At 68.3% G+C, this 57,671-nt stretch carries 49 protein-coding genes (1 of these 49 running past the window's edge); 31 read left to right on the forward strand and 18 right to left on the reverse strand.

All coding sequences use genetic code 11. From position 1 onward, the window contains the following. Positions 1–232 precede the first annotated feature (232 nt). Together aceB and X946_RS06340 are read right to left on the reverse strand one after the other, a co-directional pair. Positions 233–1,825, reverse strand: coding sequence for a malate synthase A (aceB, locus tag X946_RS06335; protein ID WP_038744942.1), 1,593 nt, complete (start codon positions 1,823–1,825; stop codon positions 233–235). 66 nt (positions 1,826–1,891) lie between these two features. Further along, positions 1,892–2,671 (reverse strand): haloacid dehalogenase type II, encoded by a 780-nt coding sequence (locus X946_RS06340; RefSeq protein ID WP_186448582.1) that lies wholly within the window; start codon positions 2,669–2,671, stop codon positions 1,892–1,894. A gap of 138 nt (positions 2,672–2,809) precedes the next feature. Between X946_RS06340 and X946_RS06345 the strand changes: the two genes are divergently transcribed. Together X946_RS06345 and X946_RS06350 are read left to right on the forward strand one after the other, a co-directional pair. After that, a complete protein-coding gene (locus tag X946_RS06345; protein ID WP_038744943.1) occupies positions 2,810–3,712 on the forward strand; it encodes a LysR family transcriptional regulator in 903 nt (300 codons plus the stop codon). Between the two features lie 255 nt (positions 3,713–3,967). Then, complete coding sequence (locus X946_RS06350) at positions 3,968–4,402, forward strand: universal stress protein (RefSeq protein ID WP_038745109.1); 435 nt, start codon at positions 3,968–3,970, stop codon at positions 4,400–4,402. Positions 4,403–4,641: 239 nt separating this feature from the next. On the opposite strand, the gene aceA is transcribed toward X946_RS06350, so the two are convergent. From aceA to X946_RS06365, 3 genes are all read right to left on the reverse strand, one after another. Beyond that, complete coding sequence (gene aceA, locus X946_RS06355; RefSeq protein WP_038744944.1) at positions 4,642–5,949, reverse strand: isocitrate lyase; 1,308 nt, start codon at positions 5,947–5,949, stop codon at positions 4,642–4,644. A gap of 399 nt (positions 5,950–6,348) precedes the next feature. Beyond that, positions 6,349–7,881 (reverse strand): DEAD/DEAH box helicase, encoded by a 1,533-nt coding sequence (locus tag X946_RS06360; RefSeq protein ID WP_038744945.1) that lies wholly within the window; start codon positions 7,879–7,881, stop codon positions 6,349–6,351. A 434-nt stretch (positions 7,882–8,315) separates the two neighbouring features. Further along, positions 8,316–8,585 carry an acyl-CoA-binding protein gene (locus X946_RS06365; protein WP_038744946.1) on the reverse strand — a complete coding sequence of 90 codons (270 nt, stop codon included), beginning with the start codon at positions 8,583–8,585 and terminating at the stop codon, positions 8,316–8,318. Positions 8,586–8,753: 168 nt separating this feature from the next. On the opposite strand from X946_RS06365, the gene tsaB reads away from it, so the two are divergent. The 4 genes from tsaB to X946_RS06385 are packed head-to-tail and all read left to right on the forward strand — an operon-like array spanning position 8,754 to position 12,301. Then, positions 8,754–9,515, forward strand: a complete 762-nt coding sequence (gene tsaB, locus X946_RS06370) for a tRNA (adenosine(37)-N6)-threonylcarbamoyltransferase complex dimerization subunit type 1 TsaB (protein ID WP_226383108.1) — start codon at positions 8,754–8,756, stop codon at positions 9,513–9,515. Then, entirely contained in the window at positions 9,512–10,009 is a 498-nt protein-coding gene (gene rimI, locus X946_RS06375; RefSeq protein ID WP_038744948.1) for a ribosomal protein S18-alanine N-acetyltransferase, read from the forward strand. Before tsaB ends, rimI begins: the two co-directional genes overlap by 4 nt. Further along, a complete protein-coding gene (locus X946_RS33345; protein ID WP_038744949.1) occupies positions 9,996–11,330 on the forward strand; it encodes a uracil-DNA glycosylase family protein in 1,335 nt (444 codons plus the stop codon). The genes rimI and X946_RS33345 overlap by 14 nt, the downstream gene beginning before the upstream one ends. Continuing rightward, positions 11,327–12,301, forward strand: a complete 975-nt coding sequence (locus X946_RS06385; protein WP_038744950.1) for a DUF1853 family protein — start codon at positions 11,327–11,329, stop codon at positions 12,299–12,301. The genes X946_RS33345 and X946_RS06385 overlap by 4 nt, the downstream gene beginning before the upstream one ends. Positions 12,302–12,325: 24 nt before the next feature. Here X946_RS06385 and thiD read toward each other — a convergent pair whose 3' ends face one another. Together thiD and lplT are read right to left on the reverse strand one after the other, a co-directional pair. Next, complete coding sequence (gene thiD, locus X946_RS06390) at positions 12,326–13,135, reverse strand: bifunctional hydroxymethylpyrimidine kinase/phosphomethylpyrimidine kinase (RefSeq protein WP_038744951.1); 810 nt, start codon at positions 13,133–13,135, stop codon at positions 12,326–12,328. 73 nt (positions 13,136–13,208) lie between these two features. Beyond that, positions 13,209–14,516, reverse strand: coding sequence for a lysophospholipid transporter LplT (gene lplT, locus X946_RS06395; protein WP_038744952.1), 1,308 nt, complete (start codon positions 14,514–14,516; stop codon positions 13,209–13,211). Positions 14,517–14,727: 211 nt separating this feature from the next. Here lplT and alr point away from each other — a divergent pair, with 211 nt between their 5' ends. The 3 genes from alr to X946_RS06410 all read left to right on the forward strand — a co-directional run bounded on the left by alr (position 14,728) and on the right by X946_RS06410 (position 17,629). Continuing rightward, complete coding sequence (gene alr / locus X946_RS06400) at positions 14,728–15,798, forward strand: alanine racemase (protein WP_038744953.1); 1,071 nt, start codon at positions 14,728–14,730, stop codon at positions 15,796–15,798. 13 nt (positions 15,799–15,811) lie between these two features. Further along, positions 15,812–17,188, forward strand: a complete 1,377-nt coding sequence (gene radA, locus X946_RS06405; protein ID WP_038744954.1) for a DNA repair protein RadA — start codon at positions 15,812–15,814, stop codon at positions 17,186–17,188. Between the two features lie 174 nt (positions 17,189–17,362). Beyond that, complete coding sequence (locus X946_RS06410; RefSeq protein ID WP_038744955.1) at positions 17,363–17,629, forward strand: DUF2866 domain-containing protein; 267 nt, start codon at positions 17,363–17,365, stop codon at positions 17,627–17,629. Positions 17,630–17,682: 53 nt separating this feature from the next. On the opposite strand, the gene X946_RS06415 is transcribed toward X946_RS06410, so the two are convergent. Further along, positions 17,683–19,623 carry an ATP-binding cassette domain-containing protein gene (locus tag X946_RS06415; RefSeq protein WP_038744956.1) on the reverse strand — a complete coding sequence of 647 codons (1,941 nt, stop codon included), beginning with the start codon at positions 19,621–19,623 and terminating at the stop codon, positions 17,683–17,685. 147 nt (positions 19,624–19,770) lie between these two features. On the opposite strand from X946_RS06415, the gene X946_RS06420 reads away from it, so the two are divergent. Continuing rightward, on the forward strand, positions 19,771–20,250 hold the full coding sequence (locus X946_RS06420; RefSeq protein WP_038744957.1) for a glutathione peroxidase: 480 nt from the start codon (positions 19,771–19,773) through the stop codon (positions 20,248–20,250). Positions 20,251–20,652: 402 nt separating this feature from the next. Here X946_RS06420 and X946_RS06425 read toward each other — a convergent pair whose 3' ends face one another. The 7 genes from X946_RS06425 to dapC all read right to left on the reverse strand — a co-directional run bounded on the left by X946_RS06425 (position 20,653) and on the right by dapC (position 27,266). Continuing rightward, entirely contained in the window at positions 20,653–20,919 is a 267-nt protein-coding gene (locus X946_RS06425; protein ID WP_038745110.1) for a YciI family protein, read from the reverse strand. A gap of 121 nt (positions 20,920–21,040) precedes the next feature. Next, positions 21,041–22,480 carry a cardiolipin synthase gene (gene cls / locus X946_RS06430; RefSeq protein WP_038744958.1) on the reverse strand — a complete coding sequence of 480 codons (1,440 nt, stop codon included), beginning with the start codon at positions 22,478–22,480 and terminating at the stop codon, positions 21,041–21,043. 139 nt (positions 22,481–22,619) lie between these two features. Further along, positions 22,620–23,543, reverse strand: a complete 924-nt coding sequence (gene prmB, locus X946_RS06435; protein ID WP_038744960.1) for a 50S ribosomal protein L3 N(5)-glutamine methyltransferase — start codon at positions 23,541–23,543, stop codon at positions 22,620–22,622. A gap of 13 nt (positions 23,544–23,556) precedes the next feature. Beyond that, positions 23,557–24,696 (reverse strand): succinyl-diaminopimelate desuccinylase, encoded by a 1,140-nt coding sequence (dapE, locus tag X946_RS06440; RefSeq protein WP_038744961.1) that lies wholly within the window; start codon positions 24,694–24,696, stop codon positions 23,557–23,559. 73 nt (positions 24,697–24,769) lie between these two features. Continuing rightward, positions 24,770–25,153, reverse strand: coding sequence for an ArsC family reductase (locus X946_RS06445; RefSeq protein ID WP_052145022.1), 384 nt, complete (start codon positions 25,151–25,153; stop codon positions 24,770–24,772). After that, positions 25,153–25,992, reverse strand: coding sequence for a 2,3,4,5-tetrahydropyridine-2,6-dicarboxylate N-succinyltransferase (dapD, locus tag X946_RS06450; RefSeq protein WP_038744963.1), 840 nt, complete (start codon positions 25,990–25,992; stop codon positions 25,153–25,155). Before dapD ends, X946_RS06445 begins: the two co-directional genes overlap by 1 nt. 56 nt (positions 25,993–26,048) lie before the next feature. Continuing rightward, positions 26,049–27,266 carry a succinyldiaminopimelate transaminase gene (gene dapC, locus X946_RS06455; RefSeq protein ID WP_161788642.1) on the reverse strand — a complete coding sequence of 406 codons (1,218 nt, stop codon included), beginning with the start codon at positions 27,264–27,266 and terminating at the stop codon, positions 26,049–26,051. Between the two features lie 249 nt (positions 27,267–27,515). On the opposite strand from dapC, the gene X946_RS06460 reads away from it, so the two are divergent. From X946_RS06460 to def, 5 genes are all read left to right on the forward strand, one after another. Continuing rightward, positions 27,516–28,463 carry a DMT family transporter gene (locus X946_RS06460; protein ID WP_038745115.1) on the forward strand — a complete coding sequence of 316 codons (948 nt, stop codon included), beginning with the start codon at positions 27,516–27,518 and terminating at the stop codon, positions 28,461–28,463. Positions 28,464–28,609: 146 nt separating this feature from the next. Then, positions 28,610–32,122, forward strand: a complete 3,513-nt coding sequence (gene smc / locus X946_RS06465) for a chromosome segregation protein SMC (RefSeq protein ID WP_038744968.1) — start codon at positions 28,610–28,612, stop codon at positions 32,120–32,122. 81 nt (positions 32,123–32,203) lie between these two features. Next, on the forward strand, positions 32,204–33,463 hold the full coding sequence (locus X946_RS06470; RefSeq protein WP_038744971.1) for a cell division protein ZipA C-terminal FtsZ-binding domain-containing protein: 1,260 nt from the start codon (positions 32,204–32,206) through the stop codon (positions 33,461–33,463). Between the two features lie 519 nt (positions 33,464–33,982). Beyond that, positions 33,983–36,058, forward strand: coding sequence for an NAD-dependent DNA ligase LigA (ligA, locus tag X946_RS06475; RefSeq protein ID WP_038744973.1), 2,076 nt, complete (start codon positions 33,983–33,985; stop codon positions 36,056–36,058). After that, on the forward strand, positions 36,055–36,588 hold the full coding sequence (gene def / locus X946_RS06480) for a peptide deformylase (protein WP_038744976.1): 534 nt from the start codon (positions 36,055–36,057) through the stop codon (positions 36,586–36,588). Before ligA ends, def begins: the two co-directional genes overlap by 4 nt. Positions 36,589–36,760: 172 nt before the next feature. Here def and X946_RS33350 read toward each other — a convergent pair whose 3' ends face one another. The 3 genes from X946_RS33350 to map form a co-directional block, all read right to left on the reverse strand. Then, positions 36,761–38,443 (reverse strand): pseudouridine synthase, encoded by a 1,683-nt coding sequence (locus X946_RS33350; protein WP_152611645.1) that lies wholly within the window; start codon positions 38,441–38,443, stop codon positions 36,761–36,763. A 14-nt stretch (positions 38,444–38,457) separates the two neighbouring features. Next, a complete protein-coding gene (locus X946_RS06495) occupies positions 38,458–41,034 on the reverse strand; it encodes a [protein-PII] uridylyltransferase (RefSeq protein ID WP_038744984.1) in 2,577 nt (858 codons plus the stop codon). 140 nt (positions 41,035–41,174) lie between these two features. Next, positions 41,175–41,990: a type I methionyl aminopeptidase gene (map, locus tag X946_RS06500; protein WP_038744986.1), complete on the reverse strand. Its 816-nt coding sequence runs from the start codon at positions 41,988–41,990 to the stop codon at positions 41,175–41,177. 456 nt (positions 41,991–42,446) lie between these two features. Between map and rpsB the strand changes: the two genes are divergently transcribed. The 16 genes from rpsB to X946_RS06580 all read left to right on the forward strand — a co-directional run. Continuing rightward, positions 42,447–43,190: a 30S ribosomal protein S2 gene (gene rpsB, locus X946_RS06505; RefSeq protein ID WP_038744989.1), complete on the forward strand. Its 744-nt coding sequence runs from the start codon at positions 42,447–42,449 to the stop codon at positions 43,188–43,190. Positions 43,191–43,372: 182 nt separating this feature from the next. Further along, entirely contained in the window at positions 43,373–44,254 is an 882-nt protein-coding gene (gene tsf, locus X946_RS06510) for a translation elongation factor Ts (RefSeq protein ID WP_038744992.1), read from the forward strand. 178 nt (positions 44,255–44,432) lie between these two features. Continuing rightward, the gene (pyrH, locus tag X946_RS06515; RefSeq protein WP_004193606.1) at positions 44,433–45,146 is read left to right on the forward strand and encodes a UMP kinase; all 714 of its coding nucleotides are present in this window, start codon (positions 44,433–44,435) and stop codon (positions 45,144–45,146) included. Between the two features lie 90 nt (positions 45,147–45,236). Further along, complete coding sequence (gene frr, locus X946_RS06520; RefSeq protein ID WP_038744994.1) at positions 45,237–45,797, forward strand: ribosome recycling factor; 561 nt, start codon at positions 45,237–45,239, stop codon at positions 45,795–45,797. 47 nt (positions 45,798–45,844) lie between these two features. Further along, positions 45,845–46,627 (forward strand): isoprenyl transferase, encoded by a 783-nt coding sequence (locus tag X946_RS06525; protein WP_038744996.1) that lies wholly within the window; start codon positions 45,845–45,847, stop codon positions 46,625–46,627. After that, positions 46,621–47,442: a phosphatidate cytidylyltransferase gene (locus X946_RS06530; protein WP_038744998.1), complete on the forward strand. Its 822-nt coding sequence runs from the start codon at positions 46,621–46,623 to the stop codon at positions 47,440–47,442. The genes X946_RS06525 and X946_RS06530 overlap by 7 nt, the downstream gene beginning before the upstream one ends. A gap of 14 nt (positions 47,443–47,456) precedes the next feature. Beyond that, positions 47,457–48,653, forward strand: coding sequence for a 1-deoxy-D-xylulose-5-phosphate reductoisomerase (locus X946_RS06535; protein ID WP_038744999.1), 1,197 nt, complete (start codon positions 47,457–47,459; stop codon positions 48,651–48,653). 17 nt (positions 48,654–48,670) lie between these two features. Continuing rightward, positions 48,671–50,062, forward strand: coding sequence for an RIP metalloprotease RseP (gene rseP, locus X946_RS06540; protein ID WP_038745002.1), 1,392 nt, complete (start codon positions 48,671–48,673; stop codon positions 50,060–50,062). A 64-nt stretch (positions 50,063–50,126) separates the two neighbouring features. Beyond that, a complete protein-coding gene (bamA, locus tag X946_RS06545; RefSeq protein ID WP_081989394.1) occupies positions 50,127–52,436 on the forward strand; it encodes an outer membrane protein assembly factor BamA in 2,310 nt (769 codons plus the stop codon). Positions 52,437–52,503: 67 nt separating this feature from the next. Beyond that, complete coding sequence (locus X946_RS06550) at positions 52,504–53,007, forward strand: OmpH family outer membrane protein (protein ID WP_038745004.1); 504 nt, start codon at positions 52,504–52,506, stop codon at positions 53,005–53,007. A gap of 16 nt (positions 53,008–53,023) precedes the next feature. Beyond that, positions 53,024–54,109, forward strand: coding sequence for a UDP-3-O-(3-hydroxymyristoyl)glucosamine N-acyltransferase (gene lpxD / locus X946_RS06555; RefSeq protein WP_038745007.1), 1,086 nt, complete (start codon positions 53,024–53,026; stop codon positions 54,107–54,109). A 151-nt stretch (positions 54,110–54,260) separates the two neighbouring features. After that, positions 54,261–54,728, forward strand: a complete 468-nt coding sequence (gene fabZ, locus X946_RS06560; protein WP_038745009.1) for a 3-hydroxyacyl-ACP dehydratase FabZ — start codon at positions 54,261–54,263, stop codon at positions 54,726–54,728. 55 nt (positions 54,729–54,783) lie between these two features. Beyond that, positions 54,784–55,572 carry an acyl-ACP--UDP-N-acetylglucosamine O-acyltransferase gene (gene lpxA, locus X946_RS06565; protein WP_038745011.1) on the forward strand — a complete coding sequence of 263 codons (789 nt, stop codon included), beginning with the start codon at positions 54,784–54,786 and terminating at the stop codon, positions 55,570–55,572. Positions 55,573–55,575: 3 nt separating this feature from the next. Then, positions 55,576–56,742, forward strand: coding sequence for a lipid-A-disaccharide synthase (gene lpxB, locus X946_RS06570; RefSeq protein ID WP_038745014.1), 1,167 nt, complete (start codon positions 55,576–55,578; stop codon positions 56,740–56,742). Beyond that, a complete protein-coding gene (rnhB, locus tag X946_RS06575; RefSeq protein ID WP_038745016.1) occupies positions 56,742–57,377 on the forward strand; it encodes a ribonuclease HII in 636 nt (211 codons plus the stop codon). The genes lpxB and rnhB overlap by 1 nt, the downstream gene beginning before the upstream one ends. Further along, on the forward strand, positions 57,374–57,671 hold the beginning of the coding sequence (locus tag X946_RS06580; RefSeq protein ID WP_038745019.1) for a TrmH family RNA methyltransferase. It continues 491 nt past the right edge of the window; the window shows 298 of its 789 coding nt (coding positions 1–298); it begins with the start codon at positions 57,374–57,376; its stop codon lies off the right edge, out of view. Before rnhB ends, X946_RS06580 begins: the two co-directional genes overlap by 4 nt.

Raw genomic sequence — 57,671 nt, forward strand, 5'->3', positions numbered from 1 at the left:
GCTGAACGCTGAACGCTGAACGCTGAACGCTGAACGCTGAACGCTGAACGCTGAACGCTGAACGCTGAACGCTGAACGCTGAACGCTGAACGCTGAACGACAAAAGGCGCCCACAGGGCGCCTTTCGCATTTCCGGCTCAGGCGACGCGAGCATCCGGGTTCGTGAGTCGCGCCGCGAATCATGCGAGGCGCGGCGGCGCATCACATACGACGCGCGGCCGCCCCCGTTCGCTCAGATTTCTTCGTAGAGCGGCAGCGTCAGGAACTCGGTGAAGTTCTCCGACGTCGACATCTGCTCGAAGATCACCGCGGCGCGATCGTAAGGCGCCGTGTCGCCGCCGACCACTTGCTTCACGTTCTCGAGCTCGGCCTTCGCGTACTCGCGCACGAGCTCGGCCGTAACCTTGCGGCCGTCGTCGAGCACGCCCTTCGGCGAGCGAATCCACTGCCAGACTTGCGAGCGCGAAATCTCGGCGGTCGCCGCGTCTTCCATCAGGTTGTGGATCGGCACGCAGCCGTTGCCCGCGAGCCACGAGCCGAGGTAGTGAATGCCGACGTTGACGTTGTTGCGCAGGCCCGCTTCGGTGATCGGCGCTTCCGGCTGGAAGTCGAGCAGGTTCTTGCCTTCGATCTGCACGTCGTCGCGCTGCTTGCCGATCTGGTTCGGCTTGTCGCCGAGCACCTTGACGAACTCTTCCATCGCGAGCGACACGAGGCCCGGGTGCGCGACCCAGCCGCCGTCGTAGCCGTCGGTCGCGTCGCGCTGCTTGTCAGCGCGCACGCCGCCCATCGCCTTGTCGTTCGCTTCCGGATCGTTCTTGATCGGGATCAGCGCGCTCATCCCGCCGATCGCCGGCGCGTTGCGCTTGTGGCAGGTCTTCAGCAGCAGCAGCGCGTAGGCGCGCATGAACGGCACCGTCATCGTGATCTTCGCGCGGTCGGCGAGGCAGAAATCGCGGTCGTTCTTGAACTTCTTGATCGCGGAGAAGATGTAGTCCCAGCGGCCGGCGTTCAGGCCCGAGCTGTGCTCGCGCAGTTCGTACAGGATCTCGTCCATCTCGAACGCGGCGAGGATCGTCTCGATCAGCACGGTCGCGCGGATCGTGCCGCGCGGGATGCCGACCTGTTCCTGCGCGGCGACGAAGATGTCGTTCCAGAGACGCGCCTCGAGATGGCTTTCCATCTTCGGCAGATAGAAATACGGGCCCGAGCCGCGCGCGATGAGTTCCTTCGCGTTGTGGAACAGGAACAGGGCGAAATCGAAGATGCCGCCCGACACGCGCTCGCCGTCGACCGTCACGTGCTTCTCGTCGAGGTGCCAGCCGCGCGGACGCACGATCAGCGTCGCGATCTTGTCGTTGAGCTTGTACGACTTGCCGTTCTGCTCGAGCGAGATCGTGCGGCGCACCGCGTCCTTCAGGTTGATCTGGCCGTCGATCTGGTTCGTCCAGCTCGGCGCGTTCGAATCCTCGAAGTCCGTCATGTACGAATCCGCGCCCGAGTTCAGCGCGTTGATGATCATCTTGCGCTCGACGGGGCCCGTGATCTCGACGCGGCGGCACTGCAAGTCCGCCGGCAGCGGCGCGACCTTCCAGTCGCCTTCGCGGATCGCTTGCGTCTCGGCGAGGAAGTCGGGGCGCTCGCCGGCGTCGAGGCGCTTCGTGCGTTCGACGCGCGCGGCCAGCAGCTCGCGGCGGCGCGGCGCGAACTGGCGGTGCAGCTTCGCGACGAGCTCGAGCGCGTCGGGCGCGAGAATCGCTTCGTAACCGGGCTTGATCTCGCCCGTGATCGCCATGCCTTGCGGCAGCTTCAGCGTCGTGGTCATCGGTTTTCTCCTTGGTCGGTCAGTTACGCAGTGGTGCAATTGCATGAAATGGGGCCGCGCGACGCGTCAGGCGGCGGGCGTCGGGCGCGCGCGGCCGGCCGTTTTCGCGGCGGCGGGCGGCGCATCCAGAAAGGCGAGCAGGTCGGCCATGCCGGCGCCCGTGCCCGCGGGCGGCGAGTCGAGTTCCTCGAACGGCGCGCCCGTGCGGTTCAGCCAGAATGTCCGGTAGCCGAACCAGCCGGCGCCCGCGACGTCCCAGCCGTTCGACGACACGAACGCGATGTCGGCGGGCGCCGCGTCGAACGCCGTCGCGCCGAGTGCGTACGCGGCGGGCGACGGCTTGTACGCGCGCGCCGTGTCGACCGACAACACGCGGTCGAACAGGCCGATCATCCCGGCGCTCTTGATCGCGATGTCGAGCATCTGCGGATTGCCGTTCGACAGGATCGCGAGCTTCGGCGGCGTCTTGCGCGCACGCAGCGCGCGCAGCGTCGGCACCGTGTCGGGATACGTCGACAGGCACGCATATTCGTCCATCAGCCGCTTCTCGGCGGCCGCAGGCAGCGCGAGGCCGAGCGCGCGCGCGGCGAAGCGCAGCGCGTCGAGCGTCAGGTCCCAGAACGGCCGGTAGCGCGCGCCCGCCGGATCGGCGAGCGTGCGCAACTGCGAGTATTCGATCTGCTTGCGCCGCCAGAGCTGCGACAGCGGCTCGCCGCGCCCCGGAAACATCTGTTCCGCCGCGGCGACGACCGCGTGCACGTCGAACAGCGTGCCGTACGCGTCGAAGAGGATCGCCTTCGGGAAGGCGGGCGGGATGCCGGGCATGACGTTGCGCTCCACGATCAGAGGTCGAAATCGATTCTATTAGTGATGGCTTGAACTAAAAAAGACAGTAATCATCACTTGATCTTTTACTTTTCGATATCTAATCTGGAGCGATTTCATGTTCAACGGAGCGGACGGCTCGCGCCGCCCGCGCACGGGATGGATCGCTTCAAACAGATCGAAACGTTCGCCGCGGTCGCCGCGAAGGGCAGCCTGTCGGCGGCCGCGCACGCTGAAGGGGTCGCGCCCGCGATCATCGGCCGCCGGCTCGACGCGCTCGAGGAGCGGCTCGGCGTGAAGCTGCTCGTACGCACGACGCGCAAGCTCACGTTGACGTTCGAAGGCTCCGCGTTCCTCGAGGATTGCCAGCGGATCATCAACGACATGCAGAACGCCGAGGCGAGCGTGTCCGCGGGCGGCGTGAAGGCGAGCGGGCACCTGCGCGTGTCGGCGCCCGCGGGCTTCGGCCGGCGGCACGTCGCGCCGCTCGTGCCGGCGTTCACCGATGCGCATCCGGACGTATCGGTCACGCTCGATCTGTCCGACCGAATGGTCGACCTCGTCAACGAGGGCTTCGATTGCGCGGTACGCCTGGGCGAGCTGCCCGATTCGTCGCTCGTGTCGCTCAAGCTCGGCGAGAACCGCCGCGTGTGCGTCGCGTCGCCCGCGTATCTCGCGCGCGCGGGCATGCCGGCGACGCTCGCCGATCTCGCGCGCCACCGCTGCCTCGCGCTCGCGGCGAACGCGAACCAGCAGCGCGGCTGGACGTTCGTCGACGAAGGCAAGATCGTGTCGATCCGCGTGTCGGGCCCGATGGAGTGCTCGGACGGCGCGGTGCTGCACGAATGGTGCCTCGACGGGCACGGCCTCGCGTGGCGCTCGTGGTGGGAGGTCGGCGCCGACATCGCGGCGGGCCGGCTGGTGAGGGTGCTCGACGCGTTCGCCGCGCCGCCGATCGGCATTCACGCGGTGTTCCCGCAGCGCCGGCATCTGCCGCTCAGGGTCCGGCTCTTTCTCGATTTCCTGAAGCACACGTACGAGCGGCCCGGCTACTGGGGGTGACGCCGGTGCGGCGGCGCGGGCCTTCGCCGCGCGCGCGGGGCGTTCGCGCACCACTTCGGCATGCGCTGCGCACGCACAATTCGCGCCCGGCTGCGCGCGTTTCCGATATGAGGGCGAACCCTCTAGCGCGTGCGGCGGCGCGATTTCGCGCACTACAATCGAATCACGCAGCGTCCGCACGGGCCGCCCGGCATCGGCCGGCCGTCGCGGGTACGCCCGCGCCCGGACGCGCCGCAGTTGCCGACGGAGCTCGCCATGTTCAAGCACATCCTGGTTCCGACCGACGGGTCCGATCTGTCGAAGAAAGCGATCGACGGCGCGATCGATCTCGCGCAGGCGGTCGGCGCGCGGGTGACGGCCTACGCGTGCCTGCCGCAGTATCCGTACTCGCCGTTTTCCGAAGTCGTGATCGAACCGCCCGCCGATTTCCGCGAGCGTAGCGAGCGCGAGGCGCGCGCGCATCTGGCCGACGTCGAGGCCGCCGCGCGGCGCGCGGGCGTCGCGTGCGAATCGGCGACGAGCGTGCATCCGTCGCCGTATCTCGGCATCATCGAAGCCGCCGAGCGGGGCGGCTGCGACGTGATTTTCATGGCGTCGCACGGCAGGCGCGGGCTCGGCAGCCTGCTGATCGGCAGCGAGACGCAGCGCGTGCTGACCCATACGAAGATTCCCGTGATCGTCTATCGATAGCGTGTCGCGCGTAGCCCGACGAACGGCCGCGACGCGCCAGCCGAGAAAAAAATACGCGCGCCGGGCAGGGACCGGCGCGCTTCAATGTCGGCGACGTCGCGAGACGCCGCGCACCCTCGGGCAGGCATGGCGCAACCATGCGCGCGGCGGGTGAGTTCTCCCTGATATGGTCTTGGTCTTGCCGGATGCGCGCCGCGGCGGCTCGTGGCCGCGCGCGGCGCACCTGCGCCCGTCGGAGCTCAGGCGACTTTCTGGCCGTCGAAGAACTGTTCGTCTTCCGTCGAGCCATGCAGCGCGGTCGTCGACGCTTCGCGCTCGACCGTCTGCGTCACTGCGTCGAAGTAGCCGGTGCCCACTTCGCGCTGGTGCTTGACCGCGGTGAAGCCCTTGTCGGCCGCCGCGAACTCGGCTTGCTGCAGTTCGACGAACGCGCTCATCTGCGTGCGGGCATAGCCGTGCGCGAGGTTGAACATCGAGTAGTTCAGCGCGTGGAAGCCGGCGAGCGTGATGAACTGGAACTTGTAGCCCATCGCGCCGAGCTCCTTCTGGAACTTCGCGATCGTCGCGTCGTCGAGGTTCTTCTTCCAGTTGAACGACGGCGAGCAGTTGTACGACAGCATCTTGCCCGGGAACTGCTTGTGAATCGCTTCCGCGAACTTCTTCGCGTACTCGAGATCCGGCTTGCCCGTTTCGCACCAGATCAGATCGGCGTACGGCGCGTACGCGAGACCGCGCGAGATCGCCTGCTCGAGGCCCGGCTTCGTGCGGAAGAAGCCTTCGACCGTGCGTTCGCCCGTCAGGAACGGCTTGTCGTTGTCGTCGACGTCGGACGTGATGAGGTCGGCCGCTTCGGCGTCGGTGCGGGCAACCAGCACGGTCGGCGTGCCCATCACGTCGGCCGCGAGACGTGCCGCCGACAGCTTCGCGACCGCTTCGCGGGTCGGCACGAGCACCTTGCCGCCCATGTGGCCGCACTTCTTCACCGAGGCGAGCTGGTCTTCGAAGTGAACGCCCGACGCGCCCGCCTCGATCATCGCCTTCATCAGTTCGAACGCGTTCAGCACGCCGCCGAAGCCGGCTTCCGCGTCAGCGACGATCGGCGCGAAGAAGTCGACGTAGCCTTCGTCGCCCGGGTTCTTGCCTTCCGACCACTGGATCTGGTCGGCGCGCGTGAGCGTATTGTTGATGCGCTTGACGACGAGCGGCACCGAGTTCGCCGGATACAGCGATTGGTCCGGGTACATTTCGCCCGCGACGTTCGCGTCGCCCGCGACTTGCCAGCCCGACAGGTAGATCGCCTTGAGGCCGGCCTTCACCTGCTGCATCGCCTGGTTGCCCGTCAGCGCGCCGAGCGCGTTGACGAACGGTTCGTTGTTGATGAGGGTCCAGAGCTTTTCCGCGCCGCGCTTCGCGAGCGTGTGCTCCTGCTGGATCGAGCCGCGCAGGCGCACGACGTCTTCAGCCGTGAATGCGCGCTTGATGCCCTTCCAGCGCGGATCGGTTTCCCATTGCTTTTGCAGTTCCTGAGCCTGTTGTTGACGCGACATGATGCGTGCTCCTTGAGTGGTCGTTGCCTGAAGAGAAGAAATCGGCGATTCGCGAAACGAGCGGTGCGGTGCGGTTCGAATTCGGCGCTTCGGTTCGTGAAGTCTTGTATAAGAGTCTAGGCAAATCGACTGCGTCGAAACAGGGGCTTTTTCACGAAGCTGTAAAAAATTTATTCTATAAAAATCAGTTGCTTATTTGTTTAATTTCTTATTGCGGAATGCGGTTTCCCATGCTGCAATGGCTTCGGTTGTGCCACGCAACATGATTTTTTACGACGCAAAAGTTTTTTTCGTATCGTGAAATCTCGGGCGCAAACAAAAACCGGCGCGAATGCGCCGGTTTTCGAGGGGGAGGGGCGCGGACACGTTCGCGTCGCGAACGCGCCCGCAGGCAGCCGCTTACGCCGCCGAATTGCCGCGCCGCGGGCCGCCGCGCTGGCCGTCGCCGCGGCGTGCGCCGTAGCCGTCGCGATTGCCGCCCGGCTTGCCGCTCCAGCCGCCGGAGCCCGAGCGGCCGTTGCCTTGGCCCGGCTTGCCGCCGAACCGGCGGCCGCCGGTTCCGCCCGGACGGCCGCGGCCGTTACCGCGGTCGTTGCGCGCCGGCGGCGCCTTGCGCGGCTCGAAGCCTTCGATCACGTTCACCGGCAGCGGCGCGCGCACGAAGCGCTCGATGCGCTTCAACGCGCCTTGCTCGGCGTGATGCACGAGGCTCACCGCGATGCCCGAGCGGCCCGCGCGGCCCGTGCGGCCGATCCGGTGCACGTAGTCCTCGGCGAACTTCGGCAGGTCGTAGTTGAACACGTGCGTGATGCCGGGAATGTCGATCCCGCGCGCGGCGACGTCGGTCGCCACGAGCACGCGCACGCGGCGCTCGCGCAGCGCGCGGATCGTGCGGTTGCGCGCGCCCTGCGGCAGATCGCCGTGCAGCGCGGCCGACTGGAAGCCGGCGTCGGCGAGGCGGCCGGCCAGCTGGTCGGCGTCGATCTTCGTCGCGGTGAAGATGATCGCCTGGTCGAGCGCGACGTCGCGCAGCAGGTGGTCGAGCAGGCGATCCTTGTGATCGCGGTCGTCGACGTAGTGCACGGTCTGCGCGATGTTCGAGCTCGATTCGATCTTCTGCGTGATCTCGATACGTTCCGGGTCCTTCAGCAGGCGGTTCGTGAGCGAGCCGATCTTGCCGTCGAGCGTCGCCGAGAACAGCATCGTCTGGCGCGACTCGGGCGTTGCGGCGACGATCGTGTCGATGTCGTCGATGAAGCCCATGTCGAGCATGCGGTCGGCCTCGTCGAGCACGAGCATCTTCAGTTCGGACAAATCGATGCGGCCGCGCTCGAGGTGGTCGAGGAGGCGCCCCGGCGTCGCGACGAGGATCTCGGGGTTCTTCGCGAGCAGCATCAGTTGCTGGCCGTACGCGACGCCGCCGAGGATGCTGACCGTGCGCAGACGGCGCAGGTGCTTGCCGTACGTCGACGCGGCCGTGGTCACCTGCATCGCGAGCTCGCGCGTCGGCGTGAGGACCAGCAGGCCGGGGCGCGCGACGGGCTGCGGGCGGCGGCTGCGGCGCTCGCCCGGCTGCCCTTCGCGCGGCGCGCGCGGCTGCTGCGCCTGCGTCTTTTGCAACTGCGCGAAGCGCTCGATCGCGGGCAGCATGAACGCCGCGGTCTTGCCCGAGCCAGTCGGGCTCGACACGAGGAGGTCGCGGCCTGCGATGCCGGCCGGAATCGCGCGCTGCTGCACGGGCGTCGGCTTCACGTAGCCGGCCGCCTGCAGCGCGGAGACGATTTCCGGCGACAGGCCGAGCGACGCGAACGTCGGTTCGTCCGAAGCCGCCTCGCTGCGGTCGCCGTCGGCCGTCTGCGGCGCGGCGGCGGGAAGGCTGAGCGCCTGATCGGCGATCGCGTTGAGCGGGCTGAGGGGGTTGCTCGAAGTCATGTCAATCCTTGAAACACAGTGGGTCGAACGCCGCGCCAATCGCGCATACCCAAGTCGACGGATTCATCGAGCAAATCGGGAAACGTGGCGATTGTCCGCATGTCGTGGACGTGCGGACAACAATTTCGTTAGAAGCTGTTTTTGGGTGCGGCGCGTATCGGATACGCATGCCGCCAGCCTGAGACTTGACAGCCCGCAAGGGGCTACGCAGGAAGGGACAGGTTCTAAACTGGATTGGAGCGAAACGCTATGGAACGCTGGCGATGAGGGCTGCTGGCATCGGGCTGGCAAAGCCGCTCGTCGCGACGCGCAGTGCGCATTGTACAGTGATTTGCTGCGCTGCGCCACCGTCGATTGCGCCCGGGGCGGGCGCGGCGGGCAGCGCCGATGACGGTTTGCGCGGCCGGCGCGAACCGGCCGCGCGGCGTGCGCGCTCAGGACGCGGTGCCGTTCTTCAGCGACTCGACGAGTTCGATGTACTGCTTCTTGGCATCGTCCTGCGCCGTGCCCTTCAGCGCTTCCCACGCGTCGTACTTGTACTTGCCGACGATGTCGGTGAAGCCCGGCTTGTCGCCGTGCGCGTCGCCGTCGGTCGCCTGCTTGAAGAGCGCGTAGAGGCGCAGCAGCGTCAGGTTGCCGGGACGCTCGGTCAGCTGCTTCACGTCGATCTGCGCTTGCTCGAATTGGGCGGTGATGTCGCTCATGGGTGTCTCCGTAAGGTTTCCAGGCTGGCTTTTCCAAGCCGACGATCTTAGCAAGCGAGGGCGGGCGGCGGGTCGAGCGTTCCTTCCAAACCGATTCGCGCACGGCAAGCGCGTGCGAATCGGACGGGATCGCCCGTGCGGGCGGGGCGCCGCATTACAATGTCGGCCATGACGCAAACAGTGCTCCTCGCCATCGACACGTCGACCGAGTTTTGCTCGGTCGCGCTCCTCGTCGCGGCCGGCCAGACCGCCGATGCCGCTTCCATCCGAACCTGGGTTCGCCACGAGCGCACGGGCGCCGTGTCGAGCACGCGCGTGCTGCCCGCCGTGCGCGAAGTGCTCGACGAAGCGGGTCTCGCGTTCGCCGATTGCAACGCGATCGCGTTCGGCGCGGGACCCGGCTCGTTCACCGGGCTGCGCACCGCCACCGGCGTCGCGCAGGGGCTCGCGTTCGGCCGCGCGCTGCCCGTCGTGCCGGTCGGCACGCTCGTCGCGTGCGCGCAGGCCGCGCGCCTGAACGCAGGCGACGCCGCGGGCCGCGTGACGCGCGTGCTCGCCGCGCTCGACGCGCGAATGGACGAAGTCTATTGGGCCGATTACGCGTGGGACGACGCGGCGGGCGATTGGCGCGAAGTCGCGCCGGCGACGCTCGCGGCGCCCGCCGACGTGCGCGTGCCCGACGCGCCGTTCGTGCTCGCCGGCAACGCGGCGCAGGCGTTCGGCGATCGTCTGCCCGCCTGCGCGCGCGCGCAGGCGATCGATCCGGATGCGCTGCCGCACGCGCTGCCGATCGCGCACGTCGCGCTGCGCGCGTACCGCGCGGGACGTGTCGTGCCCGCCGATCGCGCGGCGCCCGAGTACGTGCGCGACAAGGTCGCGCAGACCACCGCCGAGCGGCTCGCGGCGCGCGCGGACGGAGGCGGCCGATGAGCGGCGTGCTGATGACCGACCGCTATCTATCGCCGATGACGGATGCGGATCTCGACGAAGTCGTCGAGATCGAGCGCGCCGCGTACGAATTTCCGTGGTCGCGCGGCAACTTCGAGGATTCGCTGCGCAACGGCTATTTCGGCGTCTGCATGCGGCACGTGACGGGCGCGCTCGTCGGCTATTGCGTGCTGATGCCCGTCGTCGACGAAATGCATCTGCTGAATCTGTGCGTCGCGCCCGCCGCGCAGCGCTCGGGCGCCGGCCTCGCGCTGCTGCGCGAGGCGGTGCGGATCGCGTGCGCCGAGCGGCTCGACGGCGTGCTGCTGGAAGTGCGGCCGTCGAATCCGCGCGCGATTCATCTGTATGAGCGCTTCGGTTTCGTGTCGGTCGGGCGGCGCAGGAACTACTATCCGGCGAAGCACCGGAGCCGGGAGGACGCGATTGTGATGCGTCTTGCATTGACGAAGGAGGGAGGCGCGCATGGCGTTGGCTGAAGCGGCGCTCGAAGAGCTGGGGCTCGCGCCCGCGTGGGTGCGGCGCGGGATCGCGCGCGCCGAGGGCGCGCAGCAGGATGTGGCGGGCGCGGCGCGGGAAACCGCTGGCGCGGCGGCCGCGGAGGGAGCGCGGGCCGTGTCGCCGGATGCGGCGCGCGAGCCCGCGCGTCGCATCGCGCGCGTCAGCGCGACGGAAGGCGAAGGTGTGCGCGGCGGAGCGGAATCGGCGGCGGTGGCGGCGAACGAGGCGGCGCATGCGACGGAGCGTGCCGAAGACGCCGAGTCGATCGAGCCCGCTGCGATTGCGCACGGCCGTGCAACGCATGCGCCGCGAGCAGCCGATGTGCGCGCGCAAGCGCGGCGGACGGCGGCCGAATCCGGCATGCCGGCGGCGAATGCGCCGTCCGGGACGCGCGCGCGGGACGTGCAAGGCGAGCAAGGCTCGACGATCGCGAGCGCGGCGCCGTCGGCCGAGCCGCCCGTCGCGGGCGGCGAGCGTCGCGTGGCGAAGAGCGACGGCGCCGCGGATGCCGCGGCATTCGCGCGCGCCGCAGGCGCATCGCGCGACGCGGCAGATCCGGCGCGCGCGTCGACCGCGCCGGCCGCACGAACCGGTGACGACGTCGACGCAGCCGGACCCGACGACGACATGTCGTGGTTCGATCTCGAGCCGGTGCTCGAGCCCGCGCTGCCGGACGCCGTCGCCGCCGCTGCCGGGCCCGCCGTCGCGGCGACGTCGGTCGCCGAGCTCGGCTGGGACGCGCTGCGCGCGCGGGTCGCCGACTGCCAGCGCTGCCGCCTCTGCGAGAAGCGCACGAACACGGTGTTCGGCGTCGGCGACGAGAGCGCCGACTGGATGCTCGTCGGCGAAGCGCCCGGCGAGAACGAGGACAAGCAGGGCGAGCCGTTCGTCGGCCAGGCGGGCAAGCTGCTCGACAACATGCTGCGCGCGCTCGAGCTCAAGCGCGGCGAGAACGTCTACATCGCGAACGTGATCAAGTGCCGCCCGCCCGGCAACCGCAATCCGGAGCCGGACGAGGTCGCGCGCTGCGAGCCGTATCTTCAGCGGCAGGTCGCGCTCGTGAAGCCGAGGCTGATCGTCGCGCTCGGCCGCTTCGCCGCGCAGACGCTTCTCAAGACCGACGCGAGCATCGCCTCGATGCGCGGGCGCGTGCACCAGTACGAAGGCGTGCCCGTGATCGTCACGTACCATCCGGCGTATCTGCTGCGCAGCCTGCAGGACAAGGCGAAGGCCTGGTCCGATCTGTGTCTCGCGCACGATACCTACCGGAACGCCGCGCCCGCCGCCGATCCGCAATGAACGCCGCGGCGTCGCCCGTGCCGCTCGGCGCGCTGCGCGACGCCGCCGTGCGCGACCTCGCGTGGCTGCTGTCGAGCGCGAGTCTGCTCGCGCCGTCGGCGGGCGCGCCGCTTGCCCGGCCGTGGGCGAGCGTCGCGGATGCGGCGCAGACGGCCGCGTGGCTCGTCGCGCTCGACGCGCAGCCCGCGCCGCTGCACGACACGCTCGCGCACGCGCGGCCCGTTCGTCTCGGCCGCTATGCCGAATGCCTGCTCGGCTTTTTTGTCGAGCATGCGCCTTCGCTCGTTCTCGTCGCCGCGAATCTGCCGCTGCGCCGCAACGGCCGCACGCTCGGCGAGTGCGACTTCCTGATCGAAACCGCGCGTGGCGAGCGCCTGCACTGGGAGCTCGCGGTCAAGTGCTATCTGTGCGTCGCGGAGGCGGGCGCCGCGTCGCTCGCCGAGTTCGTCGGACCGAATCTCGCCGACCGCTTCGATCTGAAACGCGCGCGGCTCGTCGATCATCAATTGCGGCTGACGGCGCGCGACGAGTTCGCGTCGCTCGGCTACGCGGGGCCGTGGCTCGCGCAGATGCTCGTGAAAGGGTGGCTCTTCTATCGCGCAGGCGGCGGGCACGACGGCGGCGCGATCGTCGATCCGCCTGAGGTCGACGCCGACCATCCGCGCGGGTTCTGGGTCACGCGCGACGCGTGGCCGGCGTTCGCCGATGCGCAGCGGCAGGGTGCCGCGTGGATGGCGCTGCCGCGTCTCGCGTGGCTTGCGCCGCGCACGATCGACGATGCGGCGGCGAGGCGAGGGCCCGGCGCGCTCGTTTCGGCCGATGCGGTTTTCGCCGAGGTTGCCGGGCAGCCGGGGCCGTCGCTCGTCGCTGCGCTCACGCGCGGCGACGACGGGACGTGGCACGAAACTGCGCGCGGCTTCATCGTGCCCGACGATTGGCCGCAGCGGGCGGCGGCGTTTGCCGCGAGTTGACGCGCGGCGCGGCTTTTCGCCGGCTCACCACCACCGATGGAAATGATGCACGGGCCCGACGCCGTGCCCGACGTCGAGTCGCCCGCTCGCGCCGATCGCGCCCGTCAGATAGACCTTCGCGTCGGCGATTGCGTCCGCGAGCGTCGGGCGTTGCGGCAGCAGCGCGGCGATCGCCGCCGACAGCGTGCACCCCGTGCCGTGCGTGTTCGCGACCGGCAGCCGCTCGCCGGCGAAGCGTTGCGCGCCGCCCGCGTGAATCAGCCAATCCGGGCTTTCGTGCAAGGCGCCGAGGTGGCCGCCCTTCATCAGCACCGCCTTCGCGCCGCGCGCGACGAGCGCCTCGCCCTGGCGCACCATCTCGTCCTCGGTCGTCGCGGCCGCGACGCCGAGCAGCTCGGCCGCCTCCGGCAGGTTCGGCGTGACGAGGCCGGCGAGCGGCAGCAATTCGTCGCGCAGCGCGGCGACCGCGTCGGGCGCGAGCAGCGCGTGCGAACTCTTCGAGATCATCACCGTGTCGAGCACGACGTGGCGCGGCGCGTAGCGCGCGAGCGCCGCGGCGACCGCGCGCACGATCGACGCGTTCGCGAGCATGCCGATCTTCACCGCGTCGATGCGGATGTCGTCGAACACGGCGTCGAGCTGCGCGGCGACGAAGCTCGCGTCGGGCGCATGCACGCCCGTCACGCCGCGCGTGTTCTGCGCGGTGAGCGCGGTGATCACGCTCGCGCCGTACGCGCCGAGCGCGGAGAACGTCTTCAGATCGGCCTGGATGCCTGCGCCGCCGCCGGAGTCGGAGCCGGCGATCGTGAGCGCGTTGGGAATCGGTCGGGTCATGAGCGGGAGGCGTCGATGAAAAACGCGGGCGGATGGCGGGGGCGGCGCGACGAGGGCGCGGCGGCGCCGCGCCTCAGTGTTTCGATTCGCCGATGAGGGCGACCGAATCGAAGCGGCGCTGGTTCGCGAGGTGCAGCCGCATCACGAGCCACATCGTCAGGCACACGAACGTGCCGAACAGCACGATCACGATGCCGACCGGCACGTCGAGCCACACGAGCGCCGCGTACAAGCAGAGCATCACGAGCACGGACAGGTTCTCGTTGAAGTTCTGCACCGCGATCGAATGGCCGGCCGACAGCAGCACGTGGCCGCGATGCTGAAGCAGCGCGTTCATCGGGACGACGAAGAATCCCGACAGCGCGCCGACGAACATCAGGAACACGTATGCGACGAGCAGATAGACGGGCAAGTGCATGCGCCCGATGGCCAGCGCCCAGTGCGCGGGGAACAGGTCGCGCGTGTAGAACGCCATCAGCATCACCGCGATGCCCATCACGATGCCGACGGGCAGCACGGTCAGCGACTTGCGCAGCGGAATCCGGCTCGCCGCGATCATCGCGCCCGCCGCGACGCCGAGCGCGACGACCGCCTGCAGGATCGCGCCTTCGGACAGCGACATGCCGAGCGATACCTCCGCCCACTTGAGGACGATGAACTGCAGCGTCGCGCCCGCGCCCCAGAACAGCGTCGTGACGGCGAGCGAGATCTGGCCGAGCTTGTCGTGCCAGAGCGTCATGAAACAATCGGCGAAATCGGTGACGAGCTTGAGCGGGCCGTGCTGCTGCTTCGGATAGCGTGCGCCCGTGTCGGGAATGCGCAGGTTGAAGAGCGCCGCCGTCACGTAGATCGCCATGATGACGAGCATCGCCGCCTCGGCGGGCGTGTTGATCGAAGGGGGCGTGTGCGCGATCACGTGCGACGCGATCTTCGGGCTGATGAGCGCGCCGCCCAGCACCGTGCCGAGGATGATCGAGCCGACCGTCGTGCCCTCGATCCAGCCGTTCGCGGCGACGAGCCGCTCGGGCGGCAGGAGCTCGGTCAGAATGCCGTACTTCGCGGGCGAATAGGCGGCCGCGCCGAAGCCGACGATCCCGTATGCGACGAGCGGATGCGCGCCGAACAGCATGATGAGGCAGCCGACGACCTTGATCGAATTGGTGATGAACATCACGTGCCCTTTCGGGCGCGAGTCGGCGAACGCGCCGACGAAGGCGGCGAGCACCACGTACGACAGGACGAAGAACAGCTTCAGGAGCGGTATCATCCAGTTCGGCGCGTGGAGGTCTTTCAGCAGAGCGATTGCGGCGATGAGAAGAGCGCTGTCGGCCAACGACGAGAAAAACTGCGCGGCCATGATGGAGTAAAAACCTTTTTTCATCTGAAGCGATGCTTTCCTCGCGGCGGCTCGGCCGCGCGGGCCGTGCAATCGGACTTATTCCGTTCGAAATGGGTTGTGCGCACGGCTTTATATCACGAAAATACGTCAATTCGGACTTGCCAGATTCCCCGATCGTTCCGCGCATTCCCGGCGTCGCGCCCAAAAGGCGCGATAAGCTGATGATTCGCAAGCGTCTTTACTGATATTTCCTATGCCGCGCCCGATTTCCGCCACGATCCACACCGCCGCTTTGGCGAACAATCTCACTGTCGTGCGTCGCCACGCCGCCAAGTCGAAGGTCTGGGCGATCGTCAAGGCGAACGCGTACGGGCACGGCCTCGCGCGGGTCTTTCCCGGGCTGCGCGGCACCGACGGCTTCGGCCTTCTCGATCTCGACGAGGCCGTGAAGCTGCGCGAGCTCGGCTGGGCGGGCCCGATCCTGTTGCTCGAGGGCTTCTTCCGATCGACCGACATCGACGTGATCGACCGCTACAGCCTGACGACCGCGGTGCACAACGACGAGCAGATGCGCATGCTCGAGACGGCGCGGCTGTCGAAGCCCGTCAACGTGCAGCTGAAGATGAACAGCGGGATGAACCGCCTCGGCTACACGCCGGAGAAGTTCCGCGCCGCGTGGGAGCGCGCCCGCGCGTGCCCCGGCATCGGCCAGATCACGTTAATGACCCATTTTTCCGACGCCGACGGCGCACGCGGCGTCGCCGACCAGGTGGCTACGTTCGAGCGCGGCGCGGAAGGCATCGCCGGCACGCGCAGCCTCGCGAACTCGGCCGCCGTGCTCTGGCACCCGTCGACGCACTTCGACTGGGTGCGGCCCGGCATCATGCTGTACGGCGCGTCGCCGTCCGGGCGCTCGGCGGACCTCGCCGACAAGGGCCTGAAGCCGACGATGACGCTCGCGTCCGAGCTGATCGCCGTGCAGACGCTCGCGAAAGGGCAAACGGTCGGCTACGGCTCCGTGTTCGCCGCCGAGGGCACGCTGCGGATCGGCGTCGTCGCGTGCGGCTATGCGGACGGCTATCCGCGGATCGCGCCGGAGGGCACGCCCGTCGTCGTCGACGGCGTGCGCACGCGGATCGTCGGCCGCGTGTCGATGGATATGCTGACCGTCGATCTCACCCCGGTGCCGCAGGCGGGCGTCGGCTCGCGCGTCGAGCTCTGGGGCGAGACGCTGCCGATCGACGACGTCGCCGCGCAATGCGGGACGGTCGGCTACGAGCTGATGTGCGCGGTCGCGCCGCGCGTGCCGGTGCGTGCCGAATAAGGGCGGCGCGCGCATGGCCAAGCAGAAAACGGTATTCGTCTGCACCGAGTGCGGCGGGCAGGCGCCGAAGTGGCAGGGGCAATGCCCGTCGTGCCACGCGTGGAACACGCTCGTCGAATCGGTCGAGAGCTCGCCGTCCGCGCACCGTTTCCAGTCGCTCGCGAAACAGGCGCCGGTGCAGCGGCTCGCGGACATCGAGGCGGCCGACGTGCCGCGCTTCTCGACCGGGATCGGCGAATTCGACCGGGTGCTGGGCGGCGGGCTTGTCGCGGGCGGCGTCGTGCTGATCGGCGGCGATCCGGGGATCGGCAAGTCGACGCTGCTGCTGCAGTCGCTCGCGCAGATCGCGAGCGAGCGGCCGGCGCTCTATATCAGCGGCGAGGAATCGGGCGCGCAGATCGCGCTGCGCGCGCAGCGGCTCGCGCTTCTCGACGGCGGCGCGAGCGCGGCCGATCTGAAGCTGCTCGCCGAGATCCAGCTCGAGAAGATTCAGGCGACGATCGACGCCGAGCGGCCCGACGTGGCCGTTATCGATTCGATTCAGACGATCTATTCGGAGGCGCTCACGTCCGCGCCCGGCTCGGTCGCGCAGGTGCGCGAATGCGCGGCGCAATTGACGCGCATCGCGAAACAATCGGGCACCGCGATCATCATGGTCGGGCACGTGACGAAGGAGGGCAACCTCGCGGGCCCGCGCGTGCTCGAGCACATCGTCGACACCGTGCTGTACTTCGAGGGCGACACGCATTCGTCGTTCCGGCTCGTGCGCGCGTTCAAGAACCGCTTCGGCGCGGTCAACGAGCTCGGCGTGTTCGCGATGACCGAGCGCGGGCTGCGCGGCGTCGCGAATCCGTCGGCGCTGTTCCTGTCGCAGCACACGGAGGTCGTGCCGGGCTCGTGCGTGCTCGTCACGCAAGAGGGCACGCGGCCGCTCCTCGTCGAGGTGCAGGCGCTCGTCGACACCGCGAACGTGCCCAATCCGCGCCGGCTCGCGGTCGGCCTCGAGCAGAACCGGCTCGCGATGCTGCTCGCCGTGCTGCACCGGCATGCGGGCATCGGGTGTTTCGACCAGGACGTGTTCCTCAACGCGGTCGGCGGCGTCAAGATCACCGAGCCGGCCGCCGATCTCGCGGTGCTGCTCGCGATTCATTCGTCGATGCGTAACAAACCGTTGCCAAAGGGTCTGATCGTATTCGGCGAAGTGGGGCTCGCGGGCGAGATCCGGCCGTCGCCGCGCGGGCAGGAACGCCTGCGCGAGGCAGCGAAGCTCGGCTTCACGACCGCGCTGATTCCGAAGGCGAACGCGCCGAAACAGCCGATCGACGGGCTTCGCGTGCATGCGGTCGAGCGCATCGAGCAGGCGATCGATCAGATCCGCGTGCTCGAATGAGCGCGGCGATCGGCTCGCGCTTCGCTCGCGCGTTGCGGCGCCGCGCCTTTCGCGAGCCGATCAGGGGCGTAAAACCATGTAACGTTTTGGTACGCTGATGTAACCCTTTTGCAGCCTGTTTTTTTCTATGCTTGCCCGGGTTGTCTGCCGCATGACGCGGAAAAGGGAAGCGTGTTGAAACGATCTCATCAAACCAGTGCGCAAAAGCGCACGTACAACGTGCGGGGTTGCCGCGTGTCCGAGCCGATCGGCGCGCCGTGGGGCGGCGGTTGCCGGATCGTCGAATGGATCGGCGGGGACGGGCGGATCGCCCGCCGTGTCGCCGCCGTCAACGTGACCGAGGCGGAAGTCTACGCGATGATCCGCCGGCCGCTCGAAGGCCGCCGCCATCTGATGGGCGACGACGAGCAGATGCCGCGCGACACGCTGCCGCGGCGCTGATTTCAGAATGCGGGGCGGCGGCGCGATCCGATATCGGCGCGCCGCCGCTCGCGTTACCCGATCTTCTCGAGTTCGTCATGCGCGCCGAGCCAGTCGGCTTCGAGCGCGTCGAGGCGACCGTTGACGTCGCCGAGCTTGCGGATCGCGTCGGTGAGACGCGTTTTCCGATCGGCCTCGTAGCTCGCCGGATCGGCGACGAACGCGTCGAGCGCCGACTTCTCGGCCTGCAACTGCTCCATTTCCTTTTCGATCTTCGCGATGCGCGTTTGCAGCGGCCTCTTCAAGTGCGAAAGCCGCTGGCGCGCTTCGGCTTCCTGCCGTTTCTGATCCCTGCGGTTTGCCGCGGATGCGCCGCCGTTGCCGTCGCTCGCCGGGCCGGATTCGCCCTTCGCCGCCGCGCGCTGGTCCGCCGCGTGCTGCAGCAGCCAGTCGCGGTAATCGTCGAGATCGCCGTCGAACGGCTGAAGCCGGTGCTTCGCGACGAGCATGAACTGGTCGGTCGTTGCGCGCAGCAGGTGGCGGTCGTGCGACACGAGGATCAGCGTGCCTTCGAATTGCGCGAGCGCCATCGTGAGCGCGTGGCGCGTCTCGAGATCGAGGTGGTTCGTCGGCTCGTCGAGGAGCAGCAGGTTCGGCTTTTGCCAGATGATGAGCGCGAGCGCGAGCCGGGCTTTCTCGCCGCCCGAGAACGGCTCGATCGGAGCGGTCGCCATGTCGCCCGAGAAATTGAAGCCGCCGAGGAAATCGCGCAGTTCCTGCTCGCGCGAGTCGGGCGCGAGACGCGCGAGATGCGCGAGCGCGGAATCGTCCGGGCGCAGCGTCTCGAGCTGATGCTGCGCGAAATAGCCGATCGTGAGGCCCTTGCCGGTGCGCACGTCGCCCGACAGCGGCGCGAGCGTGCCCGCGAGCGTCTTGATGAGCGTCGACTTGCCCTGGCCGTTCGCGCCGAGCAGGCCGATCCGCTGGCCGTTCTGGATCGACAGCGCGACGCGCTCGACGATCGGAATCTCGCCGTCGTCGTCCGCGCGATAGCCGCAGCGCACGCCTTCCATCACGAGCATCGGGTTCGGCGCGGAGTCGGGCGTGCGGAACTCGAACGTGAACGGCGACGCGACGTGCGCGGGCGCGATCAGCTCCATCTTCTCGAGCGCCTTCATCCGGCTTTGCGCCTGCTTGGCTTTCGTCGCCTTCGCCTTGAAGCGGTTGATGAAGCTCTGCAGGTGTTCGATCGTCTTCTGCTGCTTCTCGTAGGCGCTTTGCTGCAAGTCGAGCTGCTGCGCGCGCAGCACTTCGAATTGTGAATAATTGCCGCCGTAGCGCTTCACCTGGCGATTCTCCAGATGCAGCGTCACGTTGCAGACTGAATCGAGGAACTCGCGGTCGTGCGAGATGACGACGAGCGTGCCCGGATAGCGATGCAGCCAGTCCTCGAGCCAGACGATCGCGTCGAGATCCAGGTGGTTCGTCGGTTCGTCGAGGAGCAGCAGATCCGAGCGGCACATCAGCGCCTGCGCGAGATTGAGGCGCATCCGCCAGCCGCCCGAGAAGCTCGCGACGGGCTCGCGCGTTTGCGCGAGCGTGAAGCCCAGCCCGAGCAGCAGCGCTTGCGCGCGCGCGGGCGCGGTGTAGCCGTCGGCGTCGGCAAACGCCGCGTGCGCGTCGGCTTCGGCCGCGCCGTCATGCGCGGCGGACGCCTGCGCGATGCGCGCCTCGATCGCGCGCAGCGCGGCGTCGCCGTCGAGCGTGTAGTCGAGCGCGCTGCGATCGACGGCGGGCGTTTCCTGCGATACGTGCGCGATGCGCCACGACGGCGGCATCGCGAAGTCGCCCGCATCCGCGTGCAGCTCGTCGCGCAGCACCGCGAAGAGCGTCGATTTGCCGGCGCCGTTCGCGCCGACGAGGCCCGCCTTCTCGCCGGGATTCAGCGTGAACGAGGTCGCGTCGAAGAGCGGCTTCGTGCCGCGGGCGAGGCTGAACTGATTGAAACGGATCACGGCGAAAAATACTGGGGGAAAAGCGCTATTCTAGACTGCGCGCCGCGCAGGGGGGATCGTCCGGACGGCAGAGTGTGCGCACGGCGCCGAATTCGCCTAGACTTTCGCGGACGGCACAGCCATATCAAAACAGGGAGGAACGAGCCAATGTCGGAACTTTATTCATTCAGCGCGCAGGCGCTTTCGGGCGGAGACGTGTCGCTCGAGCAATACCGGGGCAAGGTGCTCCTCATCGTCAACACGGCGAGCGAATGTGGATTCACGCCGCAGTACGCGGGGCTGCAGCAGCTGTACGACCGCTTTCGCGAGCGCGGGCTTGTCGTGCTCGGCTTTCCGTGCAACCAGTTCGGCAAGCAGGAGCCGGGCGACGCGTCGCAGATCGGCGCGTTTTGCGAGAAGAATTTCGGCGTCACGTTCCCGATGTTCGCGAAAATCGACGTGAATGGCGCGAGCGCGCATCCGCTGTACCGCTACCTGACCGAGGAAGCGCCCGGCATTCTGGGCCTGAAGGCGATCAAGTGGAATTTCACGAAGTTTCTCGTGAATCGCGAAGGCGAAATCGTGAAGCGTTATGCGCCGTCGACGAAGCCCGACGATATCGCCGAGGACGTCGAGAAGCAGCTCTGAGCGAAGCGGTATTGCGGCGCGTGCCCGAATCGGGCGCGCGCGGCCGATCCGGCGGGCGATTCCGGACCGGCTGCGCTCTTCGGGCGGCGGCGTGAGATGCGCGGCGTTCGGGCGGCGCGCGGGACACGCGTATTTTCCGTTGCCGCGTCGGGCGCACCGTGCAACGTCCCGTCACGCTGCGTTCGATCGTGTCGTATTCGTCCGCCGCGATGTAGCGGAGCGGGGCAACGTTCCTGCGACGAAACATACGTTTGACCGTTGCGGATCGAACGGCCGCAGGTGCGGCGCGACGCAGGCGCATTGCCGCCGACGCACTGACGTATGCCACCGGCGCACGCATGCCGGCGGATACGAACGAACCGCCGTACACGCGCCGACACCCATTCGTCGCGCGCCGAACGGCTAGGCCAGCACTTCCTTCCATTCCTGAAGCGTCCAGCCGCTCACGACGCCGCCCGTCACGAAGGGATCGCCGCTCACGAATTCCTCGGCGGCGTCGCGGCTCGTGAAGATGCCGAGCGCGCCTTGCGCGGGATCGGCGAACGGCCCGGCCATCAGCAGCACGCCGCGCGCGTGGAATTCGCGTAGCCGCGCGACGTGCGCGGGGCCGAGCTCGGCGGCTTTCGCGAGGCCGTCCGGCGCCGTCTGATAGAACATCACGCATTTCATCGGCAAGTCTCCGTCTTCGTTCGAACGGATGCGCTTCGATGCCTTCGGCACCTTCGGCGCCCACGGCGCGCGGCGTTCGCGTGCGCGCCTTGCCTTGCCGCGCCGCGCGCCCTGCGCCCAGTCAGAGGATCGGCGCGAACAGCCGAGCGACATGCATCGCGACGCGCCGCCACGCGGGCGAGCGCCGATACTCGCTCAGATCCACTTCGAACGCGTTGCCGAAGTCGCGCTCGAGCATCGTTTCGACTTCGGCCGCAAAGCCTTCGTCGACCGTCAGCACCATGATCTCGAAATTCAGCCGGAATGACCGGTTGTCGAGGTTCGCGCTGCCGACGGCCGCCGCCGCGCGGTCGATCAGCACGACCTTCTGATGCAGGAAGCCGGGCCGGTAGCGGAAGATCCGCACGCCCGCGTCGACGAGATCGCGCGCATAGAGCTTCGACGCCTCGAACACGACATAGTGATCGCGCCGGCTCGGGATCAGCACCCGCACGTCGACGCCGCGCATCACCGCGAGCTTGAGCGCCGAGATCACCGCCTCGTCGGGCACGAGGTAGGGCGTCGTGATCCACACGCGCTCGCGCGCCGCGTTGATCGCCTCCGCGAAGAAGAGCGAGCCCGTCTCCTGCTTGTCGGCGGGGCCCATCGGCACGACGAGGCAGTGCATGTCGGCGTCGGCGACGGGCGCGGGCGGCGGCGCCTGCGGCGGCAGCGACTGCGTCGCCCAGTGCCAGTCCTCGGCGAACACATACTGGATGTTCGCGACCGCGGGGCCGCGCACTTCGATGTGCGTGTCGCGCCACGGCGACAGGCGCGGATTGCCGCCGAGATATTCGACGCCGACGTTGTGCCCGCCGACGAACGCGCGCTCGCCGTCGACGACGACGATCTTCCGATGATTGCGGAAGTTGAGCTGAAAGCGGTTGACGAACTGCTTGTTGGTTGCGAAAGGATGCACCTCGACGCCGCCCTCGCGCAGCGCGTGCACGTAGCTCGACGGCAGATCGAAGCTGCCGATGCTGTCGTACAGCAGATAGCAGCGCACGCCCGCCTGCGCGCGCGCGATCAGCGTATCGCGCAGCATCGCGCCGAGCGCGTCGTCGCGAACGATGAAAAACTGGACGATCACGTAGCTGCGCGCGGCGTCGATCGCCGCGAGGATCGCGGAGAACGTCGCGTCGCCGTTGACGAGCGTGCGCACTGCGTTGCCGGCGAGGAACGGCATGCCGACGAGGCGCGTGAGCGCGCGCACGCGCGCGAGGCCGAGCGCGTCCTTCGGCGCGCCGAGCGTCGAGCCCTCGGCGCTCCACGGCGCCGGATGCGCGCGTGTGCGCAGCGCCTCGGTCTCGTGGCGGCGCGCGTCGACATAGCCGGAGAACTTGCTGCGGCCGAGGAACAGATACGGGATCAGCGTCAGATACGGCATCGCGGTCAACGACACCGCCCATGCGATCGCGCCTTGCGACGTGCGCGTGTTCAGGATCGCATGGCAGGCCGCGATCACGCCGAGCACGTGCGCGAGGCCGATGAAGGTGCCGAGATGAAGCCAGTCGAGGGTCATGAGCGCGTTGGATTCCTGAGGAAGGCCACGCGGCGCGCCGCGACCGGCTGCCGCTTACGCGCATCTTACCGAAGCGTGCGCGGCAACGGCCATTCCCTTGCGAGCCGGGGCACGGCCGGCTGCCAGGGAGGGCGCGAGATCAGCCGGCGACGGCGGGCAGGGCGCTCGCGTGGATCAGGAACACGCAGTCGTCGCCCGCGCTCGTCGGCAGCCAGACGAGATCGAGGCCGCCGAACGCCGCCTCGACGTTCTCGCGCTCGTTGCCGATCTCGACGACGAGCACGCCGTCGTCCTTCAGCCAGCGGCGCGCTTCGCCGATGATGCGGCGCACGATGTCCATTCCGTCCGCGCCGCCCGCGAGCGCCATTTCCGGCTCGTGCCGGTACTCGGCGGGCAGCTCGGACATCGACGCCGCGTTCACGTACGGCGGATTCGTGATGATCGCGTCGTAGCGCTGCTCGGGATCGATCCATTTGAACTGCGGCAGCGGCGCGTAGAGATCGCCGTGGTAGAGCGTGATCCGCTCGTCGAGCCCGTAGTCGCCGCGATTGATCTTCGCCACTTCGAGCGCGTCGGCCGACAGGTCGACCGCGTCGACGCTCGCGTTCGGAAACGCGAGCGCGGCGAGGATCGCGAGGCAGCCGGAGCCCGTGCACAGCTCGAGCACCGAGCCGACGAACTCGGGGTCCTCGATGTACGGCTGCAGGCCGTCGTCGAGCAGCTCGCCGATGAACGAGCGCGGCACGATCGTGCGCTCGTCGACGTAGAAGCGATGGCCGTGCATCCACGCTTCGCGCGTGAGGTATGCGGCAGGCACGCGCTCGGCCGCGCGGCGCTCGATCACGGCGAGCACCGCGTCGATCTCGTCGGGCGCGAGGCGCGCGTCGAAGAACGGCTCGAGCGTGTCGAGCGGCAGGTGCAGCGTGTGCAGCACGAGATAGACGGCTTCGTCGTATGCGTTGTCCGAGCCGTGGCCGAACGCGAGCTTCGCCTTCGAAAAGCGCGACACCGCGTAGCGCACGAGGTCGCGGACGGTCCGGAACGGGGAGGGGGAGGTCGTCATCGGGCGCCCTTCGTCAAGCGATCAGTTGTTCGAGCACGCGGCGGTACACGTTCTTCAGCGGATCGACGAAGCGCACTTCGATGTGCTCGTCGATCTTGTGGATGCTCGCGTTCGGCGGCCCGAATTCGATCACCTGCGGGCAGATGCGAGCGATGAAGCGGCCGTCCGACGTGCCGCCCGTCGTCGACAGCTCGGGCGAGATGCCGGTCTCCGCGCGGATCGCCGCATCGAGCGCGTCCGACAGCTCGCCGCGCGGCGTGAGGAACGGCAGGCCGCTCACGGACCAGTTCAGCGCATAGTCGAGCTGGTGCTTGTCGAGGATCGCGTGCACGCGCGCCTGCAAGCCTTCGACGGTGCTCGCCGTCGAGAAGCGGAAGTTGAACAGCAGATCCGCGTGGCCCGGGATCACGTTCGTCGCGCCGGTGCCCGCGCGCAGGTTCGACACCTGCCAGGTGGTCGGCGGGAAATACTCGTTGCCTTCGTCCCATTGCTCGGCCGCGAGCTCGGCGAGCGCCGGCGCGAGCAGGTGGATCGGATTCTTCGCGAGATGCGGATACGCGATGTGGCCTTGCACGCCCTTGACGACGAGCTCGCCCGACATCGAGCCGCGCCGGCCGTTCTTCACGGCGTCGCCGAGCGTTGCCGTCGACGTCGGCTCGCCGACGATGCAGTAATCGAGCCGCTCGCCGCGCGCCTGGAGCGCTTCGACGACCTTCACGGTGCCGTCCGTCGCCGGGCCTTCCTCGTCGCTCGTGATCAGGAAGCCGATCGAGCCGCGATGCTGCGGATGCGCGGCGACGAACTCCTCCGCCGCGACGACGAAGCCCGCCAGCGAGGTCTTCATGTCGGCCGCGCCGCGGCCGTACAGCTTGCCGTCGCGATGCGTCGGCACGAAGGGCGGCGAGCTCCACTGCTCGAGCGGGCCGGTCGGCACGACGTCGGTATGGCCCGCGAACGCGAGCAGCTTGCCTTCGCGGCCGGCCGCGCCGCGCTTGACGGCCCAGAAATTCGTCACGCCGTGCGACGCGATCGTTTCGCACTCGAAGCCGAGCGCGGCGAGGCGCTCGATCATCAGATGCTGGCAATGTTGATCGTCGGGCGTGACGGACGCGCGCGCGATCAGTTGTTCGGTGAGGGCAAGGGTGGCGGACATGATTCGGACCACTTTCGATAAAAAATGCCGGCGCGCAGGCCGGCAGCATGTTGGGGGCGGCGGCGCGCGCGGCTCAGGCGAACAGCTCCGCGTATTCGTCGGCCGAGAAACCGAGCGCCTTCACGCGGCCGTCGACGACGACGACGGGCCGCTTGATCACGGAAGGCTTGTCGATCATCAGCGCGATCGCGCCCGCTTCCGATTCGGCCGCGGCCTTCTGCTCGTCGGTGAGCGCGCGCCACGTCGTGCCGCGCCGGTTGACGAGCGCATCGAGCGGCACGTCCTTCAGCCAGCGCTCGACGAGCGGCGCGCTCACGCCCGCTTTCTTGAAATCGTGGAACGCGAACGCGACGCCGCGCGATTCGAGCCACGTGCGGGCCTTCTTCACGGTATCGCAGTTCGGGATTCCGTAGACGACGGTGCCGGCGGTGCCAGCGGTGCCGTTTGCGCCCGCCATCAGTCGCCTCGCAGCAGTTCGTTCAGGCCGACCTTCGCGCGCGTCTTCGCATCGACCTTCTTCACGATCACCGCGCAGTAGAGGCTGTGCGTGCCGTCCTTCGACGGCAGGTTGCCCGCGACGACGACCGAGCCGGCCGGAATGCGGCCGTACGTCACTTCGCCCGTTTCGCGGTCGTAGATCTTCGTGCTTTGGCCGAGGTACACGCCCATCGAGATCACCGAATTCTCCTCGACGATCACGCCTTCGACGACTTCCGAGCGCGCGCCGATGAAGCAGTTGTCCTCGATGATGACGGGGTTCGCCTGCAGCGGCTCGAGCACGCCGCCGATGCCGACGCCGCCCGACAGGTGCACGTTCTTGCCGATCTGCGCGCACGAGCCGACCGTCGCCCACGTGTCGACCATCGTGCCTTCGTCGACGTACGCGCCGATGTTCGTGTACGACGGCATCAGCACGACGTTCTTCGCGATGAACGAGCCGCGGCGCGCGATCGCCGGCGGCACGACGCGGAAGCCGCCCGCGGCGAAGTCTTCGGCCGTGTAGTTCGCGAACTTCGACGGCACCTTGTCGTAGAACTGCGTGTAGATGGCACCTGCGCCGCCCGCCGGCATCGGCGCGTTGTCCTCGAGGCGGAACGACAGCAGCACGGCCTTCTTCAGCCACTGGTGCACGGTCCATTCGCCGTCGATCTTCTCGGCGACGCGCAGCGCGCCGCGGTCGAGCTGCTCGATCGCGTGCGCGACGGCTTCGCGGATCTCCGCGGACGCGGCCTTCGGCGAGAGCTCGGCGCGGTTTTCCCAGGCGTTATCGATGATTTGCTGAAGTTGTTGCGACATGTTCGTGGCTATGCTGGACGTGAATGATGGATGAATCGGGGGCGCTCGGCGCGCGTTCAGCGGGCGAGGCCGCGGCAGAAATCGACGATGCGCCGTGCGCCCTCGACGCATTCGGCCGTGCCGGCGACGAGCGCGATCCGGACGAAGTCGCGGCCGGGATTCGCGCCGTGCGCGTCGCGGGCGAGATACGAGCCGGGCAGGACCGTCACATTATAGTCGGCGTAGAGGCGCCGGGCGAACTCGGTATCCGACAGGCCGGTTCGCGCGACGTTCGCCCACAGGTAGAACGCGGCGTCGGGCAGGCGCACGTCGACGACGTCGGCGAGCATCGGCGTGACGGTCGCGAATTTCTGCGCGTAGAGCGCGCGGTTCTCGCGCACGTGCGCCTCGTCGCTCCAGGCGGCGACGCTCGCCTTCTGCCACACGGGCGACAGCGCCGCGCCGTGGTACGTGCGGTACAGCAGGAAGCGCTTGAGAATCGCCGCATCGCCCGCGACGAAGCCCGAGCGCATGCCCGGCACGTTCGAGCGCTTCGACAGGCTCGACAGCATCACGAGGCGCTCGAACCCGCGGCCGAGCTTGTGCGCCGCCTCGAGGCCGCCCAGCGGCGGCTTCGCCTCGTCGAAGTAGATTTCCGAATAGCATTCGTCCGATGCGATCACGAAGCCGTGCTCGTCCGACAGCGCGAATAGTTCGCGCCAGTCGTCGAGCGTGAGCACGGCGCCCGTGGGATTGCCGGGCGAGCACACGTAGACGAGCTGCGTGCGCGCCCACACGTCGGCCGGCACGGCCGAATAGTCGGGCGCGAAGTTGCGCGCCGGATCGCTGTTGACGAAGTACGGCTCGGCGCCCGCGAGAAGCGTCGCGCCTTCGTAGATTTGATAGAAAGGATTCGGACAGAGTACGATCGGCCTTTCGCCGTTTTGGCGCGGACTCGGATCGATGACCGCCTGCGCGAGCGAGAAGAGCGCCTCGCGCGAGCCCGATGCGGCGAGCACCTGCGTCGCGGCGTCGATCGCGGGCAGCCCGTAGCGCCGCGCGAGCCACTGCGCGACCGCCTCGCGCAGCGCGTCGGTGCCCGCCGTCGCCGGATACGACGCGAGGCCGTCGAGCGCGGCCGCGGCGGCCTCGCGGATCAGCGCGGGCGTCGCGTGCTTCGGCTCGCCGATGCCGAAGCTGATCGGCGGCAGATGCGCGCTCGGCGTCACGCCGGCAAAGAGCGCGCGGAGCTTTTCGAACGGATAGGGCTGGAGCGTGTCGAGACGAGGATTCACGGGCGTGGGGCTCACGGAGCCGGTAGGTGGCCGATCGGACGGGCCGGTTTAAGCGAAACGGGCGCGAAACTGGGGCGCGGCTGGCGCAGCCGGGCGCGGGCGAAGCAGGGCGCGGCGGGTCGCGGCGCGAGATGCCGGCGTGCCGGCCTGTTGGGCGCGGCGACGGCGCACGATTATAGCGTGACATCGGACGGCGGAACGCGCGGCGCGTGCCGCGGCGCCGTCCCGGGAAGGAACGAGAGGTTCGGTTTGCAAATGAATGGACGAGGGGGCGCCGCCTGGCCGACGCTCGCAATTCTGGTCGGCGCGTCGGTATGGGGCCTGATCTGGTATCCGCTGCGCCTGCTGGCGGCGCTCGGCGTGACGGGCACGGCGGCGAGCGCGGCGACGAGCGTCGTCGCCTGCGCGTTCGTGCTCGTCGTGCGGCGCAAGTCGATCGCGACGCTCCGCCGGCACTGGCTGCTGCCCGCGCTCGGCGCGGCCGCGGGCGTGACGAATCTCGGCTTCGTCTGGGGCACGATCCACGGCGAGGTGCTGCGCGTGATGCTGCTTTTCTATCTGACGCCCGCGTGGACCGCGATCTACGCGCACTTCATCCTGCGCGAGCGCCTGACGGTGGCGGGCGCGGCGCTCGCCGCGCTGTCGCTCGCGGGCGCGATGCTGATGCTGTGGTCGCCGCGGCTCGGCGTGCCGCTGCCGGCGAATCCGGCCGAATGGGCGGGGCTCGCGGCCGGGATGAGCTTCGCGATGAGCAACGTGCTCGTCGTCAAGGCGAGCCGCGAGCTGCCGCGGATGAAGCCCGAGATGCGCACGGCGACGCTTTTCGGCGGCGCGGCGGCGATGGGCGTCGTCGCGTCGTTCGTCGAGGGGCTGCCGCCGCTGCCCGCGGGCGGCGATCTCGGCTTCGCGGCGCTCCTCGTCGTCGGGATCGGCGTGACGGTCGCGGCGAACAACATGCTTGTTCAGCACGGCCTCGCGCGCGTGCCGGCGAACCGCGCGTCGATCATCATGCTGTTCGAGATCGTCGTCACCGCGCTGTCGGCGTGGCTTTTTGCCAACGAAGTGCCCACCGCGCGCGAATGGGCGGGCGGCCTTTGCATCGTCGTCGCGACCTTGCTGTCGAGCCGCGTGCACCGTGCCCGCCCGGCCGACGACGAACCGCGCGAGCCGCGGGACGGCGCGCGCGCGATGGTATGATTGGCCCCATTCGCGGGGCCGACTGCTTGACAGCACGGCCCCGTTTTTCGAATCTTGGGCATGCGGCGCGCGTGGGCCTTTAGGCCGAATCGCAACGCGCAACGCAGGCTCCGAACCGTTTCACACTCTTTACCACCGATACCGCCGTGCGTCTGAGCTCGATCAAACTCGCTGGCTTCAAATCTTTCGTCGATCCCACGCACTTCCAGGTCCCAGGTCAACTGGTCGGCGTGGTGGGCCCGAACGGGTGCGGCAAATCCAACATCATCGACGCCGTGCGCTGGGTGCTCGGCGAATCGCGCGCGTCCGAGCTGCGCGGCGAATCGATGCAGGACGTGATCTTCAACGGCTCGACCACCCGCAAGCCCGGCAGCCGGGCGAGCGTCGAGTTGATCTTCGACAACTCCGACGGCCGCGCGGCCGGCCAGTGGGGCCAGTACGGCGAGATCGCCGTGAAGCGCGTGCTCACGCGCGACGGCACGTCGAGCTACTACATCAACAACCTGCCCGCGCGCCGCCGCGACATTCAGGACATCTTCCTCGGCACGGGCCTGGGGCCGCGCGCGTACGCGATCATCGGCCAGGGGATGATCGCGCGGATCATCGAGGCGAAGCCCGAGGAACTGCGCGTGTTCCTCGAAGAGGCGGCGGGCGTGTCGAAGTACAAGGAGCGCCGCCGCGAGACCGAGAACCGGCTGCACGACACGCGCGAGAACCTGACGCGCGTCGAGGACATCATCCGCGAGCTCGGCGCGAATCTCGAGAAGCTCGAGGCGCAGGCGGTCGTCGCGACCAAGTACAAGGAACTCGTCGCCGACGGCGAGGAGAAGCAGCGCCTCTTGTGGCTGCTGCGCAAGAACGAGGCGGCGGCCGAGCAGGACAAGCAGCGTCGCGCGATCGGCGAAGCGCAGATCGAGCTCGACGCGCAGACCGCGAAGCTGCGCGAAGTCGAGGCGCAGCTCGAGACGCTGCGCGTCGCGCACTACTCGGCGAGCGACGCGATGCAGGGCGCGCAGGGCGCGCTCTACGAGGCGAACGCCGAGGTGAGCCGGCTCGAGGCCGAGATCAAGTTCATCGTCGAATCGCGCAACCGCGTGCAGGCGCAGATCGCGGCGCTCGTCGCGCAGCAGGAGCAATGGCGCGCGCAGGCCGACAAGGCGCAGGGCGACATCGAGCAAGCGGAAGAGGCGCGCGCGATCGCCGAGGAAAAGGCGGCGCTCGCCGAGGACGACGCGGCCGCGAAGCACGACGCGCTGCCCGCGCTCGAGGCGCGCTGGCGCGACGCGCAGACGGGCCTGAACGACGAGCGCGGCCGGATCGCGCAGACCGAGCAGGCGCTCAAGCTCGAGGCCGCACACCAGCGCAACGCCGATCAGCAGCTGCAGCAGCTGCAGCAGCGCCACGAACGCCTGAAGGCGGAGGCGGGCGGTCTCGACGCGCCGGACGAGGCGCAGCTCGAGGAACTGCGCATGCAGCTCGCCGAGCACGAGGAGATTCTTGCCGAAGCGCAGGCGCGCTTGGCCGACGCGCAGGAGACGCTGCCGCGCCTCGACGCGGAGCGCCGCGCGGCGCACGAGCGCGTGCAGGCCGAAAGCGCGCAGATCCATCAGCTCGAAGCGCGGCTCGCCGCGCTCAAGCAGCTGCAGGAAAACGTGCAGACGGAAGGCAAGATTCAACCTTGGCTCGACAAGCACGAGCTCGGCGCGCTGCCGCGTCTGTGGAAGAAGCTGCACGTCGAGGCCGGCTGGGAAACCGCGCTCGAGGCGGTGCTGCGCGAGCGGCTCGCGGCGCTCGAGGTGTCGAATCTGGACTGGGTGAAGGCGTTCGCGACCGACGCGCCGCCCGCGAAGCTCGCGTTCTACGCGCCGCCCGCCGCGGGCGAGCCGCTCGCCGCCGCAGGCGCGTTGCGGCCGCTCCTGTCGTTCGTGCGGATCGACGATGCGGGCCTGCGCGCGGTGCTCAACGACTGGCTCGGCGCGGTGTTCGTCGCCGACGATCTCACGCAGGCGCTCGCCGCGCGCGCGCAGTTGCCGCAGGGCGGCGCGTTCGTCGTGAAGGCGGGCCACGTCGTCACGCGCTCGGGCGTGCAGCTGTATGCGGCCGATTCCGAGCAGGCGGGGATGCTTGCGCGCGCGCAGGAAATCGAGAACCTGGCGCGTCAGGTGCGCGCGCAGGCGCTCCTGTCCGACGAAGCGAAGGCGGCGGCGATCCGTGCGGAAGCGGCGCACACGCAGGCGTCGCAGGCGCTGACCGAAGTTCGCGCGCAGGCCGAGCGCGCGACGCAGCGCGTGCATGCGCTGCAGATGGACGTGCTGAAGCTTGCGCAGGCGCACGAGCGCTACACGCAGCGCAGCACGCAGATTCGCGAGGAGCTCGAGGAGATCGGCGCGCAGATCGAAGAGCAGCGCGCGCTGCGCGCGGAGTCGGAGGCGAACTTCGAGCGCCACGACGCCGAGCTCGCCGAGCTGCAGGCGCGCTTCGAGGACAACCAGCTTGCGTTCGAGTCGCTCGACGAGACGCTGACGAACGCACGCCAGGAAGCGCGCGAGCTCGAGCGCGCGGCCACCGACGCGCGCTTCGCCGCGCGCCAGTCGGCTAACCGGATCGACGAGCTCAAGCGCACGATCCAGGTCGCGCACGACCAGAGCGAGCGCGTCGCCGCATCGCTCGAGGACGCGCGCGCGGAGCTCGAGACGATCAACGAGCAGACCGCGCACACCGGCCTGCAGGACGCGCTCGAAGTGCGCGCGGCGAAGGAGCAGGCGCTCGGCGCCGCGCGCGCGGAGCTCGATGACCTGACCGCGAAGCTGCGCGCGGCCGACGAGACGCGTCTCGCCGCCGAGCGCTCGCTGCAGCCGCTGCGCGAGCGCATCACCGAGCTGCAACTGAAGGAGCAGGCGGCGCGGATGACGGGCGAGCAGTTCGCCGAGCAGCTCGCGGCGGCCGAGGTCGACGAGGCCGCGCTCAAGGAGAAGCTCGCGCCGGACATGAAGCCGTCGTACCTGCAGGGCGAGGTCACGCGGATCAACAACGCGGTCAGCGCGCTCGGCCCCGTCAACATGGCGGCGCTCGAGGAGCTCGCGGCGTCGAGCGAGCGCAAGGTGTTCCTCGACGCGCAATCGGCCGACCTGACGAACGCGATCGAGACGCTCGAGGACGCGATCCGCAAGATCGACCAGGAAACCCGCACGCTGCTGCAGGCGACCTTCGACGAAGTGAACCGTCATTTCAGCGATCTGTTCCCGCGCCTGTTCGGCGGCGGCCAGGCGAAGCTCATCATGACGGGCGACGAGATCCTCGACGCCGGCGTGCAGGTGATGGCGCAGCCGCCCGGCAAGAAGAACGCGACGATTCACCTGCTGTCGGGCGGCGAGAAGGCGCTGACGGCGACCGCGCTCGTGTTCGCGATGTTCCAGTTGAATCCGGCGCCGTTCTGTCTGCTCGACGAGGTCGACGCGCCGCTCGACGACGCCAATACCGAGCGCTTCGCGAACCTCGTGCGCGCGATGTCGAGCAAGACGCAGTTCCTCTTCATCTCGCACAACAAGATCGCGATGGAGATGGCGCAGCAGCTGATCGGCGTGACGATGCAGGAGCAGGGCGTGTCGCGGATCGTCGCGGTGGACATGGAAACCGCCGCGGGTTTTGCCCAGAATTGACGTTTGACGAATGGCTCGCGGGCGCGCGGCGCAAGGGCGCCCGCCCGCGAGCCCAATGAAAAAGAATTGGATGGAGCTTGCATGGACGAGTTGACACTCGGGTTGATCGGCGCGGGCGCCGTCGTGGTGGGCGGCGTCGTGGTCTACAACGCGTGGCAGGGGGCGAAGGTGCGCCGCAGGATGCCGCGCCCGATGCCGTCCGAGGCGGCCGAGGCCGCCTCGCGGCACGAGCGCGACGACGACGCGCCCTTCATCGAGCCGGTGCGGCAGCCGGCGCGCCGCGATGCCGCGGCGTGCGCGCAAAGCGACGGCGCGGCGCGCGTCGAGCCGACGTTCGGCGGCGTGGCGCCCGCCGACACGCCGGCCGACCTGCAGGCCGAGGCGACCGTCGCGAACGGCGCGGTCGAGCCCGCCGTCGAGACGACGGGCGGCGGCGAGGCCGTCGAGGCCGCGTCGGCGCTCGCGCACGACGAGCCGGTCGAGCCGGTGCTGCCCGCCGCGACGACGATCTCCGCGGCGCCGCCCGCGGTCGTCGATCGCCGGATCGACTGCATCGTGCCGATCCGCCTCGCGGGCCCGCTCGCGGGCGACAAGATCCTGCCCGCCGCGCAGCGGCTGCGCCGCGCGGGCAGCAAGCCGGTGCATATCGAAGGCAAGCCGGAGGGCGGCGACGCGTGGGAACTGCTGCAAAACGGCGTGCGCTACGAAGAGCTGCGCGCGGCCGCGCAGCTCGCGAACCGCAGCGGCCCGCTCAACGAGCTCGAGTTCTCCGAATTCGTGACGGGCGTTCAGCAGTTCGCGGACGCGATCGACGGCGCGCCCGAATTCCCGGACATGATGGAAACGGTGTCGATGGCGCGCGAGCTCGACGGCTTCGCCGCGCAGTGCGATGCGCAACTGTCGATCAACGTGATGTCGGACGGCGCGCCGTGGTCGGCGAACTACGTGCAGGCGGTCGCGTCGCAGGACGGGCTGCTGCTGTCGCGCGACGGCACGCGCTTCGTGAAGCTCGACGCGAAGCAGAACCCCGTCTTCATGCTCCAGTTCGGCGACACGAACTTCCTGCGCGACGATCTCACGTACAAGGGCGGCAACCTGATCACGCTCGTGCTCGACGTGCCCGTCGCCGACGAGGACATCCTGCCGTTCCGGCTGATGTGCGATTACGCGAAGTCGCTCTCCGAGCGGATCGGCGCGCGCGTCGTCGATGACCAGCGCCGGCCGCTGCCCGAATCGACGCTGCTCGCGATCGAGCAGCAACTGATGAAGCTGTACGCGCGGCTCGAAGAGGCGGGGATTCCGGCCGGCTCGCCCGTCACGCGGCGGCTGTTCAGCCAGTAAGCGCCGCGCGCCGGTTTCGTTTCGGCGCGGTTCTTGCACGCTCGCGATGCGCTGCTGCTGCTGCTGCGCTCGCGAGCGCGGTTTGCGGGCGTGGCGTCGCGCTGGTTGTGTTGCGCCATTCGCATCGGCCGCGCGCCATTCGGTCGATTCTTGCGAAGTCTGTTGATTGACGCGCCGCCGCCCGCCCGAGCCGGCTTGTGCAGCGCGATGCGATAGTGGTGCCGCGGGGCTTTCGATCGCCGCCGCGACGCGGAGGTCGGGGCGGCGGCCCGTCCCGGCATCGTGCGCGGTCGAGCCGATCGAACGGCGTCCCGCCTGCTTCGCCCGCTCGTCATAAGGCATCGAAGCGTTCTCGTCCGCAACCAAGGGATTGGAACCCCGATTCTCTCGATCCCCTCGATTTTCCCCGATCTCCCGATTCCCGATCCCCGCCTCCTATCGGTCATTCAGCCGATGCCGAAAAGGGCTCGAACTGAGATAATCGTCGCTTGATGATTCTCACGAGAAAGTGCCGCCAGCATGGCCCGATCCCCAGTTGAACCGCCCGCCGGCCAGCCGGCGAAGCGCGCCGCGTGGCTGCGCGCCGAGCTCGAGCGGGCGAACTACGCCTATTACGTGCTCGACCAGCCGGAGCTGCCCGACGCCGAGTACGATCGGCTCTTCGTCGAGCTTCAGCAAATCGAGGCCGAACACCCTGATCTCGTCACGCCCGATTCGCCGACCCAGCGCGTCGGCGGCGAAGTCGCGAGCGGCTTCACGCCGGTCGTGCACGACACGCCGATGCTGTCGCTCAACAACGGCTTTGCCGACGACGACGTCGTCGCGTTCGACAAGCGCGTGGCCGACGGCCTCGACAAGGCGACCGACCTCGCCGGCACCGTGACCGAGCCTGTCGAATACGCGTGCGAGCTGAAGTTCGACGGCCTCGCGATCTCGCTGCGCTACGAGGACGGCCGTTTCGTGCAGGCGTCGACGCGCGGCGACGGCACGACGGGCGAGGACGTCACCGAGAACATCCGCACGGTTCGCTCGATTCCGCTCAGGTTGAAGGGCAAGCATCTGCCGCGCGTGCTCGACGTGCGCGGCGAGGTGCTGATGTTCAAGCGCGATTTCGCGCGCCTGAACGAACGTCAACGCGCGGCGGGCCAGCGCGAATTCGCGAATCCGCGCAACGCGGCGGCGGGAAGCCTGCGGCAGCTCGATTCGAAGATCACCGCGTCGCGCCCGCTGTCGTTCTTTGCGTATGGGGTCGGCGTGCTCGACGGGCTCGAGATGCCCGGCACGCACAGCGGCCTGCTCGACTGGTACGAGACGCTCGGGCTGCCGGTGAACCGCGAGCGCGCCGTCGTGCGCGGCGCCGACGGCCTGCTCGGCTTCTTCGGCGCGGTCGGCGAGAAGCGCGAGTCGCTGCCGTACGACATCGACGGCGTCGTCTACAAGGTGAACCGCCGCGACGAGCAGGACCGGCTCGGCTTCGTGTCGCGCGCGCCGCGTTTCGCGCTCGCGCACAAGTTCCCCGCGCAGGAGGCGCTGACGAAGCTCGTCGCGATCGACGTGCAGGTCGGGCGCACGGGGGCGATCACGCCGGTCGCGCGGCTCGAGCCCGTGTTCGTCGGCGGCGCGACCGTCACGAACGCGACGCTGCACAACGAAGACGAGGTGCGCCGCAAGGACATCCGGATCGGCGACACGGTCGTCGTGCGACGCGCGGGCGACGTGATTCCGGAGGTGGCGTCGGCCGTGCTCGAGCGGCGTCCCGCCGACGCGCGCGAGTTCGTGATGCCGACCGAATGCCCCGAATGCGGATCGCGGATCGAGCGATTGCCGGACGAGGCGATCGCGCGCTGCACGGGCGGGCTCTTCTGCCCCGCGCAGCGCAAGCAGGCGCTGTGGCATTTCGCGCAGCGCCGCGCGCTCGACATCGACGGCCTCGGCGAGAAGATCATCGATCAGCTCGTCGAGCAGAACATCGTGCGCACGCCCGCCGATCTGTTCCATCTCGGCTTCTCGACGCTCGTCGAGCTCGACCGCTTCGCGGAGAAGTCCGCGCAGAACCTGATCGAATCGCTCGAGAAGGCGAAGCATACGACGCTCGCGCGCTTCATTTATGCGCTCGGCATTCGCCATGTCGGCGAATCGACGGCGAAGGATCTGGCGAAGCACTTCGGTTCGCTCGATCCGATCATGGACGCGTCGATCGACGCATTGCTCGAAGTCAACGATGTCGGCCCGGTCGTCGCCGAATCGATTCACCAGTTCTTTGCCGAGGAGCACAATCGCACGGTGATCGAGCAGTTGCGCGCGCCGGGCAAGGTGACGTGGCCCGAAGGGCCGCCCGCGCCGCGCGCGCCGCAAGGCGTGCTCGCGGGCAAGACCGTCGTGCTGACGGGCACGCTGCCCACGCTCACGCGCGATGCGGCGAAGGAATTGCTGGAGGCGGCGGGCGCGAAGGTGGCGGGCTCGGTGTCGAAGAAGACCGATTACGTCGTCGCGGGCGCCGACGCGGGCAGCAAGCTCGCGAAGGCCGAGGAACTCGGCATTCCGGTGCTGGACGAAGAGGGCATGCACAAACTCCTGGAGGGCCACGCGCGATGATTCGCGAGATTCTGAAGATGGGCGATCCGCGTCTGCTCGAAGTCGCAAGACCGGTCGAAGCATTCAACACGCCCGAACTGCACGCGCTCGTGGCGGACATGTTCGAGACGATGCATCACGCGAACGGCGCCGGGCTCGCCGCGCCGCAGATCGGCGTCGGGCTGCAGGTGATCATCTTCGGCTTCGGCAGCAGCGAGCGCTATCCGGAGGCGCCGCCCGTGCCGGAGACGGTGCTCGTCAATCCGACCGTCGAATATTTGCCGCCCGACATGGAAGAGGGCTGGGAGGGCTGCCTGTCGGTGCCGGGGTTGCGCGGCGTCGTGAGCCGCTACCGGCGCGTGCGCTACAGCGGCTTCGACCAGTTCGGCGCGAAGCTCGAGCGGATCGCGGAGGGGTTTCACGCCCGGGTCGTCCAGCACGAATACGACCACCTGATCGGCAAGCTCTATCCGATGCGAATCACCGATTTCTCGAAATTCGGCTTCACCGACGTGCTGTTCCCGGGGCTCGACGCGCAATCGGACGACTGACTGACGCGGCGCGCCGCGGCGGCGCGGTTTGCCGCGCTGCGCAAACGCGGCCGGGAGCGAAACAGAAAGCGAAAACGCCCGCGGCCGCGGGCGTTTTCATTTGAAGCCTGCCGGCGCGAGCCGGGCGGTCAATGCGCGGCCTGCGGCCTCCGAGCGGGCGGCCGCGCGTCGATCAGAACGCTTCGTCCGGCCCGAGATAGCGCCATTGCCCTTGAGGCAGCGCGCCCAGCATCACGCGGCCCATCCGCACGCGCTTCAGGCCGATCACCTCGAGGCCGACGAGTTCGCACATCCGGCGAATCTGGCGCTTCTTGCCTTCGCGCAGCACGAAGCGCAACTGCTCGCCGTTCTGCCAGCTGACCATCGCGGGCTTGAGCGGCGCGCCGTCGAGCTCGAGGCCATGGCGCAGCTTCGCGAGCGACTCGGCGGGGAAGTGATGCTCGATGTCGGTCAGGCGCTCGCCGAATCGCACGCGCACGAGGTATTCCTTGTCGATGTCGGATTGCTCGCCGATCAGCTGCTTTGCGATGCGGCCGTTTTGCGTCAGCACCAGAAGGCCCGTCGAATCGATGTCGAGCCGGCCCGCGGGCGCGAGCGCGCGCAGTTGCTGCGGGGAGAAGCGCAGCGGCGAGCGGTCGCCGCTCCAGTGGTTTTCGCGCGTGACGAGCGTCGCGGCGGGCGCGTAGCCGTCCTCCGCCTGGCCCGACACATAGCCGACCGGCTTGTGCAGCAGGATCGTCACTTGCGCGGCCTGCGCGGCGCGCGCGTTCGAATCGATTTCGATGCGCTGGTCGGCGCGCACCTTCGTGCCGAGCGTGTCGATGCGCTCGCCGTCGACGAGCACCCAGCCTTTCTCGATCCATTCGTCCGCTTCGCGGCGCGAGCAAAGGCCGAGTTCCGACATGCGCTTCGACAGGCGCACGAGGCCCGTTTCGTCACCTCGGTCACTTCGGTCACCTCGGTCACCTCGGTCGCCGCGCTCGACGTGTGCGGCGCGTTCGCCGGGTTCGGCAATGCGGCGCTTGATCGGTTGCGCGGCCTTCAGGCGCGAGCCCGTCGTCGCGCGGACGGCAGGGCGGCGATTGTCGGATGCGTTCGCGCGGGGCGCAGCGCGTTCGCCGGTGCGCGCAGTGCGCTCGGCGCGCGACGGCGTGCGTTTCGCGGATGCGCCGTAGCGATCGTCGGTGCGCTGCGGCGCGCGTTTGCCGCTCGCCGTGGTTTTGCCCGCGAACGGCGCCGCCGCCGAATCGCGCGCGGTGCGGCCGTGCGGGCGCGGTGCGCGCTCGTCCGGCCGGCGCGTCGCGGTTCTGGATGCGCCGCTCGACTTGGCGCCTGCCGGGCCGCGTGCGCCGGCGGGTTTCGCGCCTTCGCGCGTCGCGCGGCCCTGGCCGCGCGCGGCAGGATCGAACGAGCGCGCATCCGGGCTGCGCGCCGCCCGCGCGTCGCGCGTCGCGGCACGATCGGCGGTGCGGCGCTCGGGCTTCGCATCGGTGCGGCGGTCGCGCGCCCCGGCAGCGGCGCCGGGAGCGCCGGCGCGCTTGGCCGCGCCACGTTCGCCGCCCGGACGGGCGGCATCATGCGCGGTGCGCGGCTTCGCGACGCGCTTGCCTTCGGACGCCGCCGCAGCGGAGCGCGCGGGCGCGCCCGCGCGCTTTTGCGGGGCGGCCGGCGCGCCGCGCGGCGCCGACGGCTTCGCCGCGGCGGACTTGGTCGCGGGCTTCGCCGCCGCCGGTTTCGCGCCCTCCGCTTTCGCGTCGGGCCGCGCGACCTTGCGCGCGGTGAGGCTGCCGGAACGGACGGGGGCGCGGCCGGGCGTCGCCGGTCGCGGATTCTTGACGGTCAATTTTGTGCGCATAAACGCTGAAATACTCACACTGCGATCGCGCGCAGCAACTCGGTTTCGACTTGGATCTGCAGACGGCTGTCGGACAAGCCGGTGCCGTCGAGCATGAAGACGTCCTCGACGCGTTCGCCGAGCGTATTGATCCGCGCCGCGTGGACGCCGACCCGGTGCTCGGCCAGCACGCGCGCGATCGAATAAAGAAGGCCCGGCCGGTCGTTGGCCGACACGGACAGAATGTAGTACTGACCGCGCTCGTCGGCCCGCAGGTCGACGCGCGGCGTGATCGGGAACGTGCGCGACAGCCGCGACAGCCGCCCCTTCGACGGCTCGGGCAGCGGCGCGGATTCGGCGAGGCGAGCGGCGAGCTGCTGCTCGACGAGATTCGCGATGTCGCGGTACTGCACGTCGCGCTCGGTTTGCGTGACGATGAAGTTGTCGAGCGCATAGCCGTGGCGCGTCGTGTTCACGCGCGCGTCGAGCACCGACAGCCCGTTGCGGTCGAAGTACGCGCAGATGCCGGCGAACAGGTCCGAGCGGTCCTTCACGTAGACGAGCACCTGCAGCGCGTCGCCGACGGGCGACGGCCGCGCGCGGACGATCGCCGTGTCGGCCTCGACGTGCCGGTACAGCATGCGGGTCTGCCACGCGATGTCGGCCGCGTCGTGGCGCAGGAAGTAACCGACGTCGAGCTGATCCCACAGCGCGCGGTGCGCGTCGGGCGGCACGGTCTCGAGACGCAGCAGCGCGAGCGCCTCTTCCTGCCGCGTCTTCAGCTCCGAATGCGCGTCAGGCTGCGCGCCGCCCAGCACGGCGAGCGCCGCGCGATAGAGATCCTCGAGCAGCTTGCCTTTCCACGTGTTCCACACTTTCGGGCTCGTGCCGCGGATGTCGGCGACGGTGAGCAGGTAGAGCGCCGTGAGCCGCCGCTCGCTGCCGACGAGATCCGCGAAGCGCTTGATCACCTCCGGATCGCTCGTGTCCTGCTTTTGCGCGACCTGGCTCATCGTCAGGTGATGCTGGACGAGCCAGACCACGAGCGCCGCGTCGTCGCCCTCGATGCCGTGCTCGCGGCAGAAGCGCCGCGCGTCGGCCATCCCGAGCGTCGAGTGGTCGCCGCCGCGGCCCTTCGCGATGTCGTGGAAGAGGGCGGCGACGTACAGCACCCACGGCCGCTCGAAGTTGACGATGAGCTGGCTGCAGAACGGGTATTCGTGCGCGTGCTCGGCGACCGCGAAGCGGCGGATGTTGCGCAGCACCATCAGGATGTGCTGGTCGACCGTGTACACGTGGTACAGGTCGTGCTGCATCTGGCCGACGATTCGCCGGAAGTTCAGCAGATAGCGGCCGAGCACGCTCGTCTGGTTCATCAGCCGGAACGCGTGCGTGATGCCCTCCGGCTGTTGCAGGATCTGCATGAACGCGCGCCGGTTGCGCGGATCGCGCCGCCACGCGTTGTTCATCACGTCGCGCGAGTTGTAGAGCGCGCGCAGCGTGCGCGCGGACAGCCCCTTCACGCCGCGCGTCGCCTCGTACAGCAGGAACGCTTCGAGGATCGCGTCCGGGTGGCGCTCGAACACGTCGTCCGCGGCGATCTCGAGCATCCCCTGCTTCTCGACGAAGCGCCCCGGCGACAGCACGCGCGTGACGCCGCTCGTCGCCGGGAAGAGCTGCGCCTCGATGTTCTGGATCAGGATCGTCGCGAGCTGCGTGACCGCCTTCGCGGCCCAGTAGTAGCGCCGCATCAACTGCTCGCTCGCGCGCTTCGCGGGCGTCGGCTCGTAGCCGAAGCTCTCGGCCGCCTGCGTCTGCAGATCGAACACGAGGATGTCCTGCCGCCGCCCGGCGATCACGTGCAGCCGCGCGCGCAGCGTCTTCAGGAAATTTTCGTTGCGGCGCAGCTCGCGCGCCTCGCGATCGGTGATGAGCCCGCGCGTGTCGAGTTCGCGCCAGCTGCTGCCGAAGCCCGCCGCGCGCGCGATCCAGAGAATCGTCTGCAGATCGCGCAGGCCGCCCGGGCTTTCCTTCACGTTCGGCTCGAGGCTGTACGGCGTGTCCTGGAACTTCGCATGGCGCTGGCGCATCTCGAGCACCTTCGCCTGGAAGAACGCGCGCGCGTCGAGCGCCTCGCGGTAGTGCAGCATGAAGCGCTCGAAGAGCGCCGTGCTGCCGACGATGCGGCGGGCCTCGAGCAGCGACGTCTGCACGGTGACGTCCTGCGAGGCCTCCTCGATGCATTGGCCGACCGTGCGCACGCTGCTGCCGATCTCGAGCCCGAGATCCCACGCCATCCCGATGAAGCGTTCGATCCGCTCGTCGAGCTCGCTCGCGTGCGAGTCGGGCAAGAGGACGAGGATGTCGACGTCCGAATGCGGCGACAGCTCGCCGCGCCCGTAGCCGCCGACCGCGACGAGCGCGAGCGTCGCGGGCAGCCCGCATTCGTGCCACAGGCGGCGCAGCGCGTCGTCGGTCGCGCGCGACAGCGCGTGCATCAGCGGCGTGACGTTGGCCGCGGTCTTGAAGCGCGCGAGCAGTTCGGCTTTCGCGGCCTTGAATTCGGCTTTGCGCGACAGCGCGGAGGGCGGCGCGGCGACGGATGCGCTCATGGGCGGCAATCGGATTGGGCGGTTGAACGGCCGCGCGCGACGACGCGAGCGGCTACCTGGCTAAACGGGCAAACAAACGAGCGAAACAAGCGAAACGGGCAAAGCGAACGGCAACGCGGATGAGGCGCGCGGCAACGCGCTCAGGCCGCCGTCGCCGGCGCGGCGAACGTCGGGCGCGCCGGCGTGCCGGCCGATACCGTGAGCACCTCGTGGCCCGTTTCCGTGACGAGGATCGTGTGCTCCCACTGCGCGGACAGGCTGCGGTCGCGGGTCTTGACGGTCCACTGGTCGGGCATCGTGCGGATGTCGCGCTTGCCGGCGTTGATCATCGGCTCGATCGTGAAGATCATGCCGGGCTTCAGCTCGATGCCGGTGCCGGGCCGCCCGTAGTGGACGACCTGCGGGTCCTCGTGGAACACCGTGCCGATGCCGTGGCCGCAGTATTCGCGCACGACGCTGTAGCCCTGCGCTTCCGCGTGCTTCTGGATCGCGTTGCCGATGTCGCCGAGATGCGCGCCGGGCTTCACCTGGTCGATGCCGAGCCACATGCATTCGTAGGTGGTTTGCACGAGGCGCTTCGCGAGAATCGAGCCTTCGCCGAGGATGAACATCCGGCTCGTGTCGCCGAAATAGCCGTTCTTGATGACGGTGATGTCGATGTTGAGCGCGTCGCCGTTCTTGAGCGTCTTGTCGCCCGGAATGCCGTGGCAGATCACGTCGTTGACCGAGGTGCAGATCGCCTTCGGGAACGGCGGGTAGCCGGGCGGCTGGTAGTTGAGCGGCGCGGGCACGGTGCCCTGCACGTTGACCATGTACTCGTGGCAAAGGCGATCGAGTTCGCCCGTCGTCACGCCCGCGACGACGAACGGCGTGATGTAGTCGAGCACTTCGCTCGCGAGACGGCAGGCGATGCGCATCTGCGCGATGTCGTGTTCGTTTTTGAGCGTAATGGCCATGGGTCGATGCCTGAAATGCGGTGAATTGCGCAATTATCGCACCTTATTCCCGCCGTCGCAGCCTTTCGCGGGCGGCCGCGGCGCGAAACCGGGCGCGTTCGCGAGTCGCGCGCGGGCCGTCCGGCGGAGGCGCTCGCATGAAGCCGGCGCGGCGAAAGCGGAGGGCGACTTGAGAGCCGTCGCGCTCGCGTGCTATACTTATTGGCTAAGTCGATGCTGGAATCGCTATTTTTGCCTTGCTCGGGAACGTTCGAGTTTTCCGTTCGGGCGCGGCGGTGGCGGCGAAGGCTGGGCGCGAAGCTTTCGAACGGTTTTCAAGGTGGGTTTTCGAAGAGCGCGCGCCGAATCGCAAGCCGGCGCACCCAGGGTGTCGCGGCGCGAGGAGCGGAGCAGTGTCCGTCGTCGCGCCATGATACGGCAGCCGGCTTAAGACCCAAACCCTCGTGGAGAATTTACATGGCAGTTACGATGCGCCAAATGCTGGAGGCGGGTGTCCATTTCGGTCACCAAACGCGCTTCTGGAACCCGAAGATGGCTCCCTTCATTTTCGGTCACCGCAACAAGATTCACATCATCAACCTCGAAAAGACGCTGCCGATGTTCTCGGATGCACAGAAGTACGTGCGTCAGCTGGCGGCGAATCGGGGCACGATCCTCTTCGTCGGCACGAAGCGCCAGTCGCGCGACACGATCGCCCAGGAAGCGCAGCGCGCCGGCATGCCGTACGTGAACGCACGCTGGCTCGGCGGCATGATGACCAACTTCAAGACGCTGAAGGTGTCGATCAAGCGCCTGAAGGACATGGAGGCGGCGGTCGAGGCGGGCGAGCTCGAAAAGATGAGCAAGAAGGAAGCGCTGCTGTTCGAACGTGAAATCGCGAAGCTGCAGAAGTCGATCGGCGGCGTGAAGGACATGGGCGGCATTCCGGACGCGATCTTCGTCGTCGACGTCGGCTACCACAAGATCGCCGTCACCGAAGCGAACAAGCTGGGCGTGCCGGTCATCGCCGTGGTCGACACGAACCACTCGCCGGAAGGCGTGGACTACGTGATCCCGGGCAACGACGACTCGAGCAAGGCAGTCGCGCTGTACGCGGAAGGCGTGGCTGACGCGATCCTGGAAGGCCGTGCGAATGCGGTCAACGAAGTGGTCCAGGCGGTGCGCGGCGGCGACGACGAGTACGTCGAGGAAAACGCGTAACCGGCCCCGAGCCGGCGCAAAAAGGGGGCTCTCAACAGGCCCCCTTTTTTTAAGCCGCTTTTTTTCGGGCGGCCGATCCGGGGCGATGCACCGCAAAAAATGCGCGGATGCCCGGAAACGAATGCCTGCCGCTTGCGTCGAAGCGCGGGCGGCGTTGTGAATACAGACTCAAGGAGCGAATGATGGCGGCAATTACCGCAAGCATGGTGGCAGAACTGCGCGCGAAGACCGACGCACCGATGATGGAGTGCAAGAAGGCGCTGACGGAAGCCGACGGCGACATGGCCAAGGCCGAAGAGCTGCTGCGCGTGAAGCTCGGCAACAAGGCGAGCAAGGCGGCGTCGCGCGTGACGGCGGAAGGTGTCGTCGCATCGTTCGTCGGCGGCAACGCGGGCGCGCTCGTCGAGCTGAACTGCGAAACCGACTTCGTCGCGAAGAACGACGACTTCCTCGCGTTCTCGAAGCAGGTCGCGGAACTCGTCGCGACGCAGAACCCGGCCGACGTCGCCGCGCTGTCGGCGCTGGCGCTCGACGGCAAGACGGTCGACGAAGTGCGACTCGCGCTCGTCGGCAAGATCGGCGAGAACATCTCGATCCGCCGTTTCGTCCGTTTCGAGACGTCGAACAAGCTCGCGACGTACCTGCACGGCAGCCGCATCGGCGTGATCGTCGAGTACACGGGCGCCGAAGAGCAGGTCGGCAAGGACGTCGCGATGCACGTCGCGGCGATGAAGCCGGTCTCGCTGTCGGCGGACGAAGTGCCGGCGGACCTGATCGAGAAGGAGCGCCGCGTCGCCGAGCAGAAGGCCGCGGAATCGGGCAAGCCGGCCGAAATCGTCGCGAAGATGGTCGACGGCAGCGTCCAGAAGTTCCTGAAGGAAGTGTCGCTCTTGAACCAGCCGTTCGTGAAGAACGACAAGCAGACGATCGAACAGATGCTCAAGGCCGCGAGCGCGGCGGTGCAGAAGTTCGCCCTGTTCGTCGTCGGCGAAGGCATCGAGAAGCGTCAGGACGACTTCGCGGCGGAAGTGGCCGCGCAGGTCGCCGCCGCGAAGCAGCAGTAACCAGTCGTAAAAGCGGTAACCAGCAGTACGCTTGACCCGCGGCGGACGACCGTTCCGCCGCGGCCGGCAGCGGCGCCGGACGGGGCTTTCAGCCAGCCCGGCCCGGCGGCGCTTGCTCGAATCAGCATTTCGCCCCTACAGTTCGTGCTTGTCATCCTCTCGTCGCTCGGAAGTCCCTATGCCCAATGCCTATAAACGCGTCCTCCTCAAACTTTCCGGCGAAGCTCTGATGGGCGACGATGCCTTCGGCATCAATCGCGCGACGATCGAGCGGATGGTTGCCGACATCGCGGAAGTCGTGCGTCTCGGCACGCAGCTCGCGGTCGTGATCGGCGGCGGCAACATCTTCCGCGGCGTCGCGGGAGGCGCGGCCGGCATGGACCGCGCGACGGCCGACTACATGGGGATGCTCGCGACGATGATGAACGCGCTCGCGTTGCAGGATGCGATGCGCCACGCGGGCATCGAGGCGCGCGTGCAGTCGGCGCTGCGGATGGACCAGGTGGTCGAGCCGTACATCCGCCCGCGCGCGATCCGTCAGCTCGAGGAGGGCAAGGTGGTGATCTTCGCGGCGGGCACGGGCAACCCGTTCTTCACGACGGACACCGCGGCCGCGCTGCGCGGCTCGGAAGTCGGCGCCGAAGTGGTGCTGAAGGCGACGAAGGTCGACGGCGTTTATTCGGCCGATCCGAAGAAGGACCCGTCCGCCACGCGCTACTCGTCGATCAGTTTCGACGAGGCGATCGGCCGCAACCTGCAGGTGATGGACGCGACGGCGTTCGCGCTTTGCCGCGACCAGAAGCTGCCGATCCGCGTGTTTTCGATCAACAAGCCGGGTGCGCTCAAACGTATCGTGCAAGGTGAGGACGAGGGCACGCTCGTCCACGTGTAAACTCTCGCCGATGCGGGAGGCGGCGGCGCCGTGCGCCGCCTATGGCCATTGCCCGCATCGTTTTGAAGTTCGGAAGGTTCGGAGGTTGAAATGAGTGTCGCTGATATCAAGAAGGGCGTCGAGCAGAAGATGCAGCGCTCGATCGAAGCGTTCAAGAACGATCTGGCGAAGATCCGCACGGGCCGTGCGCACACCGGTCTGCTGGATCACGTGCAGGTCGACTACTACGGTTCGATGGTGCCGATCTCGCAGGTCGCGAACCTGACGCTCGTCGACGCGCGCACGATCGGCGTGCAGCCGTGGGAAAAGAACATGGTCGCGAAGGTCGAGAAGGCGATCCGCGAGGCCGATCTGGGCCTGAACCCGGCGACGGCGGGCGACTTGATCCGCGTGCCGATGCCGGCGCTCACCGAAGAGCGCCGCCGCGAACTGACGAAGGTCGTCAAGAGCGAGGGCGAAACGGCGAAGGTGGCCGTGCGCAACCTGCGCCGCGACGCGAACGAGCAGTTGAAGAAACTCGTCAAGGACAAGGAAATCTCCGAGGACGACGAGCGCCGCGCGAGCGACGACGTGCAGAAGCTGACCGACAAGCACGTCGCGGAGATCGACAAGCTCGTCCAAAGCAAGGAAGCGGAGATCATGACGGTCTGACGCCACGTTGCGTCGCACTTTTTCCCGCAGCTACAGTCTCAGCGGCCATGACTTATACCAGCTCTACCGTTCGCGTGCCTGACGTCGCCGCCGTGCCGCGTCACATCGCGATCATCATGGACGGCAACGGCCGGTGGGCGACCGAGCGCCGCCTGCCGCGCGTCGCGGGACACACGCGCGGCGTCGACGCGGTGCGCTCCGTCGTCGAGGGATGCGCGCGCATGGGCGTCGAATACCTGACGCTCTTCGCGTTCAGCTCGGAGAACTGGCGCCGGCCGAACGACGAGGTGTCGTTCCTGATGCGCCTGTTCATCACCGCGCTCGAGCGCGAGGTCGGCAAGCTGCACGCGAACGGCATCCGGCTGCGCGTCGTCGGCGACCTGACGAAGTTCGAGCCGCGCATCCAGGCGCTCATCCGCCGCGCGGAAACGAAAACCGCCCGCAACACGCGCCTCACGCTCACGATCGCCGCGAACTACGGCGGACGTTGGGACATCCTGCAGGCGACGCAGAAGCTCGTCGACGAGGCGGCGCGCGAAGGGCGCGCGGTCGAGATCGACGAGGACGCGTTCGCCCGCCATCTGGCGATGTCCTACGCGCCGGAGCCCGATCTCTTCATCCGCACGGGCGGCGAGCAGCGGATCAGCAATTTCCTGCTCTGGCAGCTCGCGTACACCGAGTTCTACTTCACCGACAAATTCTGGCCGGATTTCGACGCGGACGCGCTTACCGAGGCGCTCGCGTCGTACACGCACCGCGAACGCCGCTTCGGCCGCACGAGCGCGCAGCTCGAACCCCAGGCTCAGGACGCCGACTCCCTTTCATGCTGAAGACCCGTGTCATCACGGCGGTCGTGCTGCTGGCAGTGCTGCTGCCCGTGACGCTGTTCGCGCCGCTTTCCGCGTTCGGCGCGCTGATCGCGCTCGTGCTCGTGTTCGCCGCGTGGGAATGGGGGCGGCTACTGAGGCTGGGCGGCGTCGGCCCCGTTGCCTACGCGGCCGTCGCGGCGCTCGCGCTCGCTGCGAGCACGCGGCTCGGCATCGGCGCGCAGGCCGCGCGGCCGCTCTTCGAGGCGGCGGGCGTGTTCTGGCTGCTGGCCGGCCCGTACGCGCTCTGGCGCAAGCCGGCGCTCGCCGGGCGCGCGTGGAAGCCGTTTCTGCTCGCGGCGGGCCTCGTCGTCTTTGCCGCGTGCTGGCATGCGCTCGTCGCGGCGCGCGCACAAGGCGTACCCTTCGTATTGTCGCTGTTGCTGGTGGTGTGGCTCGCCGATATCGGCGCATACTTTGCCGGCAAGAGATTCGGCAAGCGCAAGCTCGCGCCGTCCGTGAGCCCGGGCAAGACCTGGGAAGGCGCGGCGGGCGGGTGGCTCGCGGTGATGGCGGTCGCCGGTGCGGCCGTCGCGGCGCACGCGTTCGAGCCGACCCTTTATTCGGCGTTCGTCGCGCATTACGGCGCGGCGGGTGGGTTCGCGGCGTTGACGGTTCTCGTCGCGTTCAGCATCGTCGGCGACCTGTTCGAGTCGCTCCTGAAGCGCCAGGCGGGCGTGAAGGATTCAAGCGGGCTGCTGCCGGGCCACGGCGGCGTGCTCGACCGCGTCGACGCGCTGCTGCCCGTGCTGCCGCTCGCCATGCTGCTGCTCGGTTAAAACTAGACTCTACTATGCATAAACGTCTGACATTGCTCGGTTCGACGGGCTCGATCGGAGACAGCACGCTCGACGTCGTCGCGCGTCATCCGGAGCGCTTCGCGGTTCACGCGCTCACTGCCCACCGCAACGGAGACAAGCTCGTCGCCCAGTGCCTGCGCTTTTCGCCCGACGTCGCGGTGGTCGGCGACGCCGAAACCGCCGCGCGGGTCGACGCGCAATTGCGCGCCGCGGGCAGCAAGACTCAGGTCGCGCACGGCCCGCAGGCGCTCGTCGACGTGTCGAAGAGCGACGGCTGCGACACCGTCGTCGCGGCGATCGTCGGCGCGGCGGGGCTCGCGCCGAGCCTCGCCGCCGCGCGCGCGGGCAAGCGCGTGCTGCTCGCGAACAAGGAATCGCTCGTGATGTCGGGCGCGATCTTCATGGACGCGGTGCGCGACCATGGCGCGATCCTCTTGCCCGTCGACAGCGAGCACAACGCGATCTTCCAGTGCATGCCGCGCGACGCGGCCGAGCGCGGCGGGATCGCGAAGATCATCGTGACCGCGTCGGGCGGCCCGTTCCGCACGCGCGAGCCCGCGACGCTCGCCGACGTGACGCCCGACGAGGCGTGCAAGCACCCGAACTGGGTGATGGGCCGCAAGATCTCGGTCGACTCGGCGACGATGATGAACAAGGGCCTCGAGGTGATCGAGGCGCATTGGCTGTTCGGCCTGCAGAGCGAGCGGATCGACGTGCTGATCCATCCGCAGAGCGTGATCCATTCGCTCGTGTCGTATCGCGACGGCTCGGTGCTCGCGCAGCTCGGCAATCCCGACATGCGCACGCCGATCGCGCACGCGCTCGCGTTTCCCGAGCGCGTCGACGCGGGCGTCGCGCCGCTCGATCTCGCGCAGATCGCGACGCTCACGTTCGAGAAGCCCGACTACGCGCGCTTCCCGTGCCTCGCGCTGTCGATCCAGGCGCTCGAGGCGGGCGGCATTGCGAGCACGGCGCTCAATGCGGCGAACGAGATCGCGGTCGACGCGTTTTTGTCGCGGCGCATTCGCTTCACCGCGATCGCGCAGACGGTCGAGGCGGTGCTGAACGGGCTTGCCAACCGCACGCCGAGCGGCCTCGACGACGTGATCGGCGCCGACGCCGACGCGCGTCGCGCGGCGGCCGCGTTCATCGACAAACTGCCCGCGCCCGGCGTCGAGCGGGCCGCCTGAATGGAGTCGATACGCTCATGAACGTGCTGGTCGAACTGATCGCGTTTGCGGTGGCGATCGGCGTGCTGGTCGTCGTGCATGAGTACGGGCATTACCGCGTCGCTCGCTGGTGCGGCGTCAAGGTGCTGCGCTTCTCGATCGGCTTCGGCGCGCCCGTCGCGCGCTGGGTCAGCAAGACGACGGGCACCGAATGGACGCTGTCCGCGCTGCCGCTCGGCGGCTACGTGAAGATGCTCGACGAGCGCGATCCGGGCGAAGGCATCCGCGCGGACGAATTGCCGCGCGCGTTCAACCGGCAGCCGGTCGGCAAGCGCATCGCGATCGTCGCGGCCGGCCCGATCGCGAATTTCCTGCTTGCGATTGCGCTCTTTTCGTTCGTGTTCGCGACGGGCGTGACCGAGCCCGCGGCGATCGTCGCACCGCCCGCGGCCGGCACGCCCGCCGCGGTTGCAGGTTTCGACGGCGGCGAGACGATCGTGTCGATTCGCGACGCGCGCGCGGGCGACGCGCGGGGCGGCGAGGCCGAGCCGGTGCGCTCGTGGTCCGACCTGCGCTGGAAGCTGCTTGGCGCGGCGTTCGACCGCAAGGACGTCGTGCTCGGCGCGCGCAATCGCGCCGACGGCACGACGTACGATTTCCGCGTCGATCTGCACGGCGTCACCGAGCGCGACGTCGACGACGAATTCATGACGCGTCTCGGCTTCGAGCCGGGCGGCGGGTCGCTGACGGTGACGTCGGTGCTGCCGGGCGGCGCGGCGCAGCAGGCGGGGCTCGGGCCGGGCGACAAGCTCGTCGCGCTCGACGGCGCGCGCATCGGCGGCTCGACGCGCTTCATCGACGACGTGAAGGCGCACGCGGGCCGTAAGCTCTCGTTGAGAATCGAGCGCGCGGGCGTCGAGCGCACGGTGTCGATCGTGCCGCAGGCGCAGCGCGACGACGAGACGGGCAAGGAAGTGGGCCGCATCGGCGCCGCGCTCGCGCTGCAGACGCCGTCCGTCGACGTGCGCTACGGCGCGCTCGAGAGCATCGAGCTCGGCGTGCGGCGCACGTGGGACATCTCGGTTTATTCGCTGAAGATGTTCGGCAGGATGCTGACGGGCGAGGCGTCGCTGAAGAATCTGTCCGGGCCCGTGACGATCGCGGACTATGCGGGCAAGAGCGCGCGGCTCGGATGGTCGGCGTTCCTATCGTTCCTCGCCCTTGTCAGCATTAGCCTCGGCGTGCTGAACTTGCTGCCGATTCCCGTTTTGGACGGGGGGCATCTGTTATATTATCTGGTTGAAGCCGCGACCGGCAAGGCCGTATCGGAGCGCTGGCAACTGATTCTGCAAAGAGCGGGATTGATCTGCATCGTCGCGCTGTCGGCGATCGCGCTGTTCAACGATCTGGCTCGGTTGATCCATTTTTGACGCGTCGGGCGGTAGCCGCAAGGGCGGCCGCCTGATCTGATGCAAGCTTAAACACTGGGGATGCATGTTGTTCAAACCTCATCGCTTCGTACCTAAGACGGTTGCTGCCGCGGCGCTCGCCGCGCATGGTCTCGCGGCGCACGCAGCGGCGCCCTTCGTGGTGCAGGACATCAAGATCGAAGGCTTGCAGCGCGTCGAGGCGGGTTCCGTGTTCGCGTACCTGCCGATCAAGCAGGGCGACACGTTCACCGACGACAAGGCATCCGAAGCGATTCGCGCGCTGTACGCGACGGGCTTCTTCAACGACGTGCGGATCGCGACGCAGGGCAACGTCGTGATCGTCCAGGTGCAGGAGCGTCCGGCGATCGCATCGATCGATTTCACCGGCATCAAGGAATTCGACAAGGACAACCTGAACAAGGCGCTGAAGGCGGTTGGCCTGTCGCAGGGCCGCTATTACGACAAGTCGCTCGTCGACAAGGCCGAGCAGGAGCTCAAGCGCCAGTACCTGACGCGCGGCTTCTACGCGGCGGAAGTGTCGACGACGGTCACGCCCGTCGACGCGAACCGCGTGTCGATCCTGTTCTCGGTCGCCGAGGGCCCGAGCGCGAAGATCCGCCAGATCAATTTCATCGGCAACAAGACGTTCAGCACGGGCACGCTGCGCGACGAGATGCAGCTGTCGACCCCGAACTGGTTCTCGTGGTACACGAAGAACGACCTGTACTCGAAGGAAAAGCTGACGGGCGACCTCGAGAACGTGCGCTCGTACTACCTGAACCGCGGGTATCTCGAGTTCAACATCGAGTCGACCCAGGTGTCGATCTCGCCCGACAAGAAGGACATGTACCTGACGGTGACGCTGCACGAAGGCGAGCCGTACACGGTATCGAGCGTGAAGCTCGCGGGCAATCTGCTGGATCGCCAGGCGGAGCTCGAGAAGCTGGTCAAGATCAAGCCGGGCGACCGCTTCTCGGCCGAGAAGCTGCAGCAGACGACGAAGGCGATCGTCGACAAGCTCGGCCAGTACGGCTATGCGTTCGCGACGGTGAACGCGCAGCCCGAGATCGACCAGGCGTCGCACAAGGTCGGCCTCACGCTCGTCGTCGATCCGAGCCGCCGCGTGTACGTGCGGCGGATCAACATCGTCGGCAACACGCGCACGCGCGACGAAGTGGTGCGCCGCGAAATGCGCCAGCTCGAGAGCTCGTGGTTCGATTCGAGCCGCCTCGCGTTGTCGAAGGACCGGGTCAACCGTCTCGGCTACTTCACCGACGTCGACGTGACGACGGTTCCCGTCGAGGGCACGAACGACCAGGTCGACGTGAACGTGAAGGTCGCCGAAAAGCCGACGGGCGCGATCACGCTGGGCGCGGGCTTCTCGTCGACGGACAAGGTCGTGCTGTCGGCGGGCATCTCGCAGGACAACGTGTTCGGCTCGGGCACGAGCCTTGCGGTGAACGTGAACACCGCGAAGAGCTACCGCACGCTGACCGTCACGCAGGTCGATCCGTACTTCACCGTCGACGGCATCAAGCGGATCACCGACGTGTTCTACCGCACGTACCAGCCGCTCTATTACTCGACGAACTCGAGCTTCCGGATCATCACGGCGGGCGGCAACCTGAAGTTCGGCATCCCGTTCTCGGAAACCGATACGGTCTATTTCGGCGCGGGCTTCGAGCAGAACCGCCTCGACGTCGATACGAATACGCCGCAGTCGTATCAGGACTACGTGCAGCAATTCGGCCGCGTGTCGAACACGGTGCCGCTGACGGTCGCTTGGTCGCGCGACGCGCGCGACAGCGCGTTGATCCCGAGCCGCGGCTACTTCACGCAGGCGAACATCGAATACGGCGTGCCGGTCGGCAAGATCCAGTACTACAAGGCGGACGTGCAGGCGCAGTACTACTACTCGTTCGCGCGCGGCTTCATCCTGGGCCTGAACCTGCAAGGCGGCTACGGCAACGGCATCGGCAACCCGTATCCGATCTTCAAGAACTACTACGCGGGCGGTATCGGCTCCGTGCGCGGCTACGAGCCGAGCTCGCTCGGCCCGCGGGACACGAAGACGAACGATCCGATCGGCGGCTCGAAGATGATCGTCGGCAACATCGAGCTGACGTTCCCGCTGCCGGGCACGGGCTACGACCGCACGCTGCGCGTGTTCACGTTCCTCGACGGCGGCAACGTGTGGGGCAACGCGCCGGGCGGCACGAGCACGGGCGCGAACGGCCTGCGCTACGGCTACGGTATCGGTCTTGCGTGGATCTCGCCGATCGGGCCGCTCAAGCTGAGCTTGGGCTTCCCGCTGCAGAAGCACGAAGGCGATCAGTATCAGAAATTCCAGTTCCAGATCGGAACGGCGTTCTGATCGATCAGGCACTGACTACAGCATCGAGAGGGTAATCTTGCTAACCGGTAAGTTTTCGAAACGAGTGATGTGCGCGCTGGCGCTTGCCGCCGCGCTCGGCGCGACGCTCGCGCACGCGCAGGACGTCGCGCGGATCGCGGCCGTCAATTCGGATCGGATCCTGCGCGAGTCGGCGCCCGCCAAGGCCGCGCAAACGAAACTCGAAGCCGAGTTCGCGAAGCGCGACAAGGATCTGCAGGACATGGCCGCGCGCCTGAAGTCGATGTCCGACGCGCTCGACAAGAACGGTCCGACGTTGTCGGCCAACGAGCGTGCGCAGAAGCAGCGCGACCTCGCGCAGCTCGACACCGATTTCCAGCGCAAGCAGCGCGAGTTTCGCGAGGATCTGAACCAGCGTCGCAACGAAGAGCTCGCGGCGGTGCTCGACAAGGCGAACAAGGTGATCAAGCAGATCGCCGAGCAGCAGAACTACGATCTGATCGTGCAGGAAGCGGTGTACGTGAGTCCGCGCATCGACATCACCGACAAGGTGCTGAAGGCGCTCTCGTCGCCTTCGAGCCTGTCGAACTGAACGGAGCGAACGTCGAATGGCATTGACGCTTGAGGCGCTCGTCGCGCGATTCGGCGGCGAGATCGTCGGCGACGGCGGGCGCGAGGTCGGCGGTCTCGCGCCGCTCGATCAGGCGGGCCCGCAGCAGCTCGCGTTCCTCGCGAATCCGAAATATCTCGCGCAAGTCGAGACAACGGGCGCCGCCGCGGTGCTGATCGCGCCGCGCGATCTCGAGAAGCTCGGCGCGGCCGCGAACGGCCGCAACTTCATCGTCACGCCGAATCCGTACGCGTACTTCGCGCGCGTCGCGCAGATGTTCATCGATCTCGCTGCACCGCAGCGCGCCGCCGGCGTGCATCCGAGCGCGACGATCGATCCCGCCGCGCAGGTCGCCGCGAGCGCGGTGATCGGCCCGCACGTGACGGTCGAGGCGGGCGCCGTGATCGGCGAGCGCGTGCAGCTCGATGCGAGCGTGTTCGTCGGGCGCGGCACGCGGATCGGCGACGACTCGCACCTGTATCCGAACGTCGCGATTTATCATGGCTGCACGCTCGGGCCGCGCGCGATCGTCCATTCGGGCGCCGTGATTGGCTCCGACGGCTTCGGCTTCGCGCCGGATTTCGTCGGCGAAGGCGATGCGCGCACGGGCGCCTGGGTCAAGATTCCGCAGGTCGGCGGCGTGAAGGTAGGCCCCGACGTCGAGATCGGCGCGAACACGACGATCGACCGCGGCGCGATGGCGGACACCGTCATCGAAGAATGCGTGAAGATCGACAACCTCGTGCAGATCGGCCACAACTGCCGGATCGGCGCGTACACGGTGATCGCCGGCTGCGCGGGCATCGCGGGCAGCACGACGATCGGCAGGCATTGCATGATCGGCGGCGCGGTGGGCATCGCGGGCCACGTGACGCTCGGCGATGGCGTGATCGTTACCGCGAAGTCCGGCGTATCGAAGTCGCTGCCGAAGGCGGGCATCTATACGAGCGCGTTTCCGGCCGTCGAGCACGGCGACTGGAACAAGAGCGCGGCGCTCGTGCGCAACCTGGACAAATTGCGCGACCGGATCAAGGCGCTCGAGATCGCGCTGGCCGCGCGGGAAGGCGACGCCGGCGGCGCATGAACCCACGCGTCGGCCGGGGATCGCACGGGGCAGCTTGCAGGCTGCCCGGCGCGCCGGCCGACCGAACCGAGCGCCGTTTTCCCCGACGCGGCCCGCATCAGCATTTGCAGTCATCACCGCGCAACCCAACCATTGCGTGAGACGAACCACCATGAGCTCTGAAAAAATCAACTTCGACATCCATAAGATCCTCACGCTGCTGCCGCACCGCTATCCGATTCTGCTCGTCGATCGCGTGCTCGAACTCGAGCCGCACAAGTCCATCAAAGCGTTGAAGAACGTGACGGTCAACGAGCCGTTCTTCACAGGCCATTTCCCGAAGCGGCCGGTGATGCCGGGCGTGCTGATCATCGAGGCGCTCGCGCAGGCGGCCGCGCTCCTCACGTTTGCCGAGGCGCAGCCGAAGGACCCGGAGAATACGCTGTACTACTTCGTCGGCATCGATAATGCGCGCTTCAAGCGCGTCGTCGAGCCGGGCGACCAGTTGATCCTGAACGTGACGTTCGAGCGCTACATTCGCGGCATCTGGAAGTTCAAGGCCGTCGCGGAAGTGGACGGCAAGGTCGCGGCGGAAGCCGAGCTGATGTGCACGGTCAAGACGGCCGACGCGGCGCCCTGAGCGCGCGGCGCGCAAGGCTACGCAACGCGACATAGACATTGAGAGGCAACGGCGCATGAGCAGGATTCACCCCACGGCGATCATCGAGCCGGGCGCGCAGATCCACGAGACGGTCGAGATCGGCCCGTATGCGATCGTCGGTCCGAACGTGACGATCGGCGCGCGGACCACGATCGGTTCGCACAGCGTGATCGAAGGCCATACGACGATCGGCGAAGACAATCGCATCGGCCATTACGCGTCGGTGGGCGGCCGTCCGCAGGACATGAAGTACAAAGACGAGCCGACGAAGCTCGTGATCGGCGATCGCAACACGATCCGCGAATTCACGACGATTCACACGGGCACCGTGCAGGACACGGGCGTCACGACGCTCGGCGACGACAACTGGATCATGGCGTACGTGCATATCGGCCACGACTGCCGCGTCGGCAGCCACGTGATCCTGTCGAGCAACGCGCAGATGGCGGGGCACGTCGAGATCGGCGACTGGGCGATCGTCGGCGGGATGTCGGGCGTCCACCAGTTCGTGCGGATCGGCGCGCATTCGATGCTGGGCGGCGCGTCGGCGCTCGTGCAGGACATTCCGCCTTTCGTCATCGCCGCGGGCAACAAGGCCGAGCCGCACGGAATCAACGTCGAGGGGCTGCGCCGCCGCGGTTTCTCGCCCGATGCGATCTCCGCGCTGCGCAGCGCGTACCGGATACTGTACAAGAACGGCTTGTCGCTCGAAGAGGCGAAGATCCAGCTGCGCGAGCTCGCGCAGGCGGGCGGCGACGGCGACGCGGCCGTCAAGGCGCTAGCCGACTTCGTCGAGACGTCGCAGCGCGGCATCATTCGCTGAACGATGGCGTTCCAACTCACACCGCTGCGCGTCGCGCTCGTCGCGGGCGAGCCGTCGGGCGATCTGCTCGGTGCGTCGCTCCTCGGCGGGCTGCATGCGCGGCTGCCCGCATCGTCCCGCTATTACGGGATCGGCGGGCCGCGCATGACCGCCGTGGATTTCGACGCGCACTGGCCGATGGAAAAGCTCGCGGTGCGCGGCTACGTCGAGGCGCTCAAGCACATTCCCGAAATCCTGCGCATTCGCGGCGAGCTGAAGCGTCAACTGCTCGCCGAGCCGCCCGACGCGTTCATCGGCATCGACGCGCCCGACTTCAACTTCGGCCTCGAGCAGGCGCTGCGCGGCGCGGGCATCCCGACGATCCACTTCGTCTGCCCGTCGATCTGGGCGTGGCGCGGGGGGCGGATCAAGAAGATCGTCAAGGCCGTCGACCACATGCTGTGCCTGTTCCCGTTCGAGCCCGAACTGCTCGAGAAGGCGGGCGTCGCGGCGACGTTCGTCGGCCATCCGCTTGCCGACGAAATTCCGCTCGAGCCCGACATGCACGGCGCGCGGATCGCGCTCGGCCTTCCGGAGAGCGGCCCCGTGATCGCGGTGCTGCCGGGCAGCCGCCGCTCCGAGATCGAGCTGATCGGCCCGACGTTCTTCGACGCGATGGAGCTGATGCAGCAGCGCGAGCCCGGCGTGCGTTTCATCGTGCCGGCCGCGACGCCCGCGCTGCGCGAGCTGCTGCAGCCGCTCGTCGACGCGCATCCGTTGCTGTCGGTCACGTTGACCGAGGGGCGCGCGCAAGTCGCGATGACGGCGGCCGACGCGATCCTCGTGAAGAGCGGCACCGTGACGCTCGAGGCGGCGCTCCTCAAGAAGCCGATGGTGATCTCGTACAAGGTGCCCTGGCTCACCGGGCAGATCATGCGCCGGCAGGGCTACCTGCCGTACGTCGGGCTGCCGAACATTCTCGCGGGCCGCTTCGTCGTGCCCGAGCTGCTGCAACACTTCGCGACGCCCGACGCGCTCGCCGACGCGACGCTCACGCAGTTGCGCGACGACGCGAACCGCCGCGCGCTCACCGAAATCTTTACCGACATGCATCTCGCGCTGCGCCAGAACACCGCGCAGCGCGCGGCGGAGGCCGTCGCGCGCGTGATCGACGACAGGAAGCCGCGCTGATGGCCGCGACTCGCAAATCCCGTGGTGCCGCGGCCCAGCCGGCGCTCGAGTTCGATGCGCCGGGCGAGATCGTCTGCGGCGTCGACGAAGCCGGGCGCGGCCCGCTCGCCGGGCCCGTCGTCGCGGCCGCCGTCGTGCTCGACCCGGCGCGGCCGATCGTGGGGCTCGACGATTCGAAGGCGCTGTCCGCGAAGAAGCGCGAGCGGCTCTTCGACGAAATCGTCGCGCATTCGCTCGCGTACTGCGTTGCGTCGGCGAGCGTCGAGGAAATCGATACGCTCAACATCCTGCACGCGACGATGCTTGCGATGAAGCGCGCCGTCGAAGGGCTCGCGGTGCGGCCGACGCTCGCGAAGATCGACGGCAACCGCTGTCCGACGCTTGCGATCCGCAGCGAGGCGATTGTCGGCGGCGACGCGCTCGTGGCGAGCATCTCGGCCGCGTCGATTCTCGCGAAGGTCACGCGCGACCGGATGCTCGTCGAGCTGCACGCGCAGTTCCCGATGTACGGATTCGACGTTCATGCGGGCTACGGCACGCCGAAACACCTCGCGGCGCTGCGCGAGCACGGCCCGTGCGAGCATCACCGCCGTTCGTTCGCGCCCGTGCGCGCGGCGTTCGATCTGATTCGATGAAAGCAATCACTTCCCGCGACAATCCGCTGTACAAGCGCCTGAAGGCGCTCGCGGGCTCGACGCATCAGCAGCGCCGCGGCGGCCAGGCGCTGCTCGAGGGGCTCCATCTCGCGAGCGCCTATCTCGATGCGGCCGGGCAGCCGGAGCTGTGCGTCGTCACCGACGGCGCGTTCGCGCACGCGGAGGCGCGCGAGATCGTCGCGCGCGTCGAGCCGGCGCGGCTCGTCACGCTGCCCGATGCGCTCTTCGGTCAACTGTCGAACGTCGTCCACGGCGTCGGTCTGCTGCTGCTCG

The organism is Burkholderia sp. ABCPW 111, from assembly GCF_000773065.1.
Lineage (GTDB): Bacteria > Pseudomonadota > Gammaproteobacteria > Burkholderiales > Burkholderiaceae > Burkholderia > Burkholderia savannae.

Coding starts and splice junctions, on each gene's coding strand:
- X946_RS06530 (WP_038744998.1), top strand. CDS start 46,621: ATGCTGAAGACCCGTGTCATCACGGCGGTCGTGCTGCTGGCAGTGCTG.
- lpxA (WP_038745011.1), top strand. CDS start 54,784: ATGAGCAGGATTCACCCCACGGCGATCATCGAGCCGGGCGCGCAGATC.
- X946_RS06550 (WP_038745004.1), top strand. CDS start 52,504: ATGTGCGCGCTGGCGCTTGCCGCCGCGCTCGGCGCGACGCTCGCGCAC.
- lpxD (WP_038745007.1), top strand. CDS start 53,024: ATGGCATTGACGCTTGAGGCGCTCGTCGCGCGATTCGGCGGCGAGATC.
- fabZ (WP_038745009.1), top strand. CDS start 54,261: ATGAGCTCTGAAAAAATCAACTTCGACATCCATAAGATCCTCACGCTG.
- X946_RS06360 (WP_038744945.1), bottom strand. CDS start 7,881: ATGACTTCGAGCAACCCCCTCAGCCCGCTCAACGCGATCGCCGATCAG.
- rnhB (WP_038745016.1), top strand. CDS start 56,742: ATGGCCGCGACTCGCAAATCCCGTGGTGCCGCGGCCCAGCCGGCGCTC.
- ligA (WP_038744973.1), top strand. CDS start 33,983: ATGGCCCGATCCCCAGTTGAACCGCCCGCCGGCCAGCCGGCGAAGCGC.
- X946_RS33350 (WP_152611645.1), bottom strand. CDS start 38,443: ATGCGCACAAAATTGACCGTCAAGAATCCGCGACCGGCGACGCCCGGC.
- dapD (WP_038744963.1), bottom strand. CDS start 25,992: ATGTCGCAACAACTTCAGCAAATCATCGATAACGCCTGGGAAAACCGC.
- X946_RS06425 (WP_038745110.1), bottom strand. CDS start 20,919: ATGAAATGCGTGATGTTCTATCAGACGGCGCCGGACGGCCTCGCGAAA.
- pyrH (WP_004193606.1), top strand. CDS start 44,433: ATGCCCAATGCCTATAAACGCGTCCTCCTCAAACTTTCCGGCGAAGCT.
- bamA (WP_081989394.1), top strand. CDS start 50,127: ATGTTGTTCAAACCTCATCGCTTCGTACCTAAGACGGTTGCTGCCGCG.
- radA (WP_038744954.1), top strand. CDS start 15,812: ATGGCCAAGCAGAAAACGGTATTCGTCTGCACCGAGTGCGGCGGGCAG.
- lplT (WP_038744952.1), bottom strand. CDS start 14,516: ATGAAAAAAGGTTTTTACTCCATCATGGCCGCGCAGTTTTTCTCGTCG.
- X946_RS06420 (WP_038744957.1), top strand. CDS start 19,771: ATGTCGGAACTTTATTCATTCAGCGCGCAGGCGCTTTCGGGCGGAGAC.
- alr (WP_038744953.1), top strand. CDS start 14,728: ATGCCGCGCCCGATTTCCGCCACGATCCACACCGCCGCTTTGGCGAAC.
- dapE (WP_038744961.1), bottom strand. CDS start 24,696: ATGTCCGCCACCCTTGCCCTCACCGAACAACTGATCGCGCGCGCGTCC.
- rimI (WP_038744948.1), top strand. CDS start 9,512: ATGAGCGGCGTGCTGATGACCGACCGCTATCTATCGCCGATGACGGAT.
- aceB (WP_038744942.1), bottom strand. CDS start 1,825: ATGACCACGACGCTGAAGCTGCCGCAAGGCATGGCGATCACGGGCGAG.
- frr (WP_038744994.1), top strand. CDS start 45,237: ATGAGTGTCGCTGATATCAAGAAGGGCGTCGAGCAGAAGATGCAGCGC.
- X946_RS06445 (WP_052145022.1), bottom strand. CDS start 25,153: ATGGCGGGCGCAAACGGCACCGCTGGCACCGCCGGCACCGTCGTCTAC.
- tsaB (WP_226383108.1), top strand. CDS start 8,754: ATGACGCAAACAGTGCTCCTCGCCATCGACACGTCGACCGAGTTTTGC.
- X946_RS06535 (WP_038744999.1), top strand. CDS start 47,457: ATGCATAAACGTCTGACATTGCTCGGTTCGACGGGCTCGATCGGAGAC.
- thiD (WP_038744951.1), bottom strand. CDS start 13,135: ATGACCCGACCGATTCCCAACGCGCTCACGATCGCCGGCTCCGACTCC.
- map (WP_038744986.1), bottom strand. CDS start 41,990: ATGGCCATTACGCTCAAAAACGAACACGACATCGCGCAGATGCGCATC.
- rpsB (WP_038744989.1), top strand. CDS start 42,447: ATGGCAGTTACGATGCGCCAAATGCTGGAGGCGGGTGTCCATTTCGGT.
- lpxB (WP_038745014.1), top strand. CDS start 55,576: ATGGCGTTCCAACTCACACCGCTGCGCGTCGCGCTCGTCGCGGGCGAG.
- X946_RS06470 (WP_038744971.1), top strand. CDS start 32,204: ATGGACGAGTTGACACTCGGGTTGATCGGCGCGGGCGCCGTCGTGGTG.
- X946_RS06385 (WP_038744950.1), top strand. CDS start 11,327: ATGAACGCCGCGGCGTCGCCCGTGCCGCTCGGCGCGCTGCGCGACGCC.
- def (WP_038744976.1), top strand. CDS start 36,055: ATGATTCGCGAGATTCTGAAGATGGGCGATCCGCGTCTGCTCGAAGTC.
- prmB (WP_038744960.1), bottom strand. CDS start 23,543: ATGACGACCTCCCCCTCCCCGTTCCGGACCGTCCGCGACCTCGTGCGC.
- rseP (WP_038745002.1), top strand. CDS start 48,671: ATGAACGTGCTGGTCGAACTGATCGCGTTTGCGGTGGCGATCGGCGTG.
- X946_RS06345 (WP_038744943.1), top strand. CDS start 2,810: ATGGATCGCTTCAAACAGATCGAAACGTTCGCCGCGGTCGCCGCGAAG.
- aceA (WP_038744944.1), bottom strand. CDS start 5,949: ATGTCGCGTCAACAACAGGCTCAGGAACTGCAAAAGCAATGGGAAACC.
- tsf (WP_038744992.1), top strand. CDS start 43,373: ATGGCGGCAATTACCGCAAGCATGGTGGCAGAACTGCGCGCGAAGACC.
- X946_RS06495 (WP_038744984.1), bottom strand. CDS start 41,034: ATGAGCGCATCCGTCGCCGCGCCGCCCTCCGCGCTGTCGCGCAAAGCC.
- X946_RS33345 (WP_038744949.1), top strand. CDS start 9,996: ATGGCGTTGGCTGAAGCGGCGCTCGAAGAGCTGGGGCTCGCGCCCGCG.
- X946_RS06525 (WP_038744996.1), top strand. CDS start 45,845: ATGACTTATACCAGCTCTACCGTTCGCGTGCCTGACGTCGCCGCCGTG.
- X946_RS06350 (WP_038745109.1), top strand. CDS start 3,968: ATGTTCAAGCACATCCTGGTTCCGACCGACGGGTCCGATCTGTCGAAG.
- X946_RS06365 (WP_038744946.1), bottom strand. CDS start 8,585: ATGAGCGACATCACCGCCCAATTCGAGCAAGCGCAGATCGACGTGAAG.
- cls (WP_038744958.1), bottom strand. CDS start 22,480: ATGACCCTCGACTGGCTTCATCTCGGCACCTTCATCGGCCTCGCGCAC.